The following is a 56,855-nucleotide window of genomic DNA, read 5'->3' as shown; positions in this document are numbered from 1 at the left end:
CGGAAGAACGTCACCGATACATCGGCCTTAACCGCGACGCCGCGCACCTGCCCGCTCGCCCCGTCAATGCCCGAGGGCACATCCACCGCGACGATCGGCACGCGCATCCCGTTCACGGCCTCGATCAGCTCCGCCAGCCCGCCCTCGATGTCCCGATCGAGCCCTGCACCTAGCAGCGCATCGACGATTATCTTGGCGCCACGCAGCCCATCCGGCCGGGCCGCCTGGATCTGTGCATTCCACAGGTCGGCGAAGAATGCCGCATCGCCCTTCAGCCGGTCGCGTTCGCCGAACAGCGCCACTCGAACCTCGCGCCCGAGTTCCTTGAGCTTCTTGGCCGCAACGAACCCGTCGCCGCCATTGTTGCCCGGCCCGCAGAGGATCAGCACCTGACCTTCGGGGTAGCGCTCCTGCACCACATCGGCGACAGCGTTGCCCGCCGCCTCCATCAGCTTGAACGACTGGATGCCCGATGCGACCGCAAGCGCATCGGCGCGACCCATTTCGGCTGGCGTAAGGAGGACGTGTTCGCTGGTCATGCGCCGACCCTAGCCGCGCCCGCCGAAAACAAAAAGGCCGCCCCGGAAGGCGGCCCTGAACTTGTGATTGGAGTGCACCAGCTTAGTGGTGGTGCTCCTCCGGAACCTCGTCTTCGTCCGAAGCGATGATCTTGCTCAGCTCGGCGCGGGTCATCGGCTTGTCGGTCTTCTTGGCGAGCTCAGTGACGAAATCCACCACCTTGTTCTCGAACACCGGCGCACGGAGCCCGGCGAGGGCCTGCGGGTTCTTGCGGTAGTAATCGTAGACCTGCTGTTCCTGGCCCGGGAAGCGGCGCACTTCGGCGATCAGCGCCTGCTGGTGCTCGTCCTCGGTGACCTCGACCTTGTTCTGGTTGCCGATCTCGGCGACCACCAGACCCAGGCGCACGCGGCGCTCGGCGATCTTCTGGTACTGTTCCTTGGCGGCTTCCTCGGTCGTGCCTTCGTCCTCGAAGGACTTGCCGTGGTGCTCGACCTCGTGGACGACGCGCTGCCAGATGGTGTTGAACTCGGCTTCCACCAGCTGCTCGGGAACGGCGAACTTGTGGCCTTCGTCGAGCTGGTCGAGGATCTGGCGCTTGATTGCCTGGCGGCCCATGGAGTCGAGCGCCGCCTTCATCTGGTCCTTCACGGCGTTGCGCAGGCCCTCGACATTCTCGAGGCCGAGCGACTTGGCGAACTCGTCGTTGAGCTCACCAGCCTTGGGGCCGTCGATGTGGAGGATGGTGACTTCGAAGTCGGCCTTCTTGCCGGCCAGTTCGTCCTGCGCGTAGTCCTTGGGGAACGTGACCTTGACGGTCTTGGTCTCGTTCTTCTTCATGCCCACGAGCTGCTCTTCGAAGCCCGGGATGAACTCGCCCGAACCGACGGTCAGGTGCGCATGGTCGGCCGAGCCGCCGGCGAAAGCCTCGCCCTTGATAGTGCCCTTGAACGAGAGACCGAGACGATCGCCGTTCTCGACGACGCCGTCCTCGCCCTTTTCCTCATAGCCGCGCTGCTGCGCGAAGACGCGCTGCACTTCGGTGTCCACGTCCTTCTCGTCGAGCTCGACGACCGGCTTGTCGACCGCGAGGGTCTTGAAGTCCATCAGGGTGACCGGCGGCAGCACTTCGTAGCTGACGTCAAAGTTGAGGTCGGCATCGCCGTCCAGCACCTTGTTGATCACGTCCTGGTCTTCCGGCAGGTCGACCTTGGGCTGAGTGGCGGCGCGCTCGGAGCGGTCGTCGAGGGTCTTGGAGACCGTCGAGTTGATCGCGTCGGACAGCACTTCGGACATCGCCGAGCGGCCATAGACCTTCTTCAGGTGCGCGGTCGGCACCTTGCCGGGGCGGAAACCCTTGATGTTCGCAGTGCCCTTCAGCTCGTCGAGCCGCGCATCCAGCCGCTCGCTGAGATCCTTCTTCGGGATGACCAGGGAAAGTTTGCGCTTGAGGCCCTCGTTGAGGGTTTCTGTGACCTGCATTGGGGTATCCCGTTAACTTTTCAATTTCGTGTGGCCGGGGTGCGGGTGGCGGGTTGGTGCGGGTGAGAGGGCTCGAACCTCCACGCCTTGCGGCGCTGGAACCTAAATCCAGTGCGTCTACCAGTTCCGCCACACCCGCAAGGTGCCCCGTCGGCCGGGTCGGGTGCATATATGTGAAGAATTGGGGAAGGTCAAAGGGAGAGGTGGAGTGCGGGGTACTACCGCTCCCGTCGCGCCTTGGCGGCCGCGATGAATGCGCCCTTCAGCTCATTGTATCTACCGCGGCCAACCGGCGCTGCGGCGACCGCTCGTTCCTTCTCTTCTGCGTACGCGTCGCGAAGATCGGTATCGGCGCGCAGCGCGTCGCGGAATGCCAGGTTGGTGCGCCAGGAGTGGCCGAGGTGTTCGACAACGTGGACCAGGTGAGTCCGCTCGGTCGCGTCGCGGCCTCGACCGAAGATGTAGTGTCCGGGGACGCCGGCGTTCTCGGCGTAGTCGTAGCCAAGGGCCAGCAACGGATCGTGGCCGAGCTGCCAGTTCTCGAGTGGCGCTACGCCGACGAGAATGTCGAGGATCGGCTTGGCGCGCATGCCCGGGACCGCGGTGGAGCCGTAGTGCTCGATGCCGATGGCCACGCCGGCGAGCGCTGAGGCGAGGCGGTTGCGTTCGCGCTCGAACTCAGCCGGCCAATCCGGATCGTAGTCGACCAGCGCGTTCGTACCGTTCTTCAGCCCGAGCATTTGCCCACTTTCGCTGCAAACCGATCTTTGTCACTGTCCGTTCGCTCGTTCCGGAACACCGAAATGAACAAACCAGCGGCGCGATGCACATCTTTTGTGCATGCGCCTGCAATGACGCCTCGCCTGCAGGATCAGATGTTCGTCGTAGGCGCTTATTTTGGCAAGGTTTTCTTGCCCGCCGGCGAGCTGGCACGGACCCTGCATACAACCGAGCGGCACCCGACCGGTGCCTGTTGGAGGCCTGAATGAAGAAGATCGAGGCTATCGTAAAGCCGTTCAAGCTCGACGAAGTGAAGGAAGCGCTGCAGGAAGTTGGTCTGCAGGGTATCACCGTCACCGAAGCCAAGGGTTTCGGCCGTCAGAAGGGACATACCGAGCTCTACCGGGGCGCGGAATATGTCGTCGACTTCCTGCCCAAGGTGAAGGTCGAGGTGGTGTGCCCCGACGACCTCGCCGAAAAAGCGATCGAAGCGATCCGCACGGCTGCGCAAACCGGTCGCATCGGCGACGGAAAGATCTTCGTCTATTCGATCGAACAGGCTATCCGCATCCGCACCGGCGAATTCGGCGACGACGCGCTCTGAGACGCGCCACGCCCGCCTACATCAACCCAGCCTTACACAGGGGAACTGAATGACCACTGGAGCCGACATCCTCAAGCGCATCAAAGATGAGGATATCAAGTACGTCGACCTGCGCTTCACCGACATGCGCGGCAAGCTGCAGCACGTGACCTTCGACCAGACCATGGTCGACGAAGACCTGTTCGAAGAAGGCACGATGTTCGACGGCTCGTCGATCGCCGGCTGGAAGGCCATCAACGAGTCGGACATGGTGCTGATGCCCGATCCGAACTCGGCCTACATGGACCCGTTCTTCGGCGCCTCGACCCTTGCCATCAACTGCGACATTCTCGAGCCCCTGACCTACCAGCCCTATTCCCGCGACCCGCGCACCACGGCCAAGAAGGCCGAGGCGTACGTGAAGGAGCTGGGGATCGGTGACTCGGTCTATTTCGGCCCCGAGCCCGAATTCTTCATCTTCGACGACGTCCGCTACTCGAACACCACCTACAAGGTGGGCTTCTCGGTCGACTCGACCGAACTGCCGACCAACAACGACACCGAGTACGAGTCGGGCAACACCGGCCACCACATCGCGCTGAAGAAGGGCTACTTCCCGGTTCCGCCGCTCGACAGCGCGCAGGATATCCGCGGCGAGATGCTGGCAGCGATGGGCGCGATGGGCGTTCCGATCGAAAAGCACCACCACGAAGTGGCCTCGGCCCAGCACGAACTCGGCATCAAGTTCTGCCCGATCATCAAGGCGGCAGACTCGGTCCAGATCTACAAGTACGTGATCCAGCAGGTCGCCCAGGCCTACGGCAAGACGGCCACCTTCATGCCGAAGCCGGTCTATGGCGACAACGGCTCGGGCATGCACTGCCACCAGTCGATCTGGAAGGACGGCAAGCCGCTCTTCGCCGGTGACCAGTACGCCGGCCTGTCGATGGACGCGCTCTACTACATCGGCGGCATCATCAAGCACGCCAAGGCCATCAACGCCTTCACCAACCCGACCACCAACTCGTACAAGCGCCTGGTGCCCGGCTTCGAAGCCCCCGTGCTGCTCGCCTACTCGGCGCGCAACCGTTCGGCTTCCTGCCGTATCCCCTTCGGCCAGTCGCCGAAGGCCAAGCGCGTCGAAGTGCGCTTCCCCGATCCGCTGGCGAACCCGTATCTCGGCTTCGCCGCGATGCTGATGGCCGGCCTCGACGGCATCAAGAACAAGATCCACCCGGGCGACCCGATGGACAAGGATCTGTACGAGCTGCCCAAGGAAGAACTGAAGCAAATCCCGACCGTTTGCGGCTCGCTCCGCGAGGCGCTCGAGAGCCTCGACAAGGACCGCGACTTCCTCAAGGCCGGTGGCGTGTTCGACGACGACCAGATCGACAGCTATATCGAGCTGAAGATGACGGAAGTGATCAAGTTCGAGCACACCCCGCACCCGGTCGAGTACGAGATGTACTACTCGGCGTAATCGCCGACACGATCGACGAATTGAAAGGGCTCCCTCGGGGGCCCTTTCTTCTTTTCTTGCCCAGCGCTATCGATCCGCCTTCGATCGCTCTGGAGCTCCGATGTCGAGCCGCTGGCGCCAAACCTCACCCCAGGAACTTGCCGGTTGGCTCTCTGGCGCAAGTGTGCCGTGGGCAATTGCCGGCGGCTGGGCGCTCGACCTGTGGCTTGGCGAGACCACCCGCGAGCACTCCGACATCGAGATCGCCTGCTTCCACACCGACCTGGCAAGGCTCCTGCCCTCGCTTCAGGACTTTGAGGTCGCCATTGCCCGCAACAAGCAATTGACGCCGTACCGGACCGGCGAACCCCTGCCCGCACCGCCCTTTAGTCTGTGGCTGCGCCGGGTCGGCGAGCTTCTGTGGGACTTCGAAATCGTCGCCGAATCCCAACGGGATGGCGCCTGGGCCTATCGACGCGACCCCACCATCCAGCGACCGATCCAATCGACTTTCACGACCTCCACGCTGGGGTTCCCCATCATCGCTCCCGAGATTCAGCTGCTCTACAAGTGCAAGGAACCTCGCCCGAAGGATCTCGAGGATCTGCGCCGCTGCCTGCCGCACCTCCAAGGGAACGCGATCGGCTGGCTTCGTTCCACGGTCGCCTTGGCGCACCCGGAGTTCCTGGCGACTCTTGAGGATATCGTCGCGGCGGGATGACGCCGCCACACGGGGTCGCCTACACCCTCGTCGCCACCCAGATCACGTGCCGCGCGCCCTTGCCGCCGTGCGCGCGGGCTTTCAGTTCCTCGACCTTCATCCCCGATTGCTGCAGCCGCTTGGTGAAATGCGCGTCCGGGGCAACCGACCACACCGCGAGCATCCCGCCGGGCCGCAGCGCTGCCTTGGCGGCGGCGATGCCACCGTGGCTGTAGAGCCGGTCATTGCCGGGGCGCGACAGGCCTTCCGGGCCATTGTCGACATCGAGCAGGATGGCATCGAACTTCTGCGCGTCGCCGACCATGACGCCGCCGACGTCACCCTGCCGCAGCGTCACGCGCGGATCGTCGAGACTGTCGCCGTGGATGGTGGCTAGCGGCCCGCGGGCCCAGGTGACGATCTCCGGCACCAGCTCTGCAACCACCAGCTCCACGTCCGACCGAAACGCCTGAAGCGCCGCGCGCAGGGTAAAACCCATGCCGAGCCCGCCGATGAGCACCCGCGCTTTCGGCCGGCCGCCGATGCGCTCGGCGGCAATCGTCGCCATCACTTCCTCCGAGCCGCTCAGCCGGCTGCTCATCAGCCCGATCGTCCCGGCGAAGATAGTGAACTCCTGGCCGCGCTGCATCAGCCGGAACTCATCACCCCCCGGCACCTTCGCCCGACCCAGCTCAATCCACGGCAGCACAGCAGTCTCCTTGTGAGTGGCCGGCAGCTTTAGCGCTGTCGCCGCGTTGATGACAGCCCCACCTGTTTGCTCGGCGCTCGGGGGCTGGCATGCTGAACGCCAACAACGGGGATTCGACATGAGTATCGGCCTGCTCGGACTGCTCGACGACGTGACGGCGCTGGCCAAGGTGGCGGCGGCCTCGATCGACGACGTCGCCGGACAGGCCGCCAAGGCGGGACTGAAGGCCGCCGGAGCGGTGATCGACGATACGGCGGTGACGCCCAACTACGTCACCGGGTTCGAGGCCAATCGCGAGTTGCCGATCGTATGGAAGATCGCCGTCGGCTCGGTCCGCAACAAGCTGCTGATCCTGCTTCCCGCGGCGCTGGCACTGAGCTTCTTCGCACCCTGGCTCATCACCCCGCTGCTGATGATCGGCGGCGCCTATCTTTGCTACGAAGGCGCCGAGAAGGTCTACGAGGCGGTGTTTCCGCACGAAGCCCACGCGCTCGAGGCCGACCTGGAGCAGCCTGCTAACGAGCCAAGATCGCTGGAGAACGAGCGCGTAGCCGGCGCCATCCAGACCGATTTCATCCTCTCGGCCGAGATCATGACCATTGCGCTGGCCGCGCTGCCGGACATGCCGTTCTGGGAGCAGGCGCTGGTCCTCGCCGTCGTCGGCATCGGCATCACGCTGCTGGTCTATGGCGCGGTGGCGCTGATCGTCAAAGCCGACGATATCGGCCTCGCCCTGGCCCGGAAGGGCCTGACGCGCGGCGGCCGGGCCTTCGGCCGCGGCATTCTTGTTGCCATGCCGTGGATCATGCAGTTCCTCAGCGTCGTCGGCACCGCGGCGATGATCTGGGTGGGCGGCGGCATCGTCGTCCACGGCCTCGCCGGCTTCGGCCTCGACCAGCTCGACCATCTGATCGAGGCGATCGCCCATGGCGCTGCAGGCCTGCTGCCGGCCTTTGCCGAACTAGCGACGGAACTGGCCGTCATCGTCGCCGACCTCGTTTTCGGCCTGCTGCTAGGGCTGGCGCTCATCCCGGTCGCCAGTTTCGCCATCGCGCCTGCATGGAAGGCGATCCGCGGCATCTTCCGCCGCCAGCCTTCCGCCTGATCGAGACGAGCAAAGGGGCCCAGCTGGGCCCCTTTCTACTCCAGGGATGGCGGCTCAGCGGATGTCGCCGAAGAACCCGCGCACGTCGCCCACCCACACATCCGGCACTTCCAGCACCGCATAGTGCCCGCCGACGTCGAACTCGTTCCAACGGACGATCGTGTTGCTGGTCTCGCCATAGCGACGGATCGGCACTTCATCGTAGCCGAACACTGCGACACCGGTCGGTACGCCCGAGTTCGCCTTGGGCGACCAAGCCTCCGGATCATGCGCGTTCTCGTAGTACAGCCGGATCGACGAGGCGGCGGTGCCGGTGAACCAGTAGATCATGAAGTTGGTGAGGAACTTGTCCAGCGGCACCGCATCCACCCGGTCGCCGAAGCTGGTGAACAGCTCACTGATCCAGGCGAGCAGCCCCGCCGGCGAGTCCGAGATGCCGTAGGCCAGCGACTGCGGGCGGCTCGACTGCATCACGTTGAAGCCGAAGTGCTCGGCCATGAAGCGTTGCACCCGCTGCAGCCGTACCTTCTCGCCGTCGGTGAAGGTCGCGATCTCTTCCGGCGAAACCGGGCCGAACGGGATGAAGCCCATCGTCGCTGCGTTGAGATGCACGCCGATCACCCGCTCCGGCGCCAGCCGGCCGATCTCGGGCCCGATGATGGCACCGGCGTCGCCGCCCTGCACGCCGAAGCGCTGGTAGCCGAGCCGATCCATCAGCTCGACGAAGGCCTTGCCGATGCGGACGTTGTTCCAGCCGGCCTCGCGGGTCGGGCCGGAGAAACCGAAGCCGGGCAGCGACGGCACCACAACGTCGAATGCGTCCTCGGCCTTGCCACCGTGGGCAACCGGATCGGTCAGCGGCCCGATCACGTCGAGGAACTCGACCACCGAACCCGGCCAGCCGTGGATCAGCAGCAGCGGCGTGGGGTTCTTCTCAGCCGACTTCACATGGATGAAGTGGACGTTCTGCCCGTCGATCTCGGTGGTGAACTGGGGCAGCTTGTTGATCCCGGCCTCGGCCTTGCGCCAGTCGAAGCCGTTGAGCAGCCGGTCGACGGCACCGCGGACATAGGCGTTGGTGGGGCCGGCGGCCCAGCTGCCGTCGACTTCGCTTGGCAGCACGGTGCGGGCGAGGCGGTCCTGGACATCCTGCAGCTGAGCGGCGGAAACGTCGATCTTGAAGGGGGTGATGGTGGCCATTTCGGGTACTCCGTTTCGGGGGTTAGCGGTGAAGACACCCCCTTCGTACCCAACCCCCATCCGCGACTATTGGAAGTTTCCGACAACCTCGCTCGGGGTGGCGCGGATGATCTCCTTGGGGGTCTGCCCCATGATCACCTTCAGCGAATTGATCATGTGCGCCTGATCGGAAAAACCAAGCGCCAGAGCCACGTCCACCGCCGGCCGCCCCATCTGCAGCATCGACACCGCCTTCTGCGCCCGCTGCACCAGTGTGAAGTGCTTGTAGGTCAGCCCGGTGGTGCGGAGGAAATGCCGCTGCAGCGTGCGCTCGGTCATCGCCTTGGGCTGGCCCTCGACCACCGAGGCGACCAGTTCGTTGCTGTCGACGATGCCATCCCGCACCAGCCGTTCGACGAACACATCGGCGTTCTCGAAGGTCGGGATCTCCCGCACGTCAGTGCCGATCCAGAAGCCGCCGTTGCCGAACTTCTCGAGCATCACGCCTTCGTCGCGCATCACGTCGCCGGGCATCAGTGGCATGAAGCTGTGCGGCTTGAACGAGATCACCAGTTGCTCGTCGCCCGCCTCGTGCTCGTAGACCACCGGCTGGGTGGTGAGCCCGGTGCGCAGCACCATCGTCTCGTCGCCGCGCTTGATGATGGCGATATCCCAGCAGCCATCGGGCTGCATCAGCGTCGTCCCGGTCGTATCGAAACGTACGGAGCTGATGCTCTCGACGAAGGGCGAGTCGACCGGCCGGCTTTGCACGATGCGCTTCATGGAACGGAGCCTAGCAGCGACACGCCGGGATGCCAAATCACCTGCCCCGTCAACCCTCTGGCACTCTTCGCCGACATGGCTATGCTGCCGCCAGCCTTGCTGGTCCGGAGCCCGCCATGACGCCCGAATTCCTCATCACCACGCTGGTCATCGTCGCCTCGCCGGGGACCGGCGTGCTGTATACGCTAGCTGCGGGCCTTACGCGCGGCGCGCGTGCCAGCATCCTCGCGGCACTCGCGTGCACGCTGGGGATCATCCCGCACATGGCCGCGGCGATCACCGGGCTCGCCGCCCTGCTTCACACCAGCGCACTGGCCTTCGAGATCGTCAAATACCTCGGCGTCGCCTACCTGCTCTACATGGCCTGGGCGACGCTTAGGGAGAAAGGCGCTCTCAGCGTCGACACCGAGGCGGCGCCGAAATCAGTGCGCCAGGTGTTGGTCTCGGGCATCCTGATCAACATCCTCAATCCGAAGCTGTCGATCTTCTTTTTTGCCTTCCTGCCCCAGTTCGTGCGGACGGACTCGCCCGACGCCCTGCCCCAGATGCTGGAATTGAGCGCGGTGTTCATGGCAGCCACCTTCGTGATCTTCGCCATCTACGGCGTGTTCGCCGCCGCGGTGCGCCAGCACATCGTCACCCGCCCGCGCGTCCTCACCTGGATGCGTCGCAGCTTCGCCGCCGCTTTTGTGGCGCTGGGGGCCAAACTGGCGCTGACCGAGCGCTAGGCGCCGGCGGACAGGTGCAGGCGCTCCTCGAGGCCCTCGGGGTCCTGCTCGCTGAGGAACTGCACGGCGAAGCCGACCTCCAGCCAACGCACGACACGCGCCACCACCCGGCCCACTGCCAGGGGCGTGCCGAGATCGGGCTGCACGTCCGCTGACAGCGCTGCGCCCGAGCGCGACATGTCGATGATCAGGCAGGGCAAGCGGCTGCCATCGCCGAAGAGGATTGTCGAGCGCGGGTCGCGCGGCATCAGGCGCCGATGTGCCCGCTTGTCAGCCACGCCCTGGAACACCTTCTTCTTGTACCAGCCGATGCGCTTGACCAGCAGGTCGCGCTCGTCGGGGTTAGCCTCGATCGCCATCGAGAATCCGCCGTCGATCAGCCGGGCGACACGGCCCCTGACGGTTCCGAAGGGTTCGAAATTGGCAGAAAGCTCTTCGCCGGGAGCACCAAGTACTGGGGCCGACGCGACCATCAACTGTGGCGAAATGCTCTGCAGTCGGCAGGCGAAGACCTGGACGCGATGGGTGCGATTCTTGCGGCTGGCGAGCAGATAGCGGCCCATCAGCGCGCCGATGAATCGTACATCGCTGGACCGCGGGGAGGCATCCTGCCTCATTGCGAGCTTCCTGGCTGGCGTTAGATGTAATCGTTATCATCACGCTAGCGTGAAAGCCTGAATGCCCCGTTGCCTCCTACCGGCAATCCCTAGGGGCTCCACTAAGAATACGGTTACCATACGAGCCGCGAGGGCGGCCGGACGCTACTCTTTCAGCGCGAGCTTCTCGCCGGCAAGGAGGCGATGATCGCTGGTCGTCAAGGTGAGCAGTCCCTCGAGTTGGCTGATGGACTGCAGTTCGGCGAACTGCACGGCGAAGCCGGCCTCGATGTGCCGGACGACGCGACCGGGAACGGCCCCAACCCCGGCAAGGGACCCCACCGGCGGCAGCACGTCGGCCGAGACCGCCACGCCCGATTGCGACATGTCGATGATGAAGCACTCGAGCCGCTTGCCACCGCCCAGCACCAGGCTGGCACGGGTCTCTCGCGGCAGCACCCGCCTGTGGCCACGGCGGTCGCTCACCGTCTTGAGCGTCCGACGCTTCAGCCAGTCAATCCGCGCCCCGAGCGTCACCTGTTCCTGCTCTGTACAATCGAAGGCCACAGCAAATCCCCCGTCGAGGATGCGACTGATCCGCCCATGGAGAATTCCGAGACCTTGCAAGGTCATGGTCAGTGCATCGCCGGGGGCACCGGCGACCGGAGCATTAAGGACGGCTTCGTGCGGCGAGATGCTGCGTGAACGGCAGGCGAACACCTTGACCGCTCCGGGCGTCTGCGCGCGGCTCGCGAGCACGTAGCTACCCATCACGTCGCCGATGAAGCGCACGTCCTTGCGGCTGGCCGGGCTGGGGCTGCGTGAGATCCCGTCTTGTTTCGTCTGAGCCATAGCCGGACAATCCCGCGTGTCGTCGTACGCAAGTTTGCATACGCAGCTATGAATCAGACCTTACCTCCTGTGCGGACGCGCAGTATTTCGGCGGGGCAACTAATGACATCGCACCAAAAAGAACAGCCAACTCTCGTCGAGTGGATTTAAGTGGCCCCCGCCATAGGTAGTTTATACTACGACCAAGCGACTACCTTTCATCCACCTCCAGCATCATCGCCTCGAAGAACGCCTCCGGTCCCTCGACTTCCTTGAGTCGCTTGCCGTCGATCTGCAGGTATCTCGTCCCGACGTTCCTGACGAAGCTGCGATCGTGAGACACCAATACAGCGGTCGCTTCGTGCGCCAGGATCTCACCTTCGAGTGCCTCGCGACCCGCGATATCGACGTGGTTCGTCGGCTCGTCCATCAGGTAGAAGTTCGGTTCCGTCAGCCGCAGGGCCAGCAGCCCGAGCCGGGCGCGCTGCCCGAAGCTCAGCTGGCCGATCGGCCGCGTCTGCTTCTCGATGACGAAACCGGTCGCGGCGAGGAGGCTTCGCACGCGCGCGTCCGGCTGCTTGAAGGTGACCGAGATGAAGCTATCCGGCGTCTCCTTCACCGGCAGTTGCGACATGTCCTGGTCGGTGTAGCCGAGCACTAGCGACGGCGTCACCCGGATGCCCGGCACGCCTTCCTGATCGGTCATGGCGCGGTGGATCAGCTTCACCAGCTGCGACTTGCCGGTGCCGTTTTTGCCCAGCAGCACAATGCGATCGCCCTGGAAGATGTGGAGCTTGTCGATCTTGAACAGCCCCTGCCCCGCGGGCGTCGTCACGGTAACGTTCTCGATCGCCACCAGGAGCTTGGCATGGGTGCCCCGGTTGGCGAGCTTGATCTCGCCCGAGCGCTCGCGATGCGCCGGACGCACCGCCTCCTCGATCTTCGCCGCCCGCTCCCTGAGCTGCTTGGTTTTCACCACAAGCAGGTCGCTGCCTGAGTTGATGCCGATATTGTTGAGCTTGGCCGCCTGCTTCCTGAGCTTGCCCGCCTCCTTCAGGTCACGCTCGTTCTGCGCCTCTTGCGACGCATCCTCGCGCTCGATCTCCCGGCGCGCCGCAGAGTAGGCGAGCGGCAGGTAGCGGGAGGTTCCGGGTCTCAGGAACAGCGTGCGGTTGGTCACCGCGTCGAGGAAATCGCGGTCGTGGCTCGCAATGATCAGCGGTAGGTTGCGCGCCTCGCGGTTCAGCCAGGTCTCGAGCCGGAACAGCTTTGACAGATCGAGATGGTTGGTGGGCTCGTCCATTAGGAGCGCATCGGGATCAGTCACCCACACCCGTGCGATCAGCATCAGCCGCTGCCAGCCGCCGCTGAGCGCCGAGACCAACCGGTCACGCAACTCATACGGCGTCTCGAGCCCGTCGAGTGCCACATCGGCACGCCAGGCATCGGAATCGCGATCCGCTTCCGGCAAGGCGCCCAGCACGGCGTCGCGCATCGTCAGCGACATCAGCTCGGCCGGCACGTCCTGCTCAACATAGCCGATCCTCAGGCCACGCGAACGCACGACCTCGCCGGTCGTCGGCTCGGCCAGCCCGGTGATGACCCGCAGCAGCGAAGTCTTGCCCAAACCGTTGCCGGCGACGAGCCCGACGCGATCGCCATCGGCGACAACGAGGCTCAGGTCGTGGAACAGCGGATCGGTGGCAGTGATGGAGAGGTTCTTGAGGCTGATCGAGCCCATTTTCGTCTCTTCTGGATATCGGGGCGCATATGCGCCGGTGCCGTCAATGGCTCACGCAGGAAGCGGAGCCGGCTTGGGCAGACCAGAATGGTGAGACGACGAAGACGTCCGGACCCGTTCGGCCAGCCCTGCAACTAAAGCTGCAGGGCCGAAACAGGGCCGCGACTGCGGTGCTGGTCATGACGATAGCCCACGCGACCCTCCTTGGTTGGCATTGCGGACGAGGCGTTTAGAGCATCAGGCAGGATTGAAGGTCAAGTGCCAGCTCCCGCTCACGCCAGATAGAACAGCGCGGCAATGGCGGTGAGCATCAGCGGGCGAGGCAACGCAAGATGGGCAAGCCGGTACGCAAAACTATTAAACCCGGCCTGCTGCCATCCGCTGTCGCGTGGCGCCCGAAAACCGGTCTCAAGGTACGCGAGACCGCTCTTGGCTTGGGCGCGCATACGGCTACTCCAGACACGAAAACCGTATGTGAAATTTATAGTCGTGAGCGCTTAAGAAAGTGCTTCGAAGAAACGAACGAAGTCTAAACGGAGTGCTCCAAAACAACGCGTCCGGCCCATTGTACGGTACCGGACGCTCTGGATTCACTGAGATTTCGATCAGCTGCGGCGGAGCCGCTCGCGATCGAGGATAGCACCCGTGCAGGTCGATACCCTGAGCAGATAGACCCAGCCGCCACGGGTCGCCCGTACCTGGATGCGGCGGTTATTGGCGACGTTGAGCGAGATGTTGCTGTAGCCCTGGTCGCGGACGGCGTTGCGGATCTGCCGGTCGGTTAGCTCCAGGCAGAGCAGCGGCCGGCGAAAGCCGAAACCGTCGGTGCCGAAGCCGAACTGGAACTGCATGCTCTGCGCCTGCACGGGGAGTGCCGAAGCGCTGAGCGCCAGACCGAGCACGGCGGCGCGGATAAGCGTGGTGGCTTTCATAACGTTCTCCTTTGCGGCTCCCGAAACAAAAAAATCCCGGCCTTGTGGGGCCGGGACCTGGCGGGAGCGCGAGGGAGGATCCGGCTCCCGCCGGTAGGTGGCTCAGTAGCCCATGCTTCCGCCGCCAAAGTTGAACTGCAGCCCGACGCCAGGGCGATCCTCGCGGTCGTAGCCTCGGTCACGGCGCACCCGATCGATGTCGATCACGCGGCCTGTGCAGCGGTTGATGGTCAGGATGAAGGCCCTGCGGCCAAACTCGGCATAGACCTTCACCCGCACGCCACGGCGATCGAGGAAGCGGATGTCTTCGAAACCGTTGCGGCGCAGGCCGCGACGGATCTCATTGTTGGTCAGGCATTCACGCTTGAACTTCCGGCCATCGCGGAGTCCGAAGGCGAAGTCGGAGCCTCCACCATTGATGCCGAAGCTGAAGCTGAACGACTGAGCCTGGACCGGCAGCGCCGTGACCGTGGCGGCGCCCAGCGTCAGAGCCACGATCGCGGCACGTCCGGACTTCAGCACGGTGTTGAGCATCGTTGTCATTTTTAGTCTCCTTGCGAGTCGCTACAGGTGCCAGGTCCACTAGCGTGCCACGACCCTAAACGTTGCATTCTTAACCAATGCGGTATCGCCCGTTCATCCTCCGTTCATGTTGCAGGCAACACGGCGGCGGAATCCCGAGTGATATCAGGCGCAAACGTTGTGAGATTGCCGAACCCCCTGCCCGGACACTGCCTACCGGCCCCAGCAACGCGCTCCGCAATCTCGAGCGGTGGATTAGCCTCCCGCCGTTGAACGCTCGCGGAACCGTGCATTCACTTGCCGTTCACGACCGGTTGACAGGGGCCGCGGGGCGCCCTACCTCCCGCTTAACCCACCCTAAGCGGCAAGTATGCTAGAGCTTGTGAGGCGCTTGATTCGCGCCTCGGACGGAGATTTCATGGCGGCGATCGAAGACCTTTTTGGCCCTGAGGACGAGCCCCCTGCTCCGCAGCGCGCGAGCGCGCCCACGCCGCCAAAAGCGTCCGCCCCTGCCTCGCCGCCGCCCAGCGTCGCCCACGCCGCCTCCTACTCCGCCGCCGACATCGAAGTGCTCGAAGGGCTGGAGCCGGTACGCCGCCGCCCCGGCATGTATATCGGCGGCACCGACGCCAACGCGCTGCACCACCTGTTCGCCGAAGTCATCGACAACTCGATGGACGAGGCTATTGCGGGTCACGCTAGCCGCATCGAGGTGCACTTCGGCGAAGACGGGTTCCTGACCGTCACCGACAACGGCCGCGGCATCCCGGTCGAGAACCACCCGAAATTCCCGGGCGTGTCGACCCTCGAGATCGTCATGACGCGGCTGCATGCCGGCGGCAAGTTCGACGGCAAGGCCTACGAGACCTCGGGCGGCCTGCACGGCGTTGGCGTTTCCGTGGTGAATGCGCTGTCCGACAGCCTCGTCACCGAGGTGGCGCGCGACCAGATGCTCTACCGCATCGCGTTTTCGCGCGGCAAACCGCTCGGCGGCGTCGAAACCGTGGGCAAGGTGCAGAACCGGCGCGGCACCACGCAGCGCTTCCACCCCGATCCGGAGATCTTCGGCGAGCACAAGTTCTCCGCTGCCCGCCTGTTCAAGATGACGCGCTCGAAGGCCTACCTGTTCGGTGGCGTCGAGATCCGCTGGACCTGTGACGAGAGCCTCGCCACTTCGGATGTGCCGGCCAAGGCCACCTTCCACTTCCCGGGCGGCTTGCGCGATTTCCTCGGCAACCGCATCGAGGGCGAGCCGCGCATCGCCGAGGACATTTTTTCGGGCACCATCGGCAAGCCCGGCACGCACGGCGCGGTCGAGTGGGCGGTCGCCTGGTGCCTCGGCGACGGCTTCGTCAATTCCTACTGCAACACCGTGCCGACCGGCGATGGCGGCACGCATGAGCAGGGCCTGCGCGTCGCCCTGCTCCGGGGCTTGCGCAACTACGCCGAGCTCAGCGGCAACAAGCGCGCCGCGCAGCTGACCGCCGAGGACGTACTGGTGCAGTGCTCGGCCATGCTCTCGGTATTCGTTCGCGAACCCGAGTTCGTTGGCCAGACCAAGGACAAGCTGAGTTCGCCCGAGGCCACCCGCATCGTAGATACCGCCCTCCGCGACCCATTCGACCACTGGCTCGCGGCCTCGCCCAACCAGGCAAGCAAGCTGCTCGACTGGGCCATCGAGCGTGCCGAGGAACGGCTGCGGCGCAAGAAGGAAAAGGAAGTCGACCGCCAGTCGGCAACCCGCAAACTCCGCCTGCCCGGCAAGCTGGCCGACTGCACGCAGTCAGCCGCCCAGGGCGCCGAGATCTTCATCGTCGAGGGCGACTCGGCCGGTGGCAGCGCCAAGTCGGCGCGCGACCGCAAGAGCCAGGCGATCCTGCCGTTGCGCGGCAAGATCCTCAACGTCGCCGGCGCCACCCGCGACAAGATACAGGCCAGCCAGGCTATCGCCGACCTGATCCAGGCGCTCGGCTGCGGTACCCGCGAGCGCTATCGCGAGGACGAGCTGCGCTACGACAAGGTCATCCTGATGACCGACGCCGACGTCGATGGCGCCCACATCGCATCGCTGCTGATGACGTTCTTCTTCCAGGAGATGCCCAAGCTCATCGAGGGCGGGCACCTCTATCTGGCGATGCCGCCGCTGTTCCGCATCAGCTCCGGCCCGAAGGTCGCCTACGCGATGAACGACGCGCACCGCGACCAGCTGCTGGCCACCGAGTTCAAGGGCAAGAAGCCGGACATCACCCGCTTCAAGGGCCTCGGCGAGATGCCCTACGTGCACCTGCGCGAGACGACCATGGACAAGAACAGCCGCACGCTCCTGCAGGTCCGCATCCGCCAGGACCTCGAGGATACCCGCGCCGCTGTCGATCGCCTGATGGGCAATCGCCCCGAAGCGCGGTTCGACTTCATCCAGGAAAACGCCGCATTCGTGACTGACCTGGACATCTAGCCAGTTCGTTCCCATCTAGCCGTTACCGCGGCAACCCCCGCGACCTATTGGCGCCGCGATTAATCACGCGGGCGCAAATCCCGTTGACTCGCAAGGGGTTTCCACTATGTTCCGGGCGCGTCGCGCGCAGCCCCGGACAGGGCGGAGTCCGGATTGGTTGCTGCAAGGCGAAGCCTGATTATCCGGCTTGTTCTTTGCGACAATTCGTCGACCCGCACCTCCTCAAGTAGCTGCCCGTCGATCTGCCTTTCCTACTTGAGCGGACCACTGATTTGGCAAATGACTTTACCGGGCTCGGCCTCAGCGCCAAGGTGATGGATGCGGTTGCCGCCTCCGGTTACACCAAGCCCACCGATATCCAGGCGCAGGCCATCCCGCATGTTCTTCAGAAGAAGGACATCATCGGCATCGCCCAGACCGGCACCGGCAAGACCGCATCATTCGTGCTGCCGATGCTGACGTTGCTGGAAAGCGGCCGTGCCCGCGCCCGCATGCCCCGCACCCTCATTCTCGAACCGACGCGCGAACTCGCGGCGCAGGTGCACGAGAATTTCGAGAAGTACGGCAAGAACCACAAGCTCAACGTCGCGCTGCTGATCGGCGGCGTCTCGTTCGAGGACCAGAACAAGAAGCTCGACCGCGGCGCCGACGTGCTGATCGCCACGCCCGGCCGCATGCTCGACCAGTTCGAGCGCGGCAGGATCCTCCTCACCGGTGTCGATATCCTCGTCATCGACGAGGCCGACCGCATGCTGGACATGGGCTTCATCCCCGATATCGAGCGCATCTGCGGCCTGCTCCCGGCGCGCCGGCAGACGCTGTTCTTCTCGGCCACCATGCCGCCGGAGATCCAGCGGCTCACCAGCCGGTTCCTGCGCGACCCGATCAAGATCGAAGTGGCGCGGCAGAACTCTACCGCCGAGACCATCGAACAGCGCGTCGTCCGCGTTTCGGGCAAGCCCGAGGAAAAGCGCGACGCGCTGCGTCGGCTGATCCGCGGCGAAGAGAACCTCAAGAACGCGATCATCTTCTGCAATCGCAAGCGCGATGTGGCGACCCTCGCCCGCTCGCTCGAGCGCCACGGCTTCTCGGCCGGTGGCCTCCACGGCGACATGGACCAGAAGAGCCGCATGGAGACGCTCGACAGCTTCAAGACCGATAAGCTGAAGCTGCTGATCGCCAGCGACGTGGCGGCCCGTGGCCTCGATATCCCGGCGGTGAGCCACGTGTTCAACTTCGACGTGCCGACCCATGCCGAAGACTATGTGCACCGCATCGGGCGCACCGGTCGTGCCGGTCGCTCAGGCGTTGCAATCACGCTGGCGACCCCGTCGGACGGCAAGTACATCGACGCCATCACCAAGCTGATCGCCAAGGACATTCCCGAAGTGAAGCTGGGCGGAGCGCCGGTCGAGCGCGCCGCGCCTCCGGCCGCCGAGGAAGGCACCGAGCCGCGTGCTCCACGCAGTGGTCGTGGCCGCCGCGGGGGCCGCGCACGTGAGAACGAGGCAGTGCCGGCCGAAGCCGCGCCGCAGGAGAACCGCGAGCCGCGTGGCCAGCATACGGAGCGCTCGCGCCGCCCGGCGCACAACGACGCGCCCCGCAGCGAGGCTCCGCGTGCCGAGCACAACCGCGGCAACGGCGCCGAGAAACCGGGTCGCGCACCGCGCAACGACCACGTGGAGGGGATCGTTGCCGATTCGCCGTTCGGTTCGGATGGCCCGATTCCGGCGTTTCTGCTCCGGAAATAGGCCCGATCAACAGACTTCGTCTGCCGATCTGCGTAGAATACCTAGCGGCCGAAGTGTTTTTACGCGCCGTTAATCCTGAAAGACAGACAATGGCGCCCGAACTACCGGCGTCGACCGGTGCTTGGGGGAACGGTGTCAGAGCAGGAATTCAGACGCGCTCTCGGTTACGCGAATTCGGCGATCGACCTGCTGAAGCGCGCGACGATTCCACCGTACCCGCAGTTCTATGAGCTGCTCTATACTTATGCGACCGGCATCAACCCGGCGCTAAACGCCCGCATCAACGCCATTTTCCGTGATGGCCACGCCAACGCCGACATCGCGGAGCGTCTCTACAACGAGTTCCTCAAGGCGCAGGACGCCGACGCACGGATCTCCAGCGTCTCCGAGCGCATGTCGCACCGCATCGTCGCCATCCATGACGCGATCGATACCGCCATGACCACCGCCAACGCCTACTCTGCAACGCTGCAGGTGGCCGGCGGCGACCTTGGCGCGGACCAGCTCGACGGTGTCCGGCTGCGCGAACTGGCTAACACACTGCTGGCGGAAACCCGCCGCATGCAGGACGCCAACAACCTGCTCGAGATGAACCTCGCCGCCTCGCGCGACGACATCGAGGCACTCCAGCGCGACCTCGACGACGTGCGCCGCGAGGCCCTGCTCGACCCGCTGACCAAAGTCTATAATCGCAAGGCGTTCGACGATGGCCTGCTGCGTGCAATCGGCCGGGCACAGGAGAGCGGCGACCACCTGTGCCTGATGCTGATCGACATCGACCACTTCAAGCGCTTCAACGATACGTGGGGCCACCAGACCGGCGATCAGGTCCTACGGCTGGTAGCCATGACGCTCAAATCGAACATAAAGGGCAAGGACATCGCCGCCCGTTACGGCGGCGAGGAGTTCGCCGCTGTGCTGCCGGATACCGATCTTGAAGGCGCGATGATCCTCGCCGACAACATCCGCAAGGCAATCCAGGCCAAGGAACTGCTGAAGCGCTCGACCAACGAGAAGCTCGGCCGGGTCACGGCGTCGTTCGGCGTCGCGCTGTACCGGCCCGAAGACACGCCCTCGAGCCTGATCGAGCGCGCCGACCGCTGCCTCTACGCTGCCAAGCACCGCGGCCGCAATCTGGTGGTGGGTGAGAACGACCTCAAGGACGACGATATCGTCGCTGCCTAGGCCGTCTCCACCCCGAGCGAACGCAGCGCGTCCCAATAGCCCGGGTAGGTCTTCCCCACGCAGTCCGGGTCGAGAATCGAGATCCCGCCGATCTTCAGTGCCGCGAGCGCGAAGCTCATGGCAATGCGGTGATCCTCATACGTCTCGATGTTGGTGCGGGCGTTGCGGTGCTTCAGCTCGATGAGCCGCGGGTCGGACGACACCACCAGGTCATCGCCTTCTTCATGCGCCAGCCCTGGCCGGATCCGGTTGAGCTCGGTCGAGAGCGCCGAGATGCGGTCGCACTCCTTGACCCGGAGATTGGCGATGCCGATGAAGCGCACCGGTGTCTCGTTGAACGCCGCGAGCACGGCGAGGGTCGGTACCGCGTCCTGCATCTGCGAGCCGTCGATCACCGCCGGCATGCGGGGGAACATGCGGATCAGCTTCGCAGCCTCGGCGTCGGGCTGGGTGAACGCGTCCATCGGCACGCCGAGGTCGATCTTGCCGCCCGTCAGCGCTTCGGCGGCCCAGAGGTAGGTTGCCGCCGATGCGTCGGGCTCGATGTGAAAGTCCGTTGCCTGGTAGCCGGTGGGCTGGACCTTCCACGTCATCTCATCAACCTGCTCGACGCTGGCGCCGAACGCCCGCATCGCCGCGAGCGTCAAGTTCACGTAGCCTCGCGCATCGAGATCCTTGCCGGTCAGTGCCACCTCGATCGGACCTTCGCCGAATGGCGCCGCCATCAACAGCGCCGAGACGTACTGGCTGGAGAGGCCGCCATCGATCTCGACGCGACCGCTGCCGAACGAACCGGTGCCGTTGATCAGCACCGGCGGGCAGCCGGTCTCACTGGTGGCGTCGATGCCGAGGGAGCGGAGCGCGACGAGCAGCGGCTCGATCGGGCGCTTGCGCATGGCGTCGTCGCCGTCCACCACCACCCTGCCCTCGACCAGCGATACGGCAGCCGTCAGAAAGCGCGTGGCGGTGCCGGCATTGCCCAGCACCAGCGGTTCGGTCGGCGCCTTCAGCGTGCCATCGCTGGTGACGACGAAGTTGGTCGCATCCGGCTCCTCGACGCTGACGCCCATCTGGATAAGCGCCTTGGCCATCAGCGCCGTATCCTTGCTCTTCAGCGCCCCGGTGAGCCGGCTTGTCCCCTTCGCGAGCGCCGCCAGCAGCAGCGCGCGATTGGTGATCGACTTCGACCCCGGCGGCGTGACGCGGCCGGCGAGCGGATGGTCAGGCGGAATGATGGTCAAAGCCTCGGGCTTTGAGGAAGCGGCGGCGGTCAATGGTGGACTCCGTCAAACAGGCGGCCGTGGCCGCACTCACTCCGGCTGCGCCGGACACATCGATATCCTGGATGGCCCGGTCCTTTGCCGGGGTGAGGTTGAAGCAAGCGGGATGGATGTAGCGCAACGCTAGTGGCGTGCCAAGCCCGGTCGCTCCGGATCAGGCGTGCTGCCGGGCCTCAGCCAATGCCTTCAGATCCGCAGGCTTCAGCTGCACGCTCTCGCCGCAGCCGCATTCGCCGGTCTGGTTCGGGTTCTTGAAGGTGAAGCCGGACTTGAGGATGTCTTCCTCGAAGTCCATCACGGTGCCGAGCAGGAACAGCGTCGCCTTAGGCTCGACGAACACATGGACACCCTTGTCCTCGATGTGGTCGTCGCCCTTCACCGGCTCCGAGACATAGGCGAGCGTGTAGGACTGCCCGGCGCAGCCGGCATCCTTGATGCCGACGCGCACGCCCATCACCGGCGTGGCGCTGTCCTCGATGATCTCGTTGATGCGCTCGACGGCAGCATCGGTGAGGCTCATGATCTTCAAAGGCATCGGCTGCAGACCTTCATCGTAACAAGACGATATATAGACCTAACGCGTGAACTTTACCACCAGTTCAGTGCGACCTGCGCTTCCTCGCTCATGCGCGAGGCGTCCCATGGCGGATCGTAGACCATGTTGACGGTGACGTCCTGGATGCCCTCGACCGAGCGCGCCGCGTTCTCCACCCACCCCGGCATTTCGCCGGCCACTGGACAGCCTGGTGCGGTCAGCGTCATGTCGATGGTGAGGTTGCGGTCGTCATCGAGGTCGACCTTGTAGATCAGGCCCAGTTCGTAGATGTCGACCGGGATTTCCGGGTCGTAGACCGTCTTCAGCACCCCGATGAGGTCCTTGGTGATCCGCTCCACGTCCTCAGCGGGCAGTGACGCCGCGATAGTCGGCGAGATTCGCAGCGGCTCCTCCGCTGCCACCTCGACGGTGGGAGCAGCGGTATCGGGAACCAGTTCGTTCGCTTCGTCAGACATATCCAACCCTTACGCGAAAAAGCTTCGCGCCTTTTCGATGCCCTCGACCAAAGCGTCGATATCATCCTTGCCGGTATATAGGCCGAAGGAGGCCCGGCAGGTAGAGGTGACCCCAAACCTTTGCAGCAGCGGCATGGCGCAGTGCGTGCCGGCGCGCACCGCGATGCCGTAACGGTCGAGAATCGTCGAGACGTCGTGCGCGTGGGCGCCTTTGACCTCGAACGAGAAGATACCGCCTTTGCCCGGCGCAGTGCCGATCAGGCGCAGCGAATTGATCCGCTGCAGACGTTCCATCGCGTAACCGGTAAGTTCCGCTTCGTGCTCCTGCGCCGCCTCACGGCCGATCCCCTCGACATAGTCGATGGCGGCGCCGAGCCCGATCGCTTGCACGATCGGCGGCGTGCCGGCCTCGAAGCGGTGCGGCGGCTCGTTGTAAGTGACGGTGTCGCGGGTCACCACGTCGATCATCTCGCCACCGCCCTGGTAGGGCTGCATGTCGGCGAGCAGGTCATAGCGCCCGTACAGCACGCCGATACCGGTCGGGCCGTAGAGCTTGTGGCCGGTGAACACATAGAAATCGGCGCCCAGGTCCTGCACGTCCACCTTGAGGTGCACCGCACCCTGGCTGCCGTCGATCAGCACCGGGATCTTCCGCGCATGGGCAATCTCGATGATCTGCTTGATCGGCGTCACCGTGCCCAGCACGTTCGACATATGCGTGATCGCCACCATCCGCGTCTTCGGCGACAGGGCCGCCTCGAACGCATCAAGATCGAAGCTGCCGTCGTCGCGCACGTCCACCCACTTCAGCACCGCGCCCTTGCGCTCGCGATGGAAATGCCACGGCACGACGTTGGAGTGGTGCTCCATGATCGAGAGCACGATCTCGTCGCCCTCGCCGATCCGCGGACCGAGGAAGGACGCCGCGACCAGGTTGATCGCCTCGGTGGCCGAGCGGGTGAAGATGATCTCCTCGGGCCGCTTGGCATTGAGGAACCGCCGCACCGCTTCGCGCCCGCCCTCGTAGGCCTCCGTGGCCCGGTTGGCGAGCGTGTGGAGGCCGCGGTGGACGTTGGCATAGGCGTGCCTATGTGCCCAATCCATCCGGTCGAGCACCTGGTTCGGCTTCTGCGCCGACGCGCCGCTGTCGAGATAGACCAGCCGGTTCCCGTGGATCTTCTCGTCGAGGATCGGAAAATCGGCGCGGATCTGGGCGAGATCGAAGCTCATGTGCAAACCACTAGCCTCTTGCCAGCCAGTCCTCGATCACGGTCGTCAGCGCCTCGTTCAACGCCTCGTCCTCGATCGGGTCGATCAGTTCGGCGAGGAAAGCCCGAACCAGCATGGTCTCGGCGTCGGCCTTCGCGATGCCGCGGCTCACCAGGTAGAACAGCGACTCGTCGTCGAGCCGGCCACAGGTCGAGCCGTGGCCGCAGACCACGTCGTCGGCATAGATCTCGAGCTCGGGCTTGGTGAGTATCTCGGCTTCGTCCGAGAGCATCAGCCCCTGGCTCATCAGCTTGGCATCGGTCTTCTGCGCGTCGCGCGCCACCACCAGCCGGCCCTGCACCACCGCCTTCGACCGCCCACGGGCGATCGACTTGAACAACGGCTTGGACGAGGTGTGCGGCACGGCGTGCAGTGCATCCATGGTGATGTCGCTGTGCTGCCCGTCGCTGACGAGGTTGAGCCCGGTGACATCGGCGTGCGCTCCGGCGCCTTCGTAGCGCGGGAACAGCTGCGTACGGCTCAGCGCGCCGCCGGCGTTGATGATCAGGGTGCGCAACTGCGCGCCCTCGGCGAGGTGATACTCGTTCGAGGCAAAGTGCGTCGCAGTCTTGGCCGCGAGGTTCACCGTGATGTGGGTGACCTTGGCGTTCTTGCCCAGCGCCAGGTAGGTGGCGTGGTTCCCGAGGTGGGCTTCATCGCTGCCCGAATAGGTCTCGAGGATCACCGCGCTGCCGCCATCGGCAACGAAGATCTTCGCGGCGCTGGTCGAGTGACCGGCCGCGCCTTCGGTGCGACGGTCGATCTGGATCACCGGATCGACGGAACCGTCGAGATCGAGCGTCAGGCACTCCTTGGTCAGCGCCATATTGAGACGCGTAACCACATCGTCACGGGTATCGAGCACGCCACCCGCCGCCTTGCCGACAATGACGCCGGCCGGCGCCGTGCCGGTCTCCTGCACCACACCATTGGCGATCATCAGCTGATAGGCACCGGCAACGCGCAGCGCCGGAGCACTCGCCTCGGTGGCAGCACCCGCCAGTTCGGGAACCGAGCGCAGCAACTGCTTCAGGTCGGTATAGTGATAGGCCTCGACGCGGCGCGTTGGGAGGCCCGCACCGGTCAGGCGCTCGGCCTCCGCGACCGCACCGGCGGCCGTGAGCTGGTCGATGAGCTTCAGTTCAGCCGGCCCAAGCCGGACGGGGACATGCATGGTCATCGGTCCTTACGCTGCCGCTTCGTCGAAGCCGGCGTAGCCCTTGGCTTCGAGTTCCAGCGCCAGCTCCTTGCCGCCGCTCTCGACCACCTTGCCGTCCGAAAACACGTGCACGACATCAGGCACGATGTGGTTCAGCAGCCGCTGATAGTGGGTGATTACCAGCATCGAGCGGTCCGGCGAACGGAGCGTATTGACGCCCTCGGAGACCACCTTGAGCGCGTCGATATCGAGGCCGGAATCGGTCTCGTCGAGGATGCACATCTTGGGCTTCAGCAGCGCCATCTGCAGGATCTCGGCGCGCTTCTTCTCGCCGCCCGAGAATCCGACGTTGAGGGCGCGCTTCAGCATGTCGCTGTCGATGTGCAGCGATGCGCCGGCTTCCTTCACTGCGCGCATGAAGTCTGGGGTGGAGAGCTCGCCTTCGCCATTGGCCTTGCGCTTGGCGTTCAGCGCCGCCTTGAGGAAGGTCATGGTCGCGACGCCCGGAATCTCGATCGGGTACTGGAATGCAAGGAACAGCCCGGCCGTGGCACGATCCGACGGCTCCATCTCGAGGATGTTCACGCCATCGAGCAGCACTTCGCCACCGGTGACCTCATAGTCCTCCTTGCCCGCCAGCACATAGCTGAGCGTCGACTTGCCCGAGCCGTTGCGCCCCATGATCGCGTGCACTTCGCCCTTGGGGACGACGAGATTCACGCCTTTGAGGATCTCGCGTTCCTCGATGCGGACGGTGAGGTCGCGGATTTCGAGCATGGGGGTGGTCATTTCTCTGTGCCTTCTGCGCCGGGTTCGCCGTCCCAATAGTCGAGGCCATTGCCCAGACGATCGAGGTGGCGGACGGTGGACTTGTCGTAGGGGTTGCGGGTGGAGCGGCTGAACACGCCGAACTTGCCCGAGTCAGGGTATTCGCAGACGTCTGCGATCGACATCGTCGAGATGCCGTAATAGCGGAGCGGGCCCGAGCCCGTATTGATGATCTGGTGCGCCGTCTCGTGCCCGCCGGCCGGGGCGCCGAGCACATCGCCAGCCTTGATCGGATAGCTGTCCGGACCGAACCGATACGTGCCCTCGCCTTCGAGGATGATGAACATCTCATCCTCGACGTGATGGTTGTGGAACGGGCAGGCCGACTTGCCAGCCGGCACCTCGGTATAGCTGATCCCGAGGTCACGGACCCCGATCATCGGCCCGATCCGGGCGTCGGACGCCTCGTAGAGAGAACCCTTCACCTCGTGATTGAGGTCGAGATCGGCAATGTTCACGATCGGCCTGCTCACGACTGGCGCCCCATATCTTGGCTGGGTCTCTGGCGCACCCTGCCCGACTTGTAGTCGTCCACGGTGTGGTTCTTGTCGCCCTTCTGATAGGCGAGCGTCAGGAACGCCGTCATGCCGATCGACGACAGCACGATCAGGATGATGAAGCCGATCATCGGCTGCCGGAACGCGAACGAGGCGACGACCAGCCCGATGGCGCCCAGCACCATTGAGCCCACGAACGACCAGACCACCAGCCAGCCCTCACGGCTGACCGGACCCATCCGATTGGCGTTGACCTCGGTGACCGGAAACCGGCGCGCGAACCAGTACTTGGCCATCAGCCGACGCTGCCCTCGAGCGAGATCGAGATCAGCTTCTGCGTCTCGACCATGAACTCCATCGGCAGGTGCTGCAGCACGTCGCGGACGAACCCGTTGACGATCAGCGCCACAGCTTCCTCTTCCGAGAGGCCGCGCTGCTGGCAGTAGAACATCTGATCGTCCGAGATCTTCGACGTCGTCGCTTCGTGCTCGAACACCGCCGTGGCGTTGCGACTCTCGATGTAGGGCACGGTGTGTGCGCCGCACTTGTCGCCGATCAGCAGGCTGTCGCACTGCGTGAAGTTACGAGCGCCCTTGGCTTTGGCGTGAGCCGAAACCTGCCCGCGATACGTGTTGTCCGAGAAGCCCGCCGCGATGCCCTTGGAGATGATCCGGCTCGTGGTGTTCTTGCCCAAATGCAGCATCTTGGTGCCGCTATCGACCTGCTGATAGCCGTTGGAGATGGCGATCGAGTAGAACTCGCCCGACGAGTTGTCACCGCGCAGGATGCAGCTCGGGTACTTCCAGGTGATCGCCGAGCCGGTTTCGACCTGCGTCCAGCTGATCTTCGAGCGGTCGCCGCGGCAATCGCCGCGCTTGGTGACGAAGTTGTAGACGCCGCCCTTGCCGTTCTTGTCGCCAGGGAACCAGTTCTGCACCGTCGAGTACTTGATCTCGGCGTCGGCGAGCGCGACGAGCTCGACCACCGCCGCATGCAGCTGGTGTTCGTTGCGGGCCGGTGCCGTGCAGCCTTCGAGGTACGAAACGTAAGCGCCCTCGTCGGCGATCAGCAGGGTGCGCTCGAACTGGCCGGTCTTGGCTTCGTTGATGCGGAAATAGGTCGAGAGCTCCATCGGGCAGCGGACGCCCTTGGGGATGTAGCAGAACGAGCCGTCGGTGAAGACGGCGGAGTTCAGCGTCGCGTAGTAATTGTCGGACACCGGCACGACGGAGCCTAGGTACTGCTTCACCAGGTCCGGGTACTCGCGGATCGCCTCCGAGATCGAGCAGAAGATGATGCCCATCTTCTCGAGCTCGGCGCGGAATGTCGTGCCGACCGAAACGGAGTCGATCACGGCGTCCACGGCAACCTTCGGCTGCTCGATGCCCGCGAGAAGCTCACGCTCCTTCAGCGGCACGCCGAGCTTCTCGTACATCTCGAGCAGCGCCGGATCGATCTCGTCGAGGCTCTTGGGCCGGTTCGAGCTCTTGGGCGCCGCGTAGTAGTACATGTCCTGGAAGTCGATCTTGGGGTAGTGCACCTTGGCCCAGGTCGGCTCGTCCATGGTCAGCCAACGCTTGTAGGCGTCGAGCCGCCACTCCAGCATCCACTCCGGCTCGCCCTTCTTGGCCGAGATGAAGCGGATGGTGTCCTCGTTGAGGCCCTTGGGCGCCTTGTCGACTTCGATGTCGGTTTCGAACCCGTACTTGTACTTGTCGACATCGAGCGCGAGCACCTTCTCGACGGTGTCTCCCTCGATCTCTTCCTTCAAAGTCGGGATATCGTAACGGGCCATTGTCTTCTTCCTATGCTGCGACGCGGCGGGACTTGTGACGCCCAACCACTTCGCCAAAACCTCTGAGATAAGCCTCGACGTCCTCGATCGTGGAGGACCAGCCGAAACTCACCCGCATTGCGCACTCACTCAACTCGGCCGGCACGCCCATCGCAGCCAGCACATGGCTCGGGCCGACCTTCCCGGAGGAGCAGGCGGAACCCGACGAGACGGCAAGACCCAGGAGGTCGAGCCCCATCATCGCCACCGCATTCTTCAGCCCCGGCACCGCGAAATTCGTCACGTTGCCGATCCGGTCGGCCTTCTCACCGAAGACAACGAGGTCGGGCGCAATCAGTCGCATCCCATCCTCAGCGGTCCGCACCAACTCGCTCACGTTCGCTGCATAGAAGCGTTCGGCGAACACTTCAGCCGCTGCGCCGAAACCTGCGATCGCCGCGGCCGACTCTGTGCCGCCCCGACGTCCGCTTTCCTGGCCGCCGCCCGGGATCAACCGGACCTGGTCGGCGTGACCCTTCATCAGCAACGCGCCGATCCCAGCCGAAGCGCCGATCTTGTGGCCGCTCACTGCCATCATATCGGGTGCGCGGGAGCTGAATTCGAGCCCCACCTTGCCAAACCCCTGCACCGCATCGACAAAAAGGTAATGCGGGCTCGGGCCCACCAGCACCTCGATACGATCGACCGGCTGGATCACGCCGGTCTCGTTGTTGACGAGGTGCACTGCGACCAGCACGCGCATCCCGACGAGGTCCGCAGCAGCCAGCGCCGCCGCGATCTCCTCGACCTTGATCACTCCATCGGCATCGAGACCGATCTTTTTCACCGGCAGGCCAGTCGCCTCAGCGGCCTTCAGGACCGCCGCATGTTCGCCTTCCGACACCACGATGGCGTCGACGTTGAATGCCTTGGCGCCGCCGACGATCGCTTGGGTGATGGCTTCGGTGGCTGATCCGGTGAACACCACCTGGTCGCGCTCGGCCCGGGCGAGCCGAGCAACCTGTGCGCGAGCCTTGTCGATCACGGCGCGGAGCGCCCTGCCCTGAGCATGCACGGATGAGGGGTTGCCGACGAGGTCCAGCGCACCAATATGGGCGGCACGCGCCTCCGGCAGAAGCGGCGCCGACGCATTGTGATCGAGATAGATCGACTGTCGCGTCATGAACCCAAGGCTCGCCTGATCTGTTCCGAATGCAGGCTGCGACGCCGAGGCGCTCGCAGGAGCCCGAAACAATTCTTGAAATCGGGCGCTCACTTTCTCTACAAGGAGCGCTCACTAGCAACCGGAAGCGGTTGGAACACCAACTGCCGCCTGCGAAAACCCAGTTTAGAATTATTCGAAACTGGACTTTTCGACCCATGTTTTAGGGAGCGGCGCACCATTCGTCAAGCCGAGAGACCGGCCCGGGCGCGAGCATCAGCTATGCGCCTTAGTGTCCGGCGGGGCCCAAGGAAACGACGTTATGCCAGAAGTCATCTTCAACGGACCTGAGGGCCGCCTCGAAGGCCGCTACCAGCAGGGCAAAGACCCCAACGCCCCGATCGCCATCGTGCTGCATCCGCATCCGCAGTTCGGCGGCACGATGAACAATCAGATCGTCTACAACCTGTTCTACATGTTCGCGCAGCGCGGCTTTTCGGTACTGCGGTTTAATTCGCGCGGCGTCGGCCGCTCGCAGGGCCTGTTTGATCACGGCATCGGCGAACTCAGCGATGCCGCAGCGGCACTCGACTGGCTGCAGAGCCTCAACCGCGAGTCGCGCGGCTGCTGGATCGCCGGCTTCTCGTTCGGCGCCTGGATCGGCATGCAGTTGCTGATGCGCCGTCCGGAGGTCGAAGGCTTCATCTCGGTGAGCCCGCCGGAAAACCTCTACGACTTCTCGTTCCTCGCCCCCTGCCCGTCCTCGGGCCTGATCATCCACGGCGACAAGGATCGTGTCGCGCCGCCGCAATCGGTGCAGAAGCTGGTCGACAAGCTGAAGACGCAGAAGGGTATCACCATCGAGCAGCAGCAGGTCGAAGGCGCCAACCATTTCTACGAAGGCAAGATCGACGAACTCACCGAACGCTGCGCCGACTATCTTGACCGGCGCCGCGCGGAAATCGCGGCGGGCAAGGGGCGCTAGCCATACGCCCCGGACCTCCTCCTTCGGAAGGCTCGGGATGAGGTCCTCATGGGGGTTGCGTACCCCCATGACGAGCCGGTCGATCAGATAGGGCAAGCCAATGGCCGCCAAGTTCAAGTCCGACTTCCTGAACGTCCTCGATCAGCGAGGCTTCATCCACCAGATCTCAGATCCGGAAGGGCTCGATGCCCTTGCGGCCAAGGAGACCATAACCGGCTACGTTGGCTACGACGCCACGGCGACCTCGATCCACATCGGCAACCTGATCACGGTAACCCTGCTCTATTGGCTGCAGGAAACCGGCCACCGCCCCATCAGCCTGATGGGCGGCGGCACGTCGATGGTAGGTGATCCGACTGGCCGGGAGGCCGAGCGTCAGGTGCTGACGGTCGAGAAGATCAACTCCAACATCGAGAGCATCAAGAAGGTCTACAGCCGCATCCTGCGCTACGGCGATGGCCCGACGGATGCGATCATGGTCAACAATGCCGACTGGCTGCTGAAGCTCAACTACGTGGAGTTCCTGCGCGAGATCGGCCGCTATTTCTCGGTCAACCGCATGCTGTCCTTCGACAGTGTGAAGACGCGGCTCGAACGTGAGCAGTCGCTCACGTTCCTCGAGTTCAACTACATGATCATGCAGGGCTACGACTTCACCGTGCTCAGCAAGGAGTATGGCGCCGTGCTGCAGATGGGTGGCTCGGACCAGTGGGGCAACATCATCAACGGCGTTGACCTCAGCCACAAGATGGGCGGCCCACAGCTCTATGCGCTCACCACCCCCCTGCTCACCAAGGCGTCGGGCGAGAAGATGGGCAAGTCGGCTTCTGGCGCCGTCTGGCTCAACGGGGACCTCTTCAGCCCCTACGATTTCTGGCAGTACTTCAGGAACACCGAGGACGCCGACGTTGGCAAATGGCTGAAAATCTTCACCCGCCTGCCGCTCGACGAGATCGAGAAGCTTGCGGCACTGGGCGGGTCTGAGTTGAACGAGGCAAAGAAGGTGCTGGCGACGGAAGTCACCGCGATCGTGCACGGCCGTGAGGCCGCGGAGCAATCGGCTTCGACCGCTTCGGCTACCTTCGAGGCAGGGTCGCTCGACCTGTCACTGCCGACAGCCGAGGTTACGAAGTCCGATCTCAACGCCGGCATCGGCCTGCTTGCCGCGCTCGTGACCGCCGGCCTTGCCGCGTCTAACGGCGAGGCGCGCCGACACATTCAGTCCGGCGCCGTGCGCGTCAACGACGAGCCGGCAACCGACGACCGTGCCACTCTGGGTACGGCCGCCTTGCTGCCTGAAGGCGTGATCAAGCTTTCCGTCGGCAAGAAGAAGCACGCCCTGCTGAAGCCGGTCTGACCGGCTTCAGCGCGTCACCAGCACCGGGATGGTGGTGTGCGCCAGCACGTTATTGGTCTGGCTGCCGAGCAGCAGCCGGCCAAGCCCGCGGCGGCCATGTGAGCCCATGACGATCAAGTCGGCACCAACCGAGTTGGCCGTATTGATGATGCCGTCAGCCGGGAAACTGTCGTTGACGTAGACCGTCTTCGCGACGACCCCCGCGGCGGAGGCCGCCGTCCCGGCCTTCGCCAGGAGATCCTTGGCGGCTGCCTCCTGAGCCTCAATCAGTTCAGGAATCGGATCGAACGCGGTACCAGCGACGGAAGCGTAGCCCCCGCCAAGTACCGCCGTCGGTTCGGTCACCGTGACGATCGTCACCGCCGAGCCGAGCGCCTTGGCGAGACCGAGCGCATGGTCGAGAGCCCGTGAAGCCAGCTCCGAACCATCCGTTGCAACGAGAATATGTGCATACATTTCATGTACCTCCGCATGATCATGTGGAGATCCTAGGCCGTTCCGCCAACCTATACTTTGATTGAAATCAACCTACCCCGCCGGTCACTCGACGCGCGGAATTTCCTTCGCGCGGTATTCGAACATCCGCCGGAACGCGCCCGGCACCAGCGCCGACATGGGGTTGATCTTGAAGTCCGGCTTGTCGAGCGGCCCGCGGATGGCGAACGTCACCCCGAACAATCCCTCGCCATCGCGGCCGGCCAGCGGCCCGAGCAGCTTGGAGAACGCGTTGTTGAGCCCGAACAGCGGCACATAGGTGCCCGTGAGGTCATACTGGCGCTTGTCGGTATAGATGAAGCCACGCGCCGTGCCCCCGACGGTAGCGCCGGCCAGCACAGCATCGCGAATTTCCACCCGGTCGCTGCGGCGCACGAACTCTGCCTCCGCGCTCTTGAATTCGAGCTTGTTGGAGCGAGCGATCATCTGCTTGGACTCGGTGTGGTTGCCGAGGATCTGCGCCACGTTCCCCTCGTTGACGAAGGCAAAGTTGCGCAGCGCGAACTGCCCCTGGTCGATCTTCTGATCCTTGATGGTCTCAACCACCAGGCTACCAACGCCTCCCTCGATATTGGGGTAGACGTTCATCAGCCGCAGGAGCGTCCCGAGGTCGTTGAACGCCACTGACATGACCTTGCCGTCCGGCGTCGGATTGGTGGTAACCGAGACGCTGCGATCGCCGCCGAGATTTGCCTGCAAGTTCACCCTTTGCAGGTCCGCCCCGCGCAGCACCAGGTCAAGATCGACGTTGAACGCCGTGGTCTTGTAGAACCCGAGCGCGCGTTTCAACTCCACATCGACCGCGATGGTCTGATTGACCGCGGTCGCCTGCGGGCCGCCCGTCGAGTCACCAGTGAGGCTGAAGAAGCGTTGCAGCATTGGCTTCAGGTCTAGCTGGTCGCCGCGCAGGCGCACCTGGTAGCCGTTGCGGATCGGCGTCAGCGACACCTGCGCCTGGTCGCCCGGACTGAGCGCGAACGACGTGAACTCTGCTGATTGCAGCCCGTTCTTGAGATCGAAGTCGAGGCTGCCCTCGAGCTTCACGTCGCCGAAGCCGAGGCCGAGGTCGTTGATGGTGACGGCGTCGCCCACCATCTTGATCTGCGCCTGCGCCGCTCCCTTGACGCCGGCCTTCTTGCTGATGCCGAGGTCCTTGATGTTGAGGCTGGCGGCGCTGAGGTCGGCGGCCAACTGGATGGTTCCGTCGGTGAGCGGCTTCACCGACACGGTCAGCGGCCCGTCGACGAAGGCCGAAGCATCGACGCCGAACTTCTTGAACGCGTCGGAATCCACTTTCGCGGTCAGCACCACGTCCGGCTTCTTGGGATCGAGTGTTCCCATGGCCGAGACCTCGGCGGGGACCCCGTCGAGTTCGGTGGTGCCGCCCACGTTGAAGCCGGCCTGGGTCAAACGGAACTGCAGCTGCCCCTTGCCGATCGTGTGCCCCTGGATCGGCGAAGACGTCTCGAGGTCCTGCAGCGTGCCGTTGATGACATAGTCCATCGTCCGCGGCTGGTTGGTCTTCTTGTCGGTGACGAAGGTTGCCACCAGCCCCAGCGAGACCTGGCCGTTCAGGATGTCGAGATCGAACGGCAGCGCCACCCTTTTCAGCGCATCCGGCTGGTTCTCCTTGGTCCAGGCGATAAGTGCCGGAATGCCGCCCGACAGGTCGCCCGAGATCTCGTAAACGGCTTCGGTGTCGCTGTTGGATCCGATGATGAAGCCGGCATTGGCAATCGAGATGTTTCCCTTGGGCGTCGGGATCGTCGCTCCGTCACCGGAAATCTGGATGTCGGTGTCCTTGAGGCTCAGCTTCATCTCGCCTTCGATGGTGATCGGATCCATCGTGTCGAGCGCCTTGATCTGCACACCGGTACCGACGATGTCGATCGACATCGCATTCTTCGGCATCGGCTTGTTCTCCCCGGGCTCGCCGAGCGAACCGATCGGAAAGTCGTAGCGCATCGTCGATTTCTTGATCCGGCCGCCGACGACGTTCTTGACGAACCAGTCGCGCGACTCGGTCGCAAGGAAGGCGGGCCACAGCCGCTTGAGGTCATCTGCCGACAGCCCATCGCCGGCGATGTTCATCTCGAAACCGGTGCCGCGCCGCACCACGTCGATGCGGCCGGTGGAAACGAGCTGGCTGCCATCGGCCTTCTTGGCCTCGAACTGATCGATGCCGGTGGCGCCATAGAGCGGCGCCGACCAGCCCTGGAAGTTGACCTCGGTGAACGGCGCTTCTGGCGCGCCCAGCTCGTTCGAGATGGAGACATCGCGCGCGGCCACTTTCATGCCGACGATCGGACCGTAAAGAGGGTCGAGGCCCAGCTTGAACACCCCACTGACATAACCGGTGCTGCCAGCCACGCTCACCTGCATCTCACCCATGGTGAACTGCCCGATGGCCGGGTCCCAGACGACTTCCGCGATCGAGGTCGCGATGGGGAAGAACTGGTTGTTCACTCGCACGTCCATGCCGGTCAGATCGACATGGAACAACCCATCGGTGATCTTCTGCACGTCAGTAAATCCGACATCGATGGAGACCGACGCCGTGCCCACCACGGAGATCGCCGTCTCCTGCTCGCCGACGAACGGGGCGAAGGCGCCTGGATCGAGGTTGGTGATCGAGGCCTTGAGCCGCGCCCCGCCGTCGCCCGTCTCCACCCACTCGAGGATGCCGTTCATCACCGAGCCGCCAATGCCGGCGGAGAAATTGCCGGAGGCCGATTTGCCGTCCGCGTTGGGCGCGATGTCGATGTTGATCTCGGTGAAGTGCCGCAGCACGCCATAGAGCGCGTCGTTCATGTCGAGTGCGCCGTTGCGCACCACCAGCCGCGAGAAGTTGCCGAGCTTGGCCTGCTGCACGATACCGGCGATGCCTTTAGCTGCGGCCTCGAGGTTGTACACCAGCCAGTCATTGTCCGAGCGAATGCCGAGGCTGGCGTCGGGCACCTGACCCTTTACGTCGACGCCGCCGGTCGAGAGATTCACCTCGGGGAACTGGTCCTGCCCCTCGATGATCCGCACCGTGCGGCCACCATCCGGCTCGTCGACATATTCGAACTTCGCCAGCCGCGGCCCGAACAGATCCTGGTTCACCTGCAAATGCGGCCCAACGATCGTCACCGTCGCGCCGGGCTGCCCGACCAGGGCGCGTATCGGCGAGAAGCCCACCTCCAGCGCGTCCATGCTGACCGTGCCGCCCGTCTTCACGTCGGTAAAAGTCACTGGCTTGAACTGGATGACCGGCCAGACGAACCCCTCGAGCGCCAGCGCCATGTCGCCAAGTTCGAGCTGGCTGCCGGCCGGCATCGAGCCGATCACCAGGTTGCGGACCTGCGAACTGACGAAAGGAAGCGGAATCGGCGTGATGAGCAGCACGGCGTACATGGCGACAAGCAGGATTACAGGCGCAGCGACTGTCGCCGCCGCGATCCTACCCAGGATGCGCCATGCCGAGCGCTTTCGGAGCTGGGAGCCAGGGGCTGGAGTAGGTTTCACTGCTTTCCGACTTGAGGCCGCTCGCTTTGCCGCCCTATTCTAGAATCAAAGCGAGCAGCGGTTCACTGCCTGATGATACCGGCTGCAATATGGCACTAACACCCCTTGGATGCGCCGCTTTTCCGGCGCTCCACTGTCTATCGAACCGGATTACATGACCGTACCCAGCCCCGGCAGCCCTGCCCCCGACTTCGAACTCGTCACCGACAGCCACGAGAGGTTCCGCCTGTCCGATCATCTCGGGCACCCCGTGGTGCTTTACTTCTATCCGCAGGACGACACCGAAGGTTGCACGCTCGAGAACATCGAGTTCACCGACCAGATGCCCGAATTCAAGCGTCTCGGTGCGATCGTCGTCGGCATTTCTCCCGACAGCGTCGAGAAACACTGCTCATTCCGAGACAGGTTTAATCTGGGCGTGGTCCTCGCCGCCGACCCCGAGCGCAAGGCGATCGAAGCCTATGGCATCTGGCAGCTCAAGAAGCTGTGGGGCGTCGAGTATATGGGGGTGAAGCGCATCACCGTGCTGGTTGGCCCCGATGGCAACGTCGCCGAAGTCTTCCACGCCACCCGCATCAAGGGCCATGCCGAAAAGGTGCTCGCAGCGACTCGGGCGCTGGTGGAGCGCACCGGAATACCTGCCCCCAAACCCCGGCGCGCCAAGGCTTAGCGCCGGCGCGTAAGCCGCCTTTTCGCGTTTGTTAACCCTAACAGTTCATGATCGGGACCAGTTGAGTGGCGTCCCGGAGTTGCGGCGGTGCGTGCGAAATCGAACGGCGTACAGCCGGTTACCAAGGTGTTTGGCGCACCGCCCCAGAAGGCACGGCGCGACCACGGGCCCGGTATCCGGCCAATCTATTTCTACGCCGGCTTCACCGCCCTCCTGGCGACCAACATTCTCACCCTCGTCGGCTTTCTGATGGCGCCGGATATCTCTGCCCTCCTGAGCGGCCAGAGCGACGTGGTCGTTTCCGCCTACGAGGATCGCATTGCCCAGTTGCGCGTCGAGGTCGACCGGCTGCATTCGCGCCAGTTTGCCCAGGCTGGCGATATCAACCTGCAGCTGCAGGAACTGACCCAGCAGCAGGAAGTGCTGCTCGAGCAGCATCAGCTGGTGAAGCAACTTGCCGAGAAGGCCGCCGAACTCGGTATCGAGACCGCCGCGGCGACGCCCGTCGACGACGATGACTCACCGCCTGTTGCAGCCGCCCTCGTCCCCACCGCCACGCCTGCCGGAAATCTTGCCGAGGTCAGCGCCTCGATGACCACCATGATGGACGACAGCCGCATGGCGCTGGCGGCTCTCTCCGAATCCGCCACCGAATCGACCGACACCATTCTCGATGAACTCAGCGGCCTCGGCATCAAGCCGAGCATGCCCGAGGGGCTCGCCGACGCCGTCGGTGGCCCCTACCAGCCGCCAGTGGATGGCCCCGACGCCGCCGGCATCGTCGATGACGCCAACGATGTCTACCTGGCGCTGGCTCGCTTCAAGGCCGCCCGCAGCGCCATCGACCTCGCGCCGATCCATAAGCCGATGGGCTCGCTGAACCGCATCAGCTCGACCTTCGGCAACCGCAAGGACCCCTTCACCGGCGGCCGCGCCTTCCATGCCGGCCTGGATTTCCCGGCGCCCCGCGGCACCACGGTCCTCAGCGCCGGCTATGGCAAGGTGACCTTCGTCGGCGAGAAGTCCGGTTACGGCAACCTGGTCGAGATCACCCACACCACCGGGCTCGTCACCCGCTACGGCCACCTCAGTGCCTTCCTCGTCAAGGAGGGCCAGGTGGTCAACACCGGCACGCCGATCGCCAAGGTCGGGTCCACCGGCCGCTCCACCGGACCGCATCTGCACTTTGAAGTGCGCCGCAAGGATGTCGCAGTGGACCCCGGCAAGTATCTCGCCGTCGGTAAGCGGCTCGCGAGGTTCCTCGGCGCCTAGCCGATTGCAACTCCGCAACGACTTAAGCAAATCAGCCATGCATTCGCCCAAGACCAGCTAGTTGCTCTGGTTTTTCGCCAGGAGCGGGTCTAGGTTCCCGACACAATGCTGATGACCTCAGACATTCCAACGATGCTGCGGCTGCACCGGGCGATGTTTCTCGCCCGAGAGATCGACCGCGTGGAACAGGACCTGGTCAAGCAGGGTCTTGCGCATTTTCACGTCTCCGGCGCCGGGCACGAGTCGACCGCGCTGATCGCCGACTATCTCGGCCAGCAGGATTGGCTCCACCTCCACTATCGCGACAAGGCGCTACTTCTGGCGCGTGGCCTGCCGCTGGTCGAATTCTTCCGCAGCCTGTTGGCAACTGGCCCGTCCCACTCCGCCGGTCGCCAGATGAGCGCCCATTATTCGGCGCGTGAACTGAACGTCGCCTCGATGGTCGGCCCGGTCGGCAACAACGCGCTGCACGCCGTGGGCAACGCCCAGGCGGTGAAGTTCCATCCCGATTCGCCGGTCGTGATCTGCTGCGTCGGCGACGGCACCACCCAGCAGGGCGAGTTCCTCGAGGCGGTCGGCGAGGCTGTGCGCACCGCGGCGCCGGTGGTCTTCGTCATCCAGAACAACAACTGGGCCATCTCTACCAAGACCCCCGGCCAGACCTTCTTCGATCTCCCCAACGGTCCCGCGGACAGCTTCTTCGGCCTGCCGATCCGCCGCGTCGACGGCGTGGATCTGGCGGCCACCCGCGCCGCGTTCGAGTCCGCCGTAACTCATACCCGCGCCACGCGCGGCCCGACGCTGCTGCTGATGGAACTGGAGCGGCTGTCGGATCACACCAATGCCGATGACCAGGCGCTCTATCGTGCCGCCGACGACCTGAAGTCCGGCAAGAGCCGCGATCCGCTCGAGGCCATTCGCCAATCGCTGCGCGAGTCGCAGATGGGCGACACCGCGCTGGTGCAGCTGGAGACCACGCTGATCGGTGAAGTCGCGGCGGCAGTCCTCGAGGCACGCGGCGAAGCGGTGCCGCAGACCGCTGGAGAGGCCAAGGCGCCCTACCCGGCAGATTTCGCGCACACCAAGGAGTATCGGGGCGACCCCAAGGCGCCGAACCTCACCATGCGCGAGGCACTGAACCGCGTGCTGCGCGATCAGCTCGCCGCCAACCGTGAAGTGCAACTGCTCGGCCAGGACATCGAGGATCCCAAGGGCGACGTATTCGGCGTCACGAAAGGCCTCTCGACCGCCTTTCCCGGCCGCGTTCGCAACGCGCCGCTGTCCGAATCGACCATCATCGGCACCTCGATCGGCCGCGCCCTGACCGGGCAGCGTCCGGTAGCGTTCATCCAGTTCGCCGATTTCCTGCCGCTCGGCTTCAACCAGATCATCTCCGAGCTCGGCTCGATGTACTGGCGCACCGATGGGACCTGGCAGGCGCCGGTGATCCTGATGGTCAGCTGTGGTGGCTACAAGGCCGGCCTCGGCCCGTTCCATGCGCAGACGCTTGAATCGATCCTCGCCCATGTGCCCGGCATCGACGTCGTGATGCCGTCGAGCGCCGGCGATGCCGCGGGCCTGCTCAACGCCGCGTTCCAGAGCAAGCGGCCGACGGTGTTCCTATACCCCAAGAGCGGGCTGAACCTCTCGGATCGCCGCACTTCAGACGACACCACCAAGCACTTCGTCGCTCCCGGCCGCGCCCGCGCGGCGCGGCAGGGGAATGACCTGACGCTGGTCACCTGGGGCAACCCGCTGACCCAGTCGCTGCTGGCCGCCGAGACCCTGTCTGGCGCCGGCGCCGAACTCGACGTCATTGATCTGCGCTCGATCTCGCCCTGGGACCAAGACGCCGTGCTGCGTTCGGTCCGCCGCACCAAGCGCCTCCTCGTCGTTCACGAGGACAACCACACCGCCGGCTTCGGCGCCGAGGTGATGGCGACGGCGATGGAGCACGCCGGCGTGCCGGTGAGCGCCAAACGCGTCACTCGCGATGACATCCACGTGCCGTTCCAGTTCGAGCGGCAGATCGACACCCTGCCCTCCTATCGGCGGATCATGGAAGCCGCGGCAGCGCTCCTTGAATTCGACCTCGAATGGGAAGCGCCCAAGGCGGACGCGGGCCCTGCCGCGATCGCGGCCATCGGCTCCGGACCGGCGGACGACGAGGTGGAGATCGTCGAGCTGCTGGTGAAGCCGGGCGACATGATCAAGACCGGCGATCTCGTCGCCGTAGTCGAGGCGACGAAGGCAGCAGTCGACGTACAGGCCACCGTCACCGGCAAGGTCTTGTCGATCCCGGTCGAGCTCAAGCAGAAGGTCGCGGTCGGCGCCCCGCTTATGTTCGTCGAGGCCGACGCCTCCGTCGCGCGGCAGCAAACCACCGTCACCGCCGAACGCATCGACAAGGCGATCCTGAAGCGCCGCTCCGCTGCGCAGCCTGCTCCGGCGATCGTCGGCCGCGCCGATATTCCGGTTGGCGTCGCCGGCATTGCCGGCATCACCGGCGCCCGAAAAGTGCAGAACTCGGACCTCAAGGGCAACTGGCAGACGCGCGACGCCGGCGACATCGTCAAGCTCACCGGCATCGAGAGCCGCCGCTGGGTGCAGCCCGGCGAGACAGTATTCTCGCTCGCCGTCTCGGCGACGCAGAAGCTGCTCGATGAACAGCAACTCGAGATCGGCGACATCGACCTGGTGATCGCTGCCACCGGCACGCCGGATGTGATCACCCCGTCCCTCGCCTGCCGGGTCGCCGATGCCGTCAGCACCGCCGGGCGCGCCAGCTTGCCGGCTTACGACATCAACGCCGCCTGCTCGGGCTACCTCTACGCGCTCGCCAATGCCCGCGACTACGTGACCAACAACCCGGATGCACGGGTGCTCGTGGTCACGTCCGAGGTGTTATCGCCGCTGCTCGACCAGAACGACTTCAACACCGCTGTGCTGTTCGCCGATGCCGCAACCGCTTCGCTGGTGCAGGGGCCGGGCCATGATCAACCGACGCTCTTCACCTTCGCCCAGCCGACCATCGCCGGCGCCCCCGAATCGGGAGAGCTGCTGAGCGTGCCGCGCGCCGGTGAGGGCTACATCAAGATGAACGGCCGCGAAGTATTCGCCGATGCCGTCCGCGCCATGACGGCGACGCTGACCTCTGCCTGCGCCGCCGAAGGCATCACCATGGACGATATCGATTTGATGGTGCCGCACCAGGCCAACCAGCGCATAATCGACGCCATTGCCCGCCGTTCGGGCCGTCCTGCGCACTCGATCATCCGCAATCTCGGCAACACCAGCTCGTCGACCATCCCGCTCGCGCTGATGGATGCGCTGCCGACCACCAAGCCGGGCGACCGGCTCGGGCTCGTCGCCTTCGGCGGCGGCATCACTTACGCGGCGGCGATTGCGACAGTGGAGACACCGCGCTAGGCGACGGTGGAGGCGCCTCGCCAGCGGTCGGCGACAGTCCCTGCAGCAGGCCGACGAGCTCGGCCTGCCGATGCATCCCGGTCTTGCCGAACACTGCCTGCACCTGATTGCGCACGGTTGCTGCGCTCGCGCCGGTGGTGGCGGCGATCTGGCCTATGGTCATCCCGCCACCAAGCGCGCGAGCAATCCTCGCCTCGGCCGGCGTCAGATCGAACAACCCCTGGATCACCGCAAGATCGGGCAACTCCCTGAGCGTCACCGGGGTCATCAGCAGTACCGCGGCTGCCCCCGTGAACACTTCGCGCGCCGAAGCCCGTATCGGCAGTATATGCGCCACCATTGCCGCGCGGCCCTCGCTGGCCGGCACGGCGATCGACCTCGAAGGCCCGGTGTGCAATCCCAGCTCGGCCGCTTCCAGCGCGTCGATCAGCATCTGGTCAGCCCGCGGATTGGCGAGCCCTAACCGCGTCGGCCGCGATTGCACGACATCGGGGCTGAGGGCATCCAGGAGCTTGTTGGTGGCGATTGCTGCCCCTCGCGGCCCCAGCACTGCAGCGGGGACGCCCACCATCTCCAACGCCGACACCGCTCCCTGCGCGCGTTCGAACGCAATACGCGCCGACATCAGCGCCGCCCGCGCCAGATGCGGCCGCAGCAAGTCGAGCCGCGCCACGACGTCGCGCTCCACCGGCCCGTCCTCGAGACGCCGCTCGCCGTGAAAGATCAGCAGGTCGCCGGTCGGCACCTTGATGCCGGTTGCCACTCCCCAGCCGTAGCCGCGTGGCACAAAGAACTCCTGCCGGATCGGATCGGCCTCCCAATCCTCCCGCGTGAACACGTCGAGATCGGTGACGAAGCCGGAATGGTCGTAGGCCAACAACCGGGCAGTGCGATCGTCGCGGCCCGGATAACCGGCCTCGAAATAGCCCTTCGACATGTCGTGTAGACTTGGCGAGGCGGTCCAATGCGCCGACTCGCCGCGCACGGCGAACAATAGCGTCCCGCTGACCTTGCCGACCTTACCCAATTCCTCGAGCACGCTTGGCCACAAGTCGGGGATGGCCCCGGCTTCGTAGATCCTGTCGACTAGGTCGTCCTCCACCGCGAACCTCCGAAATGAGCTGCAGGCTGCAGCCGCGCCACGGTTCGAAACGTAGAATATGCACACTAGTTCAAATACATCATGCGCGCGTTACACGTAACCGGTAACACACAACCCATGCGCCAAGGTGGCCCTGGGCGCTCATTTCGATATTCGGGTCCTGACGGTTGATTGGCCGGTGACGCAAGTCGCCGGCCAATCGCATTAGTCGACGTCGGCGACCTTGTCGGCGTAGCCGCTCACGCGGGCCGCCAGCGACGCTTCCATGAAGTCGTCGAGGTCTCCATCGAGCACCGCCGAAGTGTTCGAGGTCTCGTGGCCGGTCCTGAGGTCCTTGACCATCTGGTAGGGCTGCAGCACGTAGCTGCGGATCTGGTGACCCCAGCCCACATCGGTCTTGGCGGCCGATTCCGCGTTCGCCGCTTCCTCGCGCTTCTGCAACTCTGCCTCGTAGAGGCGTGCCTTCAGCATGGCCATGGCCGTCGCACGGTTCTTGTGCTGGCTGCGTTCCTGCTGGCAGGCAACGATGATGCCCGACGGGACGTGGGTGATGCGGATCGCCGAGTCGGTCGTGTTCACGTGCTGGCCGCCGGCACCGGACGAACGATAGGTGTCGACCTTGAGGTCGCTTTCGTTGATCTCGATGTTGATGGTGTCGTCCACCACCGGATAGACCCACGCGCTCGAGAAACTGGTGTGCCGCCGCGCAGCGCTGTCATAGGGCGAGATGCGAACCAACCGATGCACCCCGCTTTCGGTCTTCAGCCAGCCATAGGCGTTATGGCCGGTGACCTTGATCGTCGCCGACTTGATCCCGGCTTCTTCGCCGTCGTGGATTTCCATCGTCTCGACCTTGAACTTCCGCCGCTCCGCCCAGCGCGTGTACATGCGCAACAGGATGTTGGCCCAGTCCTGGCTCTCGGTGCCGCCGGCACCGGAGTGGATTTCGAGGTAGCAGTCGTTCGAATCGGCTTCACCAGAGAGCAGCGTCTCGACCTGAGCCGAGCGCGCATCTTTCAGCGTCTCCTGCAGCGCCTCTTCAGCTTCCTTGATGATGCCGGCGTCGTTCTCCGCCTCACCCATCTCGATGAGTTCGGAATTGTCGCGGACCGAGGCCTCGAACGCCTTCACCGCCTTCACCTGCACGTCGAGCTCATCACGCTGCTGCATGATCGGCCGCGCCTTGTCGGGGTCGGCCCAGAAGTCGGGATGCTCGGTGCGAGCCGTCAGATCGTCGAGACGTGCTTCAGCTGTGTCCCAGTCAAAGATGCCTCCTCAGCAGGCTTACGACCTGCTCGATTTCGGCGATGACCTTGGTGATTTCGGCGCGCATTTCTGTCCTCAAATTCCTTGCCGCTCATGTAGTTGAGACGAAGGGCCCAATCAACCCGTTCTTCCCCGCGTCACCTGTGCATGCTAGGCAGCGGGCTTGGTAGCGAGGGGCCGGCAGTGACTGAACGCATCGAAGGAGTAAGCTTCGTATCGAGCGGCACGCCGGAGGCCGACCGCGCCGCGGACCTGCTGCGCGAGCGCTACGGCGACTGCGGCTTCGACAAAGCCACCCATGTCGTGGCGCTCGGTGGCGACGGGCTGATGCTGCAGACGCTGCATCGCAAGATGGGCAAGAACGTGCCGGTTTACGGCATGAACTTCGGCTCCGTCGGCTTCCTGATGAACGAATTCTCGTCCAACGACCTGGCCGCCCGGCTGGCGGCGGCACGTCCAACGCACATCTACCCGCTCGAAATGAACGCTCGCCTCGCGGACGGGTCCGAGCACAAGGCCCTTGCCCTCAACGAGGTGTCGCTCTTCCGTATGACCTATCAGGCGGTGAAGGTCGAGATCCTCGTCGACGGCCAGCCAAGGCTCGAGGAACTGATCTGTGACGGGGTGCTGCTTGCCACGCCGGCCGGCTCGACCGCTTATAACCTCTCGGCCCACGGTCCGATCCTGCCGATCGACTCGCCTTTGTTGGCCCTGACGCCGATCTCGCCGTTCCGTCCGCGCCGCTGGCGCGGCGCCATCCTCAACAACCGGGCCGTGGTGACGTTCCGGACGCGGGAGGCAGAAAAGCGGCCGGTGAGTGCAGTTGCCGACAATGTCGAATTCCAGCGCGTCATCGAGGTCACGGTGCGGGAGAACCGCAGCCAGAAGGTGACGCTGCTGTTCGATCCGGGCACCGGGCTCGACGAACGCGTGCTGAGCGAGCAGTTCCGCTACTAGGCCGCCGGCAGCGCCAGCCGCTCTTCCACCGAGACCTGCGGCAGCGCCATCTCAGCCTGGGTCATCCCGGCGAAGGCCGACATCACGCCACGCGCAGCTCGCCGGGCGAGCATGACGTTCTGCTCGCTGAGATAGGCGAAGGCCTCCTCGAGGTCCGGCGGGATCACGCCGTCATGCTCGACGATCAGTTCCTCGGTCAGCGCTGTCACGACGAAGTGCCGCGCCGCCAAGTCGTCCGCGAGGTTCGCCGCGCGGGCGTGAAAGATCAGCCGCGCCAGCATGTTGCGTACGGCCTCGCTGAGACCGCAGCGCGAGAACAGCGCGTTCAGCGCCGCTCGGCTGCCATGCTCGAGCAGGGTGAACACCTTCTCGCGCGGCGTTTCCGCCAGTTGGGCGACGCAGTCGGCGAAGAACAGGACGTGGCCCTGGACGATGGCGTGCAGCATGACGCGCGTGGACACACTCTCCGATTCCACCAGTTCCGCCGCGTAAGGCGCCCTGCCCGCGGCCGCTTCCCGTTCGCCGATCGCCGTCAGTGCGGTGTCTGTCGCGTCCCGGAGCAACCGGTCGAGCCGATGTGGAGCAACCGCGCCACTGATGACCCGCGCGCCGCGCAGCGCGGCGGCAACCGCCTGGACCAGCACCAGCCGCGCATCCGCCGGCAGGTCGTCCCGCGCCAGCAGCAGGCCACGCAACTCCGCATCCTCGGCGCCATCGCGATCCGCCACCTGCCGCAGCATCACCGCCGAGAACGGCACATCCGGCCGATCGAGCAGCTTGGTCAGCAGCAGCCTCCCACCCTTGGCAACGAGCGCCTCGGCAACGCGTTGGCTGATCCGCTCGCGCGTTGCAGTCGCCAGCAGCATGGCTTCGTCGGCGCCCCGGATCAGCGCCATCAGGTCGGCATCCACCAGTGCCGGCGAATACTGCACCACGGCACGGGCGATCACCGGACTATCCTGGAGCAGCGCCAGGAGAATCGGCCGCGGCGCCTCCACGGCATGCAGCAACCCATAGGCCAGCGCGCCGCGCACGCGCACCGACGGATCGTCGAGGAAGCCAATCAGCGCGGCATAGAGCGCCGCATGCTCATCAGCCGGGCCGAAATGGTTGAGATAGGCCATGGCCGCGAGGTGGGCCGCCTGCCCCCGCTCCTCACTGTCACGCGATTGGCTCAGCGTGACGAAATCCTGGTACGCGACCATCAAGCTCTCCGGTAGGCGCCGAGAAAGACGCTATCGAGGAAGGCTTAAGGAACGGTTCACCATAACTTCGGGGGCTTTGGCAGGGTACCGTCCTGGCCATACATCTGGGTGAACAGCGCACTGCCCTGGGCCTCGCTGACCGGGCTCATCAGCGTCCGGCCCTGTACTTCACCCTCGTTGGAGAACAGCGAGGTGAACGACATGTCATCGGTCGAGAAGCGCGACGGGATTGGGGCCGCGTCCCATTTCCCCGCTGCCGCCGGATCGACCGCCAGTTGCTGGGCCTGGAAGCGAGGGTCGGCCGCGCCGTCGTGCTTTGCCACCAGCGCCCGGTACACCTGTCGTATCGTCCGCGCCTCGCCGCCTTCGTAGAAGATCAACCGGTTGGCCTTGGCCTGCTTCGGAAACAGCTTGGCGGCAATCTGCTCCGGATCCTTGAGGCCGGCGTTGAACAGCTTCTCTGCACCCTGCGCCCCGAGGAAATGCGCGATGTAGAGCTCGCCCGGGCTCGGCATGCGGCCGAACTTCTCGAACAGATACGCCCCATTGCTGCGGGTGAAGGCGGCGGCCATGTCCGAGGCGATCTGCGGGTCTTCGCGCAGCTTCAGAACTTCCTGCCGGAGCGCCTTGTCGGCAATGTAATAATCCCCGTCCGAGTCGACGTTGATGGCGTCTGCGTACTGTCCGTAGCCGAGCCGCGGCCCTTCCTGCTTCATGACCTGCAGCCAGGTGCTGTCGAGAAACTGGAACAGCCCGGTAGCGCTCGATGTCGGCGCCTTGGCCTCGGGATCGAGGCTGCTTTCCCGGATGGCGGTGCGCAGCAGGTAATCGAAGTCGACATCGCTCTTCGCCCCTGCCGTGTCCATGGCATAGGCGAGCGGCTGCGGCACCGATATCGGCTTCACGCCCATCGACTCGAAGGGTCCGTTGCTAACGTTCGATTAACCAATCACCTCTGACTGGTTAACGAATGGTTAGCCCTGCCACTTGCTCACGACATCTTCGAGGTTCGGCCGATCGCGATCCTCGATCACCGCCGTCGGCGTGCCGATATGGACGAAGCCCACGAACCGCTCCCCGCCGCGGGCGCCGAGCATGGTCTGGGCTTCCGTGTCGAACCCGTACCAGCGGTTGGTCCAGCTCGCGGCAAAGCCCATGGCGAACGCCGCATGTGAGAGGTTGAAGCAGACATTGCCGGCCGACAGCAGCTGCTCCATCTCCGGCGCCTTCGGGTTGGGCTTGGGCGACAGCAGCACGCCGATGGTCAATGGGGCCGGCAGGAACTGCCGCCGCTCGAGATCGAGACCAGCCTCGTCGAGTTCCGGGCGCTTGCGCTTGGCGATCTCGGCCAACCGCTCGCCGGCCCGCACGCGATCCTCGCCTTCGATGAGAATCAGCCGCCACGGCACGAACTTGCCATGGTCAGGCACGCGCGTCCCGATGGTCAGGATTTCCTGCAGTTCCTCTGCCGTTGGGCCGGGGTCTTTCAGGAAACCGATGCCGACCGAACGGCGGGTCTTTAGATAGTCGCGCACTGCGGCGTTGATGGGCATGGTCTGGTCCTTGCGAGCGTCTGGTCCTTATGACACAGCTTTTCCCCAATCCAAGCGTAGGCACGCGAGGCATTTTGAAGCGATGCGCCAGAGGCGCGCGACTGCGGGGTCGTTAGGGTGAAACTCAGGTATTGGATCGGCATTCTCGGGATCGCAGCGATGCTCGCGCCCATGCTGGCCATCGCCGAGGACCCGCCGGTCCCGCTGCCCCGCCGCGCCGACCGCATGCCGCAGGCGGTCGAACAACTCGCCGATGCGCCAGCTCCTGCTGATACGCCCAGTCCCGACGCCGCCGACGCGGCCGCGCCCGAAGCCAGCCCCGCAGCAGCCGCGACCGCAGCCGTCGCTGCCATCAACACCACGCCGCAGCCGGTCACGCTGATGGCCAAGATCACCGATGACGGCAGCACCCTGCCCGATGGCGTGACCTGGCGTGTCTTCGAAACTCGCACCGACGCGGCGGGCGACCTGGTGCTGGCGAAGAAATCCGACGACGCCACTGCGCATCTCGAATTGCCGCCGGGCAGCTACGTGGTGCACGTCGCTTATGGCCGAGCCCAGACCACCGACACGCTGACCGTGGCCGAGGGTCAGAACTCGAAGCAACTCGTGCTGGATGCCGGCGCGATGCGGCTCAACGCAGCGGTAACCGGCGACGTCGCCATCCCGATCAACCTGCTCCGCTTTGACATCTACACCACCGGCAGCAGCGAAGCAGACCGCACGCTGGTGGCGCAGAACCTCAGCCCCAACGACATCGTTACCCTCAATGCCGGCACCTACCACATCGTCTCCTACTTCGGCGACGTGAACGCGGTCGTGCGCGCCGACCTGCGCGTGGAGCCCGGCCAGCTGACCGACGCCACGCTCTACCACCGCGCCGCCCAGGTCTCGTTCAAGCTCGTCAGCGAAGCCGGCGGCGAGGCCATTGCCGATATCGACTGGACGGTGAAGACGGCCGACGGCCAGACGGTGTTCTCCAATATCGGCGCCTTCCCCTCCACGGTGCTCGGAGAGGGAGACTACCTGGTCTTCGCCAAGCGCGGCGAACAGGTCTACAATCGCGAGTTCCAGGTGCAGCCGGGGGCAGCCAAGGAAATCGAGGTTCTTACGACGGTCTATTGACCGTCTGCGGATCCGTCCCGAAGAGAATCTGAAGAATCGTATCGGGCTGTGTCGATTCCACGCCCCCTCGCTCGTTGTGTCATTGAGGCAGGAAGAGGTCGCGCCGCTGGCGCGGTGCCTGCAACGGAACAAGGAGATCGAAATGCGCTTCATGATCATCGTCAAAGGCAGCCCCGAATCCGAGGCCGGCGTCATGCCCGCACCGGAAGTCTTCGAGGCCATGGGCAAGTTCAACGAGGACCTGATCAACGCCGGCGTGCTGCTCGCAGCCGAGGGGCTCCATCCATCGAGCAAAGGCGCACGCGTGACCTCCGAAGCCGGCAACCTGGTCGTCCGCGATGGCCCCTTCGGTGAAGCCAAGGAACTCGTCGCCGGCTTCTGGATCATCAGCGCCAAGTCGCAGGACGAAGCCCTCGAGTGGGTGAAGCGCATCCCCTTCGACGATGGCGAGACGATCGAACTCCGCCGGGTCTTCGAGGCGGCTGACTTTGCCGAGGTCGTGCCCGAGGAGGCGGTTGCCAAGGAACAGGCCTGGCGCGACGCCACCCAGCAACCCATCACGAACTAACCTGCCCAGAAGGATCGAGATATGCGCTTCATGGTCATTCGCAAGGCGGACGCCGAAACCGAGGCGGGCGTTATGCCCGGCGCCGACCTGATCGCCGACATGACGCAATTCCACGAGAACGCGGCCAAGGCCGGCATCGTGATCGCCGGTTCCGGCCTGATGCCGAGCTCCCGCGGCGCCAAGGTGAAGTTCAGCAACGGCAAGCCCACTGTCATCGACGGACCGTTCGCCGAGGCCAAGGAACTGATCGCCGGCTACACCCTGATCGAGGTTCCCTCACGTGAGGCAGCCATCGAATGGGTCAAGACCTGGCCCAAGCTCGACGGCCATGGCAACGTCGAGATCGAGATCCGCCAGCTCTTCCCCGAAGAGGACTTCGGCGAGGCCTATACCGAAGCCATGGCGAGCAACGGCGCGGCGCGTCGCCCGCTTGACGCAGGATGAGCACCTTGCCGCGGCGGACCGGATTTGGTCTGATCGGCCACGATGACCGAGAGAGAGACAAACCGCGCCATCGAGGCGGTATTCCGCATCGAGCAGGCCAGGCTGATTGCCGGCCTGACGCGAATCGTGCGCGACGTCGGCCTGGCCGAGGAACTGGCGCAGGATTCGCTGATCGTCGCGCTCAACCACTGGCCGGAGAGCGGCGTACCGCGCAACCCCGGTGCATGGCTGATGCAGACCGCTAAGCGCCGCGCCATCGATTATTTCCGCCGCAACAAGATGGCCGCCCGTAAACTCGACGAGCTCGGCTACGACCTCCGCGAGGAGGAGGAGACTCCGCCCGATCTCGACACGCCGCTCGACGACGATGTGGGCGACGACCTGCTGAAGCTGATCTTCACCTCCTGCCACCCCGTGCTGTCGCCCGAGGCGCGCGTCGCCCTGACGCTGAGGCTGCTGGGTGGCCTCACCACCGACGAGATCGCCCGCGCCTTCCTTGCGGCGGAACCAACCATCGCCCAACGCATCGTCCGCGCCAAGAAAAGCCTCGCCGAAGCCGGCCTGCCCTTCGAGGTGCCACGCGGCAGCGACCGCGCCGAACGGGTCGCCTCGGTCCTCGAGGTGCTCTACCTGATCTTCAACGAAGGCTACTCCGCCACGGCCGGCGACGACTGGACCCGACCGCAGCTCTGTGAGGAGGCGATGCGCCTCGGCCGCATCCTTGCCGGCCTCACCCCCGACGAACCGGAAGTGCACGGCCTTGTAGCGCTGATGGAAATCCAGGCCTCGCGCCTGCGTGCCCGCAGCGGCCCGAACGGCGAGCCGGTGCTGCTGCTCGAACAGAACCGCGCGCTGTGGGACCAGATGCTGATCCGCCGCGGCCTCGTCGGCCTCGAACGGGCGGAGGCCCTCGGCGGCACCGGCCCCTACGTGCTGCAAGCCTCGATCGCCGCCTGCCATGCCCGTGCCCGGCGCGCCGACCAGACCGACTGGAGCCGCATCGCCTCGCTTTACGACACCCTGGCCGACGCGACGCCAAGTCCGGTGATCGAACTCAACCGCGCCGTGGCCCACACCATGGCCTTCGGTCCCGCCAACGGCCTCGCCATTCTCGATGCGATTGCCGACGATCCGACACTGCGGAACTACCATCTGCTTCCCAGCGTCCGCGGTGATTTCCTGGTGAAACTGGGGCGCCTTGCAGAGGCCCGCCGCGAGTTCGAGCGCGCCGCCAGCCTCACCCGCAATGAGCGTGAGCGCATCCTGCTGCTGGACCGGGCCGCGGCGTGCGAACCCGCCGCCTGAGGCGTCGGCAAGTCCGTTGCGGCCAACCTCCTCTCGAATTGTTCGCGAGTCCCGCGCGCGCCCGCTATCTCCGTTACATTTCACAGTGCTATAGAGCGGAGGCTTGCAGCAGAAGCGCAGAGAATGGCTCAGCCCGACCGTCGATTAGTCCCGATCGTGTCGCTGGACGTAGTGGGGTATTCCCGCCTCGTCGAGCGCAATGAACGTCAGACCCTGCGCCTCGTGCAGCGGGTCTACGATCGGCTGATCTCGCGCACCATCGGGGCCGCCGGCGGCAAGGTCTTCAAGACCATGGGCGATGGCCTCCTGGCCGAGTTCAACAGCGTCGTCGCCGCCGTCCAATGGACCGCCGACCTGCAGCGCCAGATCCATGAGCGCAAGATCCACGCGCCGGGTGGCGAGATGTTCCAGGTGCGCGCCGGCATCGTCCTGGCCGACGTTCTGGTGGCCGGCAACGACCTCTATGGTTCGGGCATCAACCTGGCGGTGCGCGTGCAGAGCCACTCGCCGGCCGGTGGCATGTGCATCACCAAGTGGATGTACCAGTACCTGGACGGCACGATCGAATTGCCGTTCATCGACATGGGCCCCACCGAGCTCAAGAACATCACCAAGACCGTCCGCATCTACGCCTGGCATCCGGCTGGAGTGGCGCGCCCGCAGCAAATCGAGTCCCCACCCCCTCCGCCGCCGAGCAACCGCCCCTCGGTGGTGGTGCTGCCGTTCGACAACCTCTCGGGCGAGGCCGACCAGAGCTATTTCGCGGACGCCGTGGTCGAGGAGATCACCGCAACGCTGAGCCGGGTGAAGGACTTCTTCGTCATCGCCCGCAATTCGGCCTTCACCTACAAGGGCCGCGCCGGCGTCGATATCCGCCAGATCGGCCGTGAGCTTGGGGTACGCTACGTCGTCGAAGGTTCAGTCCGCCGGGTCGGCGAACGTGTGCGGATCACCGCGCAGCTCGTCGAGTCCGATGCCGGCAGCCACATCTGGTCCAACAAGGTCGATGGCGCCGTCGCGGACCTTTTCGACCTGCAGGATCGCATGGCCGCCGAGGTAGCGAGCGCCATCCAGCCGTCCATCCGACGCGCCGAGGTCGAGCGGGCCCGCAAGAAGCGCCCTGACACCCTCGCGGCTTACGACCTGGTGATGCGCTCGCTGCCCCACCTCTGGTCGCATAGCCCGGAGGACAATCGCGAAGCCATTACCCTGCTGACCCGGGCGCTGGGGCTCGAACCCCACTACGGGCTGGCGGCAGCCCTGGCCGCCTGGGCGCATGGGCAGCAGGTGGCCTATAACTGGACCACCGATTTCGCCGCCGAGCGACGCATAGCCGCCGAGCTGGTTGAGACCGCATCGCAGCATGTCGCCGACGATCCCACCGCGCTAACCGCCCTCGCCTCTGCGATGATGATGCTGGGCGGCAACGTGGCGCAGGCCGCTACCTTCGCCGACCGCGCGCTCGAACTCGATCCCAACCACGCCTGGGCCTGGATGCGCCGCGGCTGGGGCCATGTCTATCTCGGCACGCCGGAGGAAGGCCTTGCAGCCTTCGAGCGCGCTGCTCGTCTATCCCCGATGGATCCGTTCGCCTTCAACGTGCACCTGGGAATGGGGCTCGCCAATTTCGCTGCCGGCCGCCCTCAGGAGGCGATCGCCTGGGCCCAGCGTGCCATGTCGGAGCGTCCCGGCATCACCTGGCCCTATCGGGATCTCGCCGTGTACCAGGCTCACCAGGGCGACCTCGCGGCTGCCCGCGATTCACTGGAGCAGTTCCAGCGCGCCCACCCGGACGTGACCATCGCCTCGATCGGCGACGGGCTGCGGTTCATGTATCCGTCGCTGCTGGCGCGCTACCTGCAAGGCCTGCGTCTCGCCGGATTGCAATAGGCAACTCGTCGCACAAGTTTATCCATTCCATAAGCATTTCCCCAACGTCGCATCAGGCATTGTCCGCACGGGTTTTGGGGGAATTGACCGTTGGATATCCGTCTCGAAAAGCGACTTTCGCCGCGTCGCAACACCGTTATCGAAGCAACTATCGTATTCGACGGCGGCCGCACCCGGATTCGTTGCATCATCCGGAACCTGTCCGAGACCGGCGCCAAGCTCGAAGTCGCCTCGGTAACCCGCATTCCGCGCACCTTCGATCTGGTGGTCGACAAGGTCCGGCCGCAGGCCTGCATCGTCGTCTGGCGGGCCGTCAAAGAGCTCGGCGTGCAGTTCCGCGACCCCACGATCCGCTGAACCACCGCTGAACGGCAAGTTCGGAATCGGTTCAAGCAACCCCTCCTATCAGACCGGCCAACGACGCGAACGGTTCGTTCGCTTCGTGCCCGCCCACCGGCGGGCTGCTCGTCTAACAGGAGAACATAATGCACAAGATCATTGCGCTCGCACTGCTCGCCACCTCGCTCGTTGCCTTCCCGGTCGCCACCCCGTCTTTCGCCGTCGACAAGGGCATCCAGGCCCTGTGCGGCCCTGACGCCCCGGAAGCCTACAAGCGCGAGGGCGGCTACTGCGACCAGGTCGGCTCGAACAAATCGCTCGTCGAGTCCGAGGATTGCGACTTCACCTACTACTATCCGACTTTCTTCGACCTGAAGGCGCCGGCCGAGAAGGTGATCGTCGCCGAGAATTGCTACAACTATCTGCCGCTGCTGCTCTAGGCTCTCGCAGAAAGAGCGGCCGCCGCGCCGCTCTTTTCTTCTCCACTATTCAAATGCCGTTCATCTGCCCTATCTTAGATACGGCAGCACGTTTCGGACACATGTCCCTTGGGGGGGACCAGTCATGTCGAGGCATGCATTCTTCATCGCCGGCGATCGCGTCGTTCACGTCGCCAATCCGTCCGGTGCCGGTTTCCAGTACCACGCGCAGTCGCACACGCTGCCGCCGCAGGTGCAGATCGGGCCGCAGCAGCACGATCTTGCCGAGACCGTGCTCGTGGTGAAGACAGGCACTCTCGAGGTGATGATCAACGGCGCCGCCGGCTTCGTCGCCGCCGGATCGTTCGTCCGCATCCCCGCCAAGACCTGGTTCGCCTACCGCAATGCCGGCGACGAACCGGCACGCTTGCTCTGCCGAACGGCCCCGGCCATGCCTGCCGGCAACGGCCGCCGGATCAGCATTCACATCGCAGCTGCCTGACAACTGCGGCTGAACATCTGCGAAAAGGGCGGCTCCATAGCCGCCCTTTCTGTTTGCGCGCAAACATTGCCCTTGGTCTCGGGGCTGAACCGAACCTGAATGGCAGGTTCCACGACGGTTCACGCCATTTTCCCTACAAAGCCGTTCATTCGACGGATCATCATAACGATATCCGCTCACAGATCGCAGGACAGCACCAAAGGGCGCACAATGTACAAATTCATCACCGTGGCTCTCCTGGCCACCTCCCTCGCAGCCTTCCCCATCGCAACTCCGTCTTTCGCGGTAGACACCAGCATCAGCGCCAAGTGTGGCCCTGATGGACCGGAGGCCTACAAGCGCCCCGGCGGCTATTGCGAGCAGATTGGCGCCAACAGCTCGACCTCGGATAGCGGCAAGAGCTGCGGCCTGTACTGCGTCGTCGATGACGGTGATGGCCCCGAAGATCAGTGACCGTTAGCCGTGTTGCGGCCACGACCGACGTAGATGCAAAGGGCCCGTCCTGATGGACGGGCCCTCGTCTTTGGCCGCATCAGTCGGTCACATCTGCCCGAATCATCATAAGTCGTATTATGACTATGAACGACCTTTGAACGGCGAGTTCGGGTTCAATTCAGCGCGTCCTGAGTAGCGTTGCTCCATACCCGGCGGACCAGATGCCCGTCTTTCTCGCCAGTTTTCTGGCGAAACAACTCAGGAGAGAACCTTGAAGAACATCCTTGCCATCACCCTGTTTATCGCTTCGGCGGCGGCGTTCCCGGTTGCAACGCCGGCCTTTGCTGGCTCGAGCACCAATGCCCTTTGCGGCCCCGACGCGCCCGAAGGCTACAAGCGTCCCGGCGGCTACTGCGAGCAGCTCGACAACAACGGCTCGCTCGTCGAGCAGGACGACTGCGACTATTACCCGGTGAAGGAATCGCTCGCCGCGCTGAAGCTGGGCGAGGTCATTCTGGTCGCCGACAACTGCTATGTTCCCGACAAGAAGTAGGCTCGCCTAATGAAAGGGGCCGCATCGCTGCGGCCCCTCTCCGTCCAGTCGATCAGGCCGCGGCCTTCTGCTTCAGGTCCGGCGGCACGGCTTCCGCCATCAGTTCGACGATCGCGTCGGTTGCCGGCATCACCTTCTGGCCTTCAGTGCCGAGACGACGAACGGACACCGTCCCCTCCTCAGCCTCGCGCTTTCCAACCACGAACATCAGCGGCACCTTTTGCACCGAGTGCTCGCGCACCTTGTAGTTGATCTTCTCGTTGCGCACGTCGAGCTCTGCTCGGATGCCGCCGGCGTTGAGCTGGGCGACCAGCTTCTTCGCATAGTCATCGGCCTCCGAGACGATGGTCGCGACCACCACCTGCACCGGCGCCAGCCACATCGGCATCTTGCCGGCATAGTGCTCGATCATCATGCCGATGAAGCGCTCGAGCGATCCGAGGATCGCTCGATGCAGCATCACCGCGTACTTCCGCGAGCCGTCTTCCGCCACGTAGGTGGCGTTCAGCCGCTCCGGCAACACGTAGTCGAGCTGCAGCGTCCCCACCTGCCAGGAGCGCCCGATGGCGTCCTTCAGGTGGAACTCGAGCTTGGGCGCATAGAAGGCGCCCTCTCCCTCGGCAATGACGAAGTCGTAGCCGGTGGCCTTGAGCGCATCGCCCAGTGCCTTCTCGGCCGCGTCCCAGCGCTCGATGGTGCCGCCGAACTTGTCCGGCCGCGTCGCGAGCTTGATGACGACATTCTCGAAGCCCATGTGCTCGTACACCGAGTACAGCAGGTGGACGAAGCGCTCCGTCTCCTCCTGAATCTGCTCCTCGGTGCAGAAGATGTGCGCGTCGTCCTGGGTCATCTGGCGGACGCGCAGCAGGCCGTGCAGCGCGCCGTGCGCCTCGTTGCGGTGGCAGCAGCCGAACTCCGCCATGCGGATGGGCAGGTCGCGGTAGCTCTTGATGCCCTGGTTGAAGATCTGGATGTGGGCCGGGCAGTTCATCGGCTTGAGCGCCATGAGCTCTGCCTTACCCGATAGAACCGGACCTTCTTCCTCGGTGCCAGGGACCTCGTCGGGCACCACGAACATGTTCTCGCGGTACTTGCCCCAGTGGCCCGAGGCCTCCCAGAACTTCGACGACATCAGCTGCGGGGTCTTCACCTCGTTGTAGCCGTTCGCGTTCACCCGGCGGCGGATGTACTCTTCCATCTGGTTGTAGAGCACGAAGCCCTTCGGGTGCCAGAACACCGAGCCTTGCGCCTCTTCCTGCAGGTGGAACAGGTCGAGGTCGCGGCCGATCTTACGATGGTCGCGCTTCTCGGCCTCCTCCAGCATGTGGAGGTATTCGTCGAGTTCCTTCTGGTTGGCGAAGGCAGTGCCATAGATGCGGCTCAGCACCGGATTGTTGCTGTCGCCACGCCAATAGGCACCTGCCACCTTGGTCAGCTTGAACGCCGTACCGATGTCCTTGGTCGAGCGCATGTGCGGGCCGCGGCAGAGGTCGAACCACTGGCCCTGCTTGTAGATCTTGATCATCTGGTCGGCCGGAATGGCGTCGACCAGCTCGACCTTGAAGTTCTCGCCCTTGCTGGCGAACACGCGCTTTGCCTCGTCGCGCGTCCAGACTTCCTTGGTGAACGCGGCGCCGCGGCCGATGATCTCGGCCATCTTCTTCTCGATGACCGGGAAATCGTCCTCGGAGAAGGGCGTGTCGCGCTTGAAGTCGTAGTAGAAGCCGTTCTCGATGACCGGGCCGATCGTCACCTGCGTCTCCGGCCACAGCTCCTGCACCGCCTCGGCGAGGACGTGCGCCGAGTCGTGGCGGATCAGCCCGAGCCCGTCGGCGCTGTCGCGCATCACGAACTCGATCTTGCCGTCTTCCTCGAGCGGGTCGGAAAGGTCCGACAGGACCCCGTTCCACTTCATGGCGACCGTCTTCTTGGAAAGGCTTGGGGAGATGCCCTCGACCACGGTGGTCCCGGTGGTGCCACGCGCATAGTCGCGTATTGCACCGTCGGGGAACGTCACCTTGATCATTTTCATCTCCAGAATTGGGATTTGCGCCGGCGGCATGCCGGCAAGGCGGCGTGTCTAGCACGGCCAGAGCGAAGGCAACAAGTTCGGCGCAAGTTGAAGCGTCCGACAGCCCGTGGGCTTCGGAGTTCGAGGAAGACGAAGCGGGACCGGCGAGGCGTTTGCCCCGACGCGGGTAGTCCGCAAATGAAAGAGGCTCACGCCTCGCCAGCCGGCCGGGGTTTTGGGCCTATGCCACCAGGGCCGGGGCGCATCCCCTGCCGCATCGCGAGAAACGTGGGAAACGCGGTCGGCGGCCGGAGTGCCAGCACCGCGTTCGTTGCTCCCGCCCAGCTCATGCGTGCCAGGCTTCGCTCCCTGGGCCGCTCCGCATCGAGCTGCCCTCGCGTGATAGCGGCTTGACCGGCGAACCGGTCCTTGCCGTGATGGTTTCCGCCTGAACTGCAGCGACCCGCAGCCCACCCGGTCTCCACCGCACCAACCACTCGTCATGA

At 64.7% G+C, this 56,855-nt stretch carries 54 protein-coding genes and 1 tRNA gene (1 of these 55 running past the window's edge); 24 read left to right on the top strand and 31 right to left on the bottom strand.

Annotation, left to right across the window (positions count from 1 at the left end; genetic code table 11):
• From AC1DYL_RS20735 to AC1DYL_RS20720, 4 genes are all read right to left on the bottom strand, one after another.
• Nucleotides 1-539, bottom strand: partial view of an NAD(P)H-hydrate dehydratase gene (locus AC1DYL_RS20735; protein ID WP_477174611.1) — the beginning only. 937 nt of this gene lie to the left of the window's left edge; the window shows 539 of its 1,476 coding nt (coding positions 1-539); its start codon is at nt 537-539; its stop codon lies beyond the left edge, outside the window.
• A gap of 82 nt (nt 540-621) precedes the next feature.
• A complete protein-coding gene (gene tig, locus AC1DYL_RS20730; protein WP_477149458.1) occupies nt 622-2,001 on the bottom strand; it encodes a trigger factor in 1,380 nt (459 codons plus the stop codon).
• Nucleotides 2,002-2,055: 54 nt separating this feature from the next.
• Nucleotides 2,056-2,140, bottom strand: a tRNA-Leu gene (locus tag AC1DYL_RS20725).
• 79 nt (nt 2,141-2,219) lie between these two features.
• Entirely contained in the window at nt 2,220-2,741 is a 522-nt protein-coding gene (locus AC1DYL_RS20720; RefSeq protein ID WP_477174610.1) for a GrpB family protein, read from the bottom strand.
• 245 nt (nt 2,742-2,986) lie between these two features.
• Between AC1DYL_RS20720 and AC1DYL_RS20715 the strand changes: the two genes are divergently transcribed.
• The 3 genes from AC1DYL_RS20715 (at nt 2,987) to AC1DYL_RS20705 (ending at nt 5,484) form a co-directional block, all read left to right on the top strand.
• Nucleotides 2,987-3,325 carry a P-II family nitrogen regulator gene (locus tag AC1DYL_RS20715; protein ID WP_046105125.1) on the top strand — a complete coding sequence of 113 codons (339 nt, stop codon included), beginning with the start codon at nt 2,987-2,989 and terminating at the stop codon, nt 3,323-3,325.
• Between the two features lie 49 nt (nt 3,326-3,374).
• Nucleotides 3,375-4,784 carry a type I glutamate--ammonia ligase gene (gene glnA, locus AC1DYL_RS20710; RefSeq protein ID WP_477149460.1) on the top strand — a complete coding sequence of 470 codons (1,410 nt, stop codon included), beginning with the start codon at nt 3,375-3,377 and terminating at the stop codon, nt 4,782-4,784.
• 100 nt (nt 4,785-4,884) lie between these two features.
• Nucleotides 4,885-5,484 (top strand): nucleotidyltransferase domain-containing protein, encoded by a 600-nt coding sequence (locus AC1DYL_RS20705; protein ID WP_477174609.1) that lies wholly within the window; start codon nt 4,885-4,887, stop codon nt 5,482-5,484.
• A 19-nt stretch (nt 5,485-5,503) separates the two neighbouring features.
• On the opposite strand, the gene AC1DYL_RS20700 is transcribed toward AC1DYL_RS20705, so the two are convergent.
• Nucleotides 5,504-6,172, bottom strand: a complete 669-nt coding sequence (locus tag AC1DYL_RS20700; protein ID WP_477174608.1) for a spermine/spermidine synthase domain-containing protein — start codon at nt 6,170-6,172, stop codon at nt 5,504-5,506.
• 118 nt (nt 6,173-6,290) lie between these two features.
• Here AC1DYL_RS20700 and AC1DYL_RS20695 point away from each other — a divergent pair, with 118 nt between their 5' ends.
• Nucleotides 6,291-7,277: a DUF808 domain-containing protein gene (locus AC1DYL_RS20695; protein ID WP_477174607.1), complete on the top strand. Its 987-nt coding sequence runs from the start codon at nt 6,291-6,293 to the stop codon at nt 7,275-7,277.
• Between the two features lie 54 nt (nt 7,278-7,331).
• Here AC1DYL_RS20695 and AC1DYL_RS20690 read toward each other — a convergent pair whose 3' ends face one another.
• Both AC1DYL_RS20690 and AC1DYL_RS20685 read right to left on the bottom strand, forming a co-directional pair.
• Nucleotides 7,332-8,477: an epoxide hydrolase family protein gene (locus AC1DYL_RS20690; protein ID WP_477174606.1), complete on the bottom strand. Its 1,146-nt coding sequence runs from the start codon at nt 8,475-8,477 to the stop codon at nt 7,332-7,334.
• A gap of 66 nt (nt 8,478-8,543) precedes the next feature.
• A complete protein-coding gene (locus AC1DYL_RS20685) occupies nt 8,544-9,239 on the bottom strand; it encodes a helix-turn-helix domain-containing protein (protein ID WP_477174605.1) in 696 nt (231 codons plus the stop codon).
• A 116-nt stretch (nt 9,240-9,355) separates the two neighbouring features.
• Between AC1DYL_RS20685 and AC1DYL_RS20680 the strand changes: the two genes are divergently transcribed.
• Nucleotides 9,356-9,967: a LysE family translocator gene (locus tag AC1DYL_RS20680; RefSeq protein WP_477174604.1), complete on the top strand. Its 612-nt coding sequence runs from the start codon at nt 9,356-9,358 to the stop codon at nt 9,965-9,967.
• On the opposite strand, the gene AC1DYL_RS20675 is transcribed toward AC1DYL_RS20680, so the two are convergent.
• The 6 genes from AC1DYL_RS20675 to AC1DYL_RS20650 all read right to left on the bottom strand — a co-directional run bounded on the left by AC1DYL_RS20675 (nt 9,964) and on the right by AC1DYL_RS20650 (nt 14,610).
• A complete protein-coding gene (locus AC1DYL_RS20675; RefSeq protein ID WP_477174603.1) occupies nt 9,964-10,584 on the bottom strand; it encodes a PilZ domain-containing protein in 621 nt (206 codons plus the stop codon). The genes AC1DYL_RS20680 and AC1DYL_RS20675 overlap by 4 nt on opposite strands.
• Nucleotides 10,585-10,728: 144 nt before the next feature.
• Nucleotides 10,729-11,415, bottom strand: a complete 687-nt coding sequence (locus AC1DYL_RS20670; protein ID WP_477174602.1) for a PilZ domain-containing protein — start codon at nt 11,413-11,415, stop codon at nt 10,729-10,731.
• 190 nt (nt 11,416-11,605) lie between these two features.
• Nucleotides 11,606-13,135, bottom strand: a complete 1,530-nt coding sequence (locus tag AC1DYL_RS20665; protein WP_477174601.1) for an ABC-F family ATP-binding cassette domain-containing protein — start codon at nt 13,133-13,135, stop codon at nt 11,606-11,608.
• Nucleotides 13,136-13,407: 272 nt separating this feature from the next.
• A complete protein-coding gene (locus AC1DYL_RS20660) occupies nt 13,408-13,581 on the bottom strand; it encodes a hypothetical protein (protein ID WP_477149470.1) in 174 nt (57 codons plus the stop codon).
• Between the two features lie 159 nt (nt 13,582-13,740).
• Nucleotides 13,741-14,067 (bottom strand): hypothetical protein, encoded by a 327-nt coding sequence (locus tag AC1DYL_RS20655; RefSeq protein ID WP_477149471.1) that lies wholly within the window; start codon nt 14,065-14,067, stop codon nt 13,741-13,743.
• 102 nt (nt 14,068-14,169) lie between these two features.
• Nucleotides 14,170-14,610 carry a hypothetical protein gene (locus AC1DYL_RS20650; protein WP_477149472.1) on the bottom strand — a complete coding sequence of 147 codons (441 nt, stop codon included), beginning with the start codon at nt 14,608-14,610 and terminating at the stop codon, nt 14,170-14,172.
• A 397-nt stretch (nt 14,611-15,007) separates the two neighbouring features.
• On the opposite strand from AC1DYL_RS20650, the gene parE reads away from it, so the two are divergent.
• From parE to AC1DYL_RS20635, 3 genes are all read left to right on the top strand, one after another.
• On the top strand, nt 15,008-17,044 hold the full coding sequence (parE, locus tag AC1DYL_RS20645; RefSeq protein WP_477174600.1) for a DNA topoisomerase IV subunit B: 2,037 nt from the start codon (nt 15,008-15,010) through the stop codon (nt 17,042-17,044).
• A 314-nt stretch (nt 17,045-17,358) separates the two neighbouring features.
• Nucleotides 17,359-18,795: a DEAD/DEAH box helicase gene (locus tag AC1DYL_RS20640; protein ID WP_477174634.1), complete on the top strand. Its 1,437-nt coding sequence runs from the start codon at nt 17,359-17,361 to the stop codon at nt 18,793-18,795.
• A 132-nt stretch (nt 18,796-18,927) separates the two neighbouring features.
• Nucleotides 18,928-19,980, top strand: a complete 1,053-nt coding sequence (locus tag AC1DYL_RS20635; RefSeq protein ID WP_477149474.1) for a GGDEF domain-containing protein — start codon at nt 18,928-18,930, stop codon at nt 19,978-19,980.
• Here AC1DYL_RS20635 and AC1DYL_RS20630 read toward each other — a convergent pair.
• From AC1DYL_RS20630 to AC1DYL_RS20585, 10 genes are all read right to left on the bottom strand, one after another.
• Nucleotides 19,977-21,254, bottom strand: coding sequence for a 3-phosphoshikimate 1-carboxyvinyltransferase (locus AC1DYL_RS20630; protein ID WP_477174599.1), 1,278 nt, complete (start codon nt 21,252-21,254; stop codon nt 19,977-19,979). The genes AC1DYL_RS20635 and AC1DYL_RS20630 overlap by 4 nt on opposite strands.
• A 160-nt stretch (nt 21,255-21,414) precedes the next feature.
• Nucleotides 21,415-21,795 (bottom strand): HesB/IscA family protein, encoded by a 381-nt coding sequence (locus AC1DYL_RS20625; RefSeq protein WP_477149476.1) that lies wholly within the window; start codon nt 21,793-21,795, stop codon nt 21,415-21,417.
• Nucleotides 21,796-21,848: 53 nt separating this feature from the next.
• On the bottom strand, nt 21,849-22,271 hold the full coding sequence (locus AC1DYL_RS20620) for an SUF system Fe-S cluster assembly protein (RefSeq protein WP_477174598.1): 423 nt from the start codon (nt 22,269-22,271) through the stop codon (nt 21,849-21,851).
• Between the two features lie 9 nt (nt 22,272-22,280).
• Nucleotides 22,281-23,501: a cysteine desulfurase gene (locus AC1DYL_RS20615; protein WP_477174597.1), complete on the bottom strand. Its 1,221-nt coding sequence runs from the start codon at nt 23,499-23,501 to the stop codon at nt 22,281-22,283.
• Between the two features lie 10 nt (nt 23,502-23,511).
• A complete protein-coding gene (sufD, locus tag AC1DYL_RS20610) occupies nt 23,512-24,714 on the bottom strand; it encodes a Fe-S cluster assembly protein SufD (protein ID WP_477174596.1) in 1,203 nt (400 codons plus the stop codon).
• Nucleotides 24,715-24,726: 12 nt separating this feature from the next.
• Complete coding sequence (gene sufC, locus AC1DYL_RS20605; RefSeq protein ID WP_477174633.1) at nt 24,727-25,476, bottom strand: Fe-S cluster assembly ATPase SufC; 750 nt, start codon at nt 25,474-25,476, stop codon at nt 24,727-24,729.
• An 8-nt stretch (nt 25,477-25,484) separates the two neighbouring features.
• Nucleotides 25,485-26,000 (bottom strand): cupin domain-containing protein, encoded by a 516-nt coding sequence (locus AC1DYL_RS20600; RefSeq protein WP_477149480.1) that lies wholly within the window; start codon nt 25,998-26,000, stop codon nt 25,485-25,487.
• Nucleotides 25,997-26,320, bottom strand: coding sequence for a hypothetical protein (locus AC1DYL_RS20595; RefSeq protein ID WP_477149481.1), 324 nt, complete (start codon nt 26,318-26,320; stop codon nt 25,997-25,999). The genes AC1DYL_RS20600 and AC1DYL_RS20595 overlap by 4 nt, the downstream gene beginning before the upstream one ends.
• On the bottom strand, nt 26,320-27,819 hold the full coding sequence (gene sufB, locus AC1DYL_RS20590; RefSeq protein WP_477149482.1) for a Fe-S cluster assembly protein SufB: 1,500 nt from the start codon (nt 27,817-27,819) through the stop codon (nt 26,320-26,322). The genes AC1DYL_RS20595 and sufB overlap by 1 nt, the downstream gene beginning before the upstream one ends.
• Before the next feature lie 10 nt (nt 27,820-27,829).
• Nucleotides 27,830-28,981 (bottom strand): cysteine desulfurase family protein, encoded by a 1,152-nt coding sequence (locus AC1DYL_RS20585; protein WP_477174595.1) that lies wholly within the window; start codon nt 28,979-28,981, stop codon nt 27,830-27,832.
• 301 nt (nt 28,982-29,282) lie between these two features.
• Here AC1DYL_RS20585 and AC1DYL_RS20580 point away from each other — a divergent pair, with 301 nt between their 5' ends.
• Nucleotides 29,283-29,945: an alpha/beta hydrolase gene (locus AC1DYL_RS20580; RefSeq protein WP_055049272.1), complete on the top strand. Its 663-nt coding sequence runs from the start codon at nt 29,283-29,285 to the stop codon at nt 29,943-29,945.
• Nucleotides 29,946-30,045: 100 nt separating this feature from the next.
• A complete protein-coding gene (gene tyrS / locus AC1DYL_RS20575) occupies nt 30,046-31,302 on the top strand; it encodes a tyrosine--tRNA ligase (protein ID WP_477174594.1) in 1,257 nt (418 codons plus the stop codon).
• A 6-nt stretch (nt 31,303-31,308) separates the two neighbouring features.
• Here the strand turns inward: tyrS and AC1DYL_RS20570 are convergent, their stop codons facing one another.
• Together AC1DYL_RS20570 and AC1DYL_RS20565 are read right to left on the bottom strand one after the other, a co-directional pair.
• Nucleotides 31,309-31,758: a universal stress protein gene (locus AC1DYL_RS20570; RefSeq protein WP_477157665.1), complete on the bottom strand. Its 450-nt coding sequence runs from the start codon at nt 31,756-31,758 to the stop codon at nt 31,309-31,311.
• Nucleotides 31,759-31,842: 84 nt separating this feature from the next.
• Entirely contained in the window at nt 31,843-35,193 is a 3,351-nt protein-coding gene (locus tag AC1DYL_RS20565) for a hypothetical protein (protein WP_477174593.1), read from the bottom strand.
• Nucleotides 35,194-35,458: 265 nt separating this feature from the next.
• Here AC1DYL_RS20565 and AC1DYL_RS20560 point away from each other — a divergent pair, with 265 nt between their 5' ends.
• The 3 genes from AC1DYL_RS20560 (at nt 35,459) to AC1DYL_RS20550 (ending at nt 40,675) form a co-directional block, all read left to right on the top strand.
• Nucleotides 35,459-35,974, top strand: coding sequence for a peroxiredoxin (locus tag AC1DYL_RS20560; RefSeq protein ID WP_477174592.1), 516 nt, complete (start codon nt 35,459-35,461; stop codon nt 35,972-35,974).
• Between the two features lie 87 nt (nt 35,975-36,061).
• Nucleotides 36,062-37,246, top strand: coding sequence for a M23 family metallopeptidase (locus AC1DYL_RS20555; RefSeq protein ID WP_477149488.1), 1,185 nt, complete (start codon nt 36,062-36,064; stop codon nt 37,244-37,246).
• Nucleotides 37,247-37,357: 111 nt separating this feature from the next.
• The gene (locus AC1DYL_RS20550; protein WP_477174591.1) at nt 37,358-40,675 is read left to right on the top strand and encodes a beta-ketoacyl-ACP synthase 3; all 3,318 of its coding nucleotides are present in this window, start codon (nt 37,358-37,360) and stop codon (nt 40,673-40,675) included.
• On the opposite strand, the gene AC1DYL_RS20545 is transcribed toward AC1DYL_RS20550, so the two are convergent.
• Both AC1DYL_RS20545 and prfB read right to left on the bottom strand, forming a co-directional pair.
• Complete coding sequence (locus tag AC1DYL_RS20545) at nt 40,632-41,777, bottom strand: helix-turn-helix transcriptional regulator (protein ID WP_477149490.1); 1,146 nt, start codon at nt 41,775-41,777, stop codon at nt 40,632-40,634. The genes AC1DYL_RS20550 and AC1DYL_RS20545 overlap by 44 nt on opposite strands.
• 204 nt (nt 41,778-41,981) lie before the next feature.
• A protein-coding gene (gene prfB, locus AC1DYL_RS20540) for a peptide chain release factor 2 (protein ID WP_477149491.1) occupies nt 41,982-43,110 on the bottom strand; the annotation gives its coding sequence in 2 pieces (ribosomal slippage) (nt 41,982-43,040 and nt 43,042-43,110; 1,128 coding nt in all).
• Nucleotides 43,111-43,190: 80 nt separating this feature from the next.
• Here prfB and AC1DYL_RS20535 point away from each other — a divergent pair.
• Nucleotides 43,191-44,000, top strand: coding sequence for an NAD kinase (locus AC1DYL_RS20535; protein WP_477149492.1), 810 nt, complete (start codon nt 43,191-43,193; stop codon nt 43,998-44,000).
• On the opposite strand, the gene AC1DYL_RS20530 is transcribed toward AC1DYL_RS20535, so the two are convergent.
• The 3 genes from AC1DYL_RS20530 to AC1DYL_RS20520 all read right to left on the bottom strand — a co-directional run bounded on the left by AC1DYL_RS20530 (nt 43,997) and on the right by AC1DYL_RS20520 (nt 46,758).
• The gene (locus AC1DYL_RS20530) at nt 43,997-45,205 is read right to left on the bottom strand and encodes a DUF2336 domain-containing protein (protein WP_477149493.1); all 1,209 of its coding nucleotides are present in this window, start codon (nt 45,203-45,205) and stop codon (nt 43,997-43,999) included. The two genes, AC1DYL_RS20535 and AC1DYL_RS20530, sit on opposite strands and share 4 nt — an antisense overlap.
• Before the next feature lie 56 nt (nt 45,206-45,261).
• Entirely contained in the window at nt 45,262-46,110 is an 849-nt protein-coding gene (locus tag AC1DYL_RS20525) for a lytic transglycosylase domain-containing protein (RefSeq protein WP_477174590.1), read from the bottom strand.
• A 69-nt stretch (nt 46,111-46,179) separates the two neighbouring features.
• On the bottom strand, nt 46,180-46,758 hold the full coding sequence (locus AC1DYL_RS20520) for a nitroreductase family protein (protein WP_477157657.1): 579 nt from the start codon (nt 46,756-46,758) through the stop codon (nt 46,180-46,182).
• 117 nt (nt 46,759-46,875) lie between these two features.
• Between AC1DYL_RS20520 and AC1DYL_RS20515 the strand changes: the two genes are divergently transcribed.
• From AC1DYL_RS20515 to AC1DYL_RS20470, 10 genes are all read left to right on the top strand, one after another.
• Nucleotides 46,876-47,883 (top strand): hypothetical protein, encoded by a 1,008-nt coding sequence (locus tag AC1DYL_RS20515; protein WP_477174589.1) that lies wholly within the window; start codon nt 46,876-46,878, stop codon nt 47,881-47,883.
• 142 nt (nt 47,884-48,025) lie between these two features.
• Entirely contained in the window at nt 48,026-48,451 is a 426-nt protein-coding gene (locus AC1DYL_RS20510) for a YciI family protein (RefSeq protein ID WP_477157655.1), read from the top strand.
• 21 nt (nt 48,452-48,472) lie between these two features.
• Nucleotides 48,473-48,895, top strand: coding sequence for a YciI family protein (locus AC1DYL_RS20505; protein WP_477174588.1), 423 nt, complete (start codon nt 48,473-48,475; stop codon nt 48,893-48,895).
• A gap of 42 nt (nt 48,896-48,937) precedes the next feature.
• On the top strand, nt 48,938-50,200 hold the full coding sequence (locus AC1DYL_RS20500) for an RNA polymerase sigma factor (protein ID WP_477157653.1): 1,263 nt from the start codon (nt 48,938-48,940) through the stop codon (nt 50,198-50,200).
• 123 nt (nt 50,201-50,323) lie between these two features.
• Complete coding sequence (locus AC1DYL_RS20495; protein ID WP_477149500.1) at nt 50,324-52,090, top strand: adenylate/guanylate cyclase domain-containing protein; 1,767 nt, start codon at nt 50,324-50,326, stop codon at nt 52,088-52,090.
• 90 nt (nt 52,091-52,180) lie between these two features.
• The gene (locus AC1DYL_RS20490; protein ID WP_477149501.1) at nt 52,181-52,447 is read left to right on the top strand and encodes a PilZ domain-containing protein; all 267 of its coding nucleotides are present in this window, start codon (nt 52,181-52,183) and stop codon (nt 52,445-52,447) included.
• 128 nt (nt 52,448-52,575) lie between these two features.
• On the top strand, nt 52,576-52,869 hold the full coding sequence (locus AC1DYL_RS20485; protein ID WP_477149502.1) for a hypothetical protein: 294 nt from the start codon (nt 52,576-52,578) through the stop codon (nt 52,867-52,869).
• A 124-nt stretch (nt 52,870-52,993) separates the two neighbouring features.
• Nucleotides 52,994-53,350, top strand: a complete 357-nt coding sequence (locus AC1DYL_RS20480; RefSeq protein WP_477174587.1) for a cupin domain-containing protein — start codon at nt 52,994-52,996, stop codon at nt 53,348-53,350.
• 210 nt (nt 53,351-53,560) lie between these two features.
• Nucleotides 53,561-53,803, top strand: a complete 243-nt coding sequence (locus AC1DYL_RS20475; RefSeq protein WP_477174586.1) for a hypothetical protein — start codon at nt 53,561-53,563, stop codon at nt 53,801-53,803.
• Between the two features lie 253 nt (nt 53,804-54,056).
• Nucleotides 54,057-54,338, top strand: coding sequence for a hypothetical protein (locus tag AC1DYL_RS20470; RefSeq protein WP_477174585.1), 282 nt, complete (start codon nt 54,057-54,059; stop codon nt 54,336-54,338).
• Between the two features lie 52 nt (nt 54,339-54,390).
• On the opposite strand, the gene thrS is transcribed toward AC1DYL_RS20470, so the two are convergent.
• Nucleotides 54,391-56,364, bottom strand: a complete 1,974-nt coding sequence (gene thrS / locus AC1DYL_RS20465; protein ID WP_477174584.1) for a threonine--tRNA ligase — start codon at nt 56,362-56,364, stop codon at nt 54,391-54,393.
• Between the last annotated feature and the right edge of the window lie 491 nt (nt 56,365-56,855).

The sequence above is a fragment of the Devosia sp. P1_H9 genome, assembly GCF_056405135.1.
Note: the sequence above shows the minus strand (reverse complement) of the source record. Positions and strands in the feature narration are given on the sequence as shown.

Bases quoted from the DNA above. Each gene is read 5' to 3' on its own strand.
- glnA (WP_477149460.1), top strand. From the start codon at position 3,375: ATGACCACTGGAGCCGACATCCTCAAGCGCATCAAAGATGAGGATATC.
- AC1DYL_RS20580 (WP_055049272.1), top strand. From the start codon at position 29,283: ATGCCAGAAGTCATCTTCAACGGACCTGAGGGCCGCCTCGAAGGCCGC.
- AC1DYL_RS20495 (WP_477149500.1), top strand. From the start codon at position 50,324: ATGGCTCAGCCCGACCGTCGATTAGTCCCGATCGTGTCGCTGGACGTA.
- AC1DYL_RS20675 (WP_477174603.1), bottom strand. From the start codon at position 10,584: ATGAGGCAGGATGCCTCCCCGCGGTCCAGCGATGTACGATTCATCGGC.
- tyrS (WP_477174594.1), top strand. From the start codon at position 30,046: ATGGCCGCCAAGTTCAAGTCCGACTTCCTGAACGTCCTCGATCAGCGA.
- AC1DYL_RS20520 (WP_477157657.1), bottom strand. From the start codon at position 46,758: ATGCCCATCAACGCCGCAGTGCGCGACTATCTAAAGACCCGCCGTTCG.
- AC1DYL_RS20570 (WP_477157665.1), bottom strand. From the start codon at position 31,758: ATGTATGCACATATTCTCGTTGCAACGGATGGTTCGGAGCTGGCTTCA.
- AC1DYL_RS20565 (WP_477174593.1), bottom strand. From the start codon at position 35,193: ATGTACGCCGTGCTGCTCATCACGCCGATTCCGCTTCCTTTCGTCAGT.
- thrS (WP_477174584.1), bottom strand. From the start codon at position 56,364: ATGATCAAGGTGACGTTCCCCGACGGTGCAATACGCGACTATGCGCGT.
- AC1DYL_RS20585 (WP_477174595.1), bottom strand. From the start codon at position 28,981: ATGACGCGACAGTCGATCTATCTCGATCACAATGCGTCGGCGCCGCTT.
- AC1DYL_RS20595 (WP_477149481.1), bottom strand. From the start codon at position 26,320: ATGGCCAAGTACTGGTTCGCGCGCCGGTTTCCGGTCACCGAGGTCAAC.
- AC1DYL_RS20690 (WP_477174606.1), bottom strand. From the start codon at position 8,477: ATGGCCACCATCACCCCCTTCAAGATCGACGTTTCCGCCGCTCAGCTG.
- AC1DYL_RS20685 (WP_477174605.1), bottom strand. From the start codon at position 9,239: ATGAAGCGCATCGTGCAAAGCCGGCCGGTCGACTCGCCCTTCGTCGAG.
- AC1DYL_RS20680 (WP_477174604.1), top strand. From the start codon at position 9,356: ATGACGCCCGAATTCCTCATCACCACGCTGGTCATCGTCGCCTCGCCG.
- AC1DYL_RS20530 (WP_477149493.1), bottom strand. From the start codon at position 45,205: ATGGTCGCGTACCAGGATTTCGTCACGCTGAGCCAATCGCGTGACAGT.
- sufC (WP_477174633.1), bottom strand. From the start codon at position 25,476: ATGCTCGAAATCCGCGACCTCACCGTCCGCATCGAGGAACGCGAGATC.
- AC1DYL_RS20615 (WP_477174597.1), bottom strand. From the start codon at position 23,501: ATGAGCTTCGATCTCGCCCAGATCCGCGCCGATTTTCCGATCCTCGAC.
- AC1DYL_RS20560 (WP_477174592.1), top strand. From the start codon at position 35,459: ATGACCGTACCCAGCCCCGGCAGCCCTGCCCCCGACTTCGAACTCGTC.
- AC1DYL_RS20535 (WP_477149492.1), top strand. From the start codon at position 43,191: ATGCTAGGCAGCGGGCTTGGTAGCGAGGGGCCGGCAGTGACTGAACGC.
- AC1DYL_RS20550 (WP_477174591.1), top strand. From the start codon at position 37,358: ATGACCTCAGACATTCCAACGATGCTGCGGCTGCACCGGGCGATGTTT.
- sufD (WP_477174596.1), bottom strand. From the start codon at position 24,714: ATGCATGTCCCCGTCCGGCTTGGGCCGGCTGAACTGAAGCTCATCGAC.
- AC1DYL_RS20665 (WP_477174601.1), bottom strand. From the start codon at position 13,135: ATGGGCTCGATCAGCCTCAAGAACCTCTCCATCACTGCCACCGATCCG.
- AC1DYL_RS20625 (WP_477149476.1), bottom strand. From the start codon at position 21,795: ATGCCTTTGAAGATCATGAGCCTCACCGATGCTGCCGTCGAGCGCATC.
- sufB (WP_477149482.1), bottom strand. From the start codon at position 27,819: ATGGCCCGTTACGATATCCCGACTTTGAAGGAAGAGATCGAGGGAGAC.
- AC1DYL_RS20650 (WP_477149472.1), bottom strand. From the start codon at position 14,610: ATGACAACGATGCTCAACACCGTGCTGAAGTCCGGACGTGCCGCGATC.
- AC1DYL_RS20670 (WP_477174602.1), bottom strand. From the start codon at position 11,415: ATGGCTCAGACGAAACAAGACGGGATCTCACGCAGCCCCAGCCCGGCC.
- parE (WP_477174600.1), top strand. From the start codon at position 15,008: ATGGCGGCGATCGAAGACCTTTTTGGCCCTGAGGACGAGCCCCCTGCT.
- AC1DYL_RS20485 (WP_477149502.1), top strand. From the start codon at position 52,576: ATGCACAAGATCATTGCGCTCGCACTGCTCGCCACCTCGCTCGTTGCC.
- tig (WP_477149458.1), bottom strand. From the start codon at position 2,001: ATGCAGGTCACAGAAACCCTCAACGAGGGCCTCAAGCGCAAACTTTCC.
- AC1DYL_RS20720 (WP_477174610.1), bottom strand. From the start codon at position 2,741: ATGCTCGGGCTGAAGAACGGTACGAACGCGCTGGTCGACTACGATCCG.
- AC1DYL_RS20655 (WP_477149471.1), bottom strand. From the start codon at position 14,067: ATGAAAGCCACCACGCTTATCCGCGCCGCCGTGCTCGGTCTGGCGCTC.
- AC1DYL_RS20640 (WP_477174634.1), top strand. From the start codon at position 17,359: ATGGATGCGGTTGCCGCCTCCGGTTACACCAAGCCCACCGATATCCAG.
- AC1DYL_RS20505 (WP_477174588.1), top strand. From the start codon at position 48,473: ATGCGCTTCATGGTCATTCGCAAGGCGGACGCCGAAACCGAGGCGGGC.
- AC1DYL_RS20695 (WP_477174607.1), top strand. From the start codon at position 6,291: ATGAGTATCGGCCTGCTCGGACTGCTCGACGACGTGACGGCGCTGGCC.
- AC1DYL_RS20620 (WP_477174598.1), bottom strand. From the start codon at position 22,271: ATGTCTGACGAAGCGAACGAACTGGTTCCCGATACCGCTGCTCCCACC.
- AC1DYL_RS20705 (WP_477174609.1), top strand. From the start codon at position 4,885: ATGTCGAGCCGCTGGCGCCAAACCTCACCCCAGGAACTTGCCGGTTGG.
- AC1DYL_RS20510 (WP_477157655.1), top strand. From the start codon at position 48,026: ATGCGCTTCATGATCATCGTCAAAGGCAGCCCCGAATCCGAGGCCGGC.
- AC1DYL_RS20500 (WP_477157653.1), top strand. From the start codon at position 48,938: ATGACCGAGAGAGAGACAAACCGCGCCATCGAGGCGGTATTCCGCATC.
- AC1DYL_RS20480 (WP_477174587.1), top strand. From the start codon at position 52,994: ATGTCGAGGCATGCATTCTTCATCGCCGGCGATCGCGTCGTTCACGTC.
- AC1DYL_RS20660 (WP_477149470.1), bottom strand. From the start codon at position 13,581: ATGCGCGCCCAAGCCAAGAGCGGTCTCGCGTACCTTGAGACCGGTTTT.
- AC1DYL_RS20475 (WP_477174586.1), top strand. From the start codon at position 53,561: ATGTACAAATTCATCACCGTGGCTCTCCTGGCCACCTCCCTCGCAGCC.
- AC1DYL_RS20715 (WP_046105125.1), top strand. From the start codon at position 2,987: ATGAAGAAGATCGAGGCTATCGTAAAGCCGTTCAAGCTCGACGAAGTG.